Here is a 56220-nt window from a genome sequence, read left to right on the forward strand (position 1 = left end):
TTCCGTGCGCCGCCATGCTCAGCGCGTCACGCGCGCTTGAGCACCAGGGTGAGGATGTCGTAGCTGGCCACCAGCTCACCGAGCTGGTTGGTCACTTCCACGTCCCAGGCCACCACGCCCTGTGGCTCGCCCTTGGGGCTCTTCTTGCCCTGGTCGATCTTGCGCTTGCAGGTCAGGCGCGCCTGGATGGTGTCGCCGATGCCCACCGGATTGATGAAGCGCAGGGTGTCCAGGCCGTAGTTGGCCAGCACCGGGCCGACGCCCGGGGAGACGAACAGACCGGCAGCCGCCGAGAGCACGAAGTAGCCGTGGGCGATGCGCTTGCCGAACTGCGAGTCCTTGGCCGCCAGCTCGTCGAAGTGCATGTAGAAGTGGTCGCCCGACAGGCAGCCGAAGTTGACCAGGTCGGCCTCGGTGACGGTGCGGCGGTGGGTCAGCAGCGATTCGCCGATCTTCAGCTCGTCGAAGTAGCGGCGGAACGGGTGCACCTCGGTCTCGTAGACCTTGGCGCCGCGCACGTACTCGCCGGTAACGGCCATCAGCATGCTCGGCGAGCCCTGTACGGCGGTGCGCTGCAGGTAGTGCTTCACCGCGCGCACGCCGCCCAGTTCTTCACCACCACCGGCGCGACCCGGGCCGCCGTGCTTGAGCACCGGCAGCGGCGAACCGTGGCCGGTGGATTCGGCGGCGGACTCGCGGTCGAGGATGTGCAGGCGGCCGTGCAGGGCGCCCATCACCGGGACGACTGTCGCGGCGACCTGCGGATCACGGGTGATCAGGCTCGCCACCAGGCTACCCTTGCCGCGCGCGGCCAGGGTGACGGCTTCGTCGACGTCGTCGTAGGCCATCAGGGTGGTCACCGGGCCGAACGCCTCGATGTCGTGGGCGCCGCCTTCGGCGTGCGGGTCGCGGCTGCGCAGCAGGGTCGGAGCGAAGAACGCGCCTTCGCTGACGCCATCGCCACGCGGGGTGAAGCCATCTTTGGCACCGAAGAGCAGTTCGCTGGATTTCAGCAGGGCTTCCACGCGCTCGGCGACGTCGGCCTGCTGCGCGTGGGAGGCCAGGGCGCCCATCTTCACGCCTTCCACTGAGGGATCGCCAACCACGACCTTGGCCAGGCGCTCGCGCAGGCGTTCGGCCACGGCATCGATGTGTTTGGCGGGCACGATGGCGCGGCGGATGGCGGTGCATTTCTGCCCGGCCTTGACGGTCATCTCTCGGGCCACTTCCTTGACGAAGAGGTCGAATTCCTCGTCGTCGGGGGTGACGTCCGGAGCGAGGATGGCGCAGTTCAGCGAGTCGGCCTCGGCGTTGAACGGCACCGAGTTGCGGATCAGGATCGGATTGACGCGCAGCTTGGCGGCGGTGTCGGCGGAGCCGGTGAAGGTGACGATGTCCTGGCCTTGCAGACGGTCCAGCAGGTCGCCGGTGCCGCCGATGATCAGTTGCAGGCTGCCGGCCGGGAGCAGGCCGGATTCATGCATCACACGCACGGCGGCTTCGGTGATGTAGCTGGTGGCGGTGGCCGGTTTGACGATGCAGGGCATGCCGGCGAGGAAACTCGGCGCGAACTTCTCCAGCATCCCCCAGATGGGGAAGTTGAAGGCGTTGATGTGCACCGCGATGCCGCCGCGCGGCACCAGGATGTGGCTGCCGGCGAACTTGCCGGTCTTGCCCAGCGGCATGGCCGGGCCTTCGTGGACCACGTTGCCCGAGGGCAGCTCGCGGCCGCCGACGCCGGCGTAGGCGAACAGGGTGCCGGCGCCGCCTTCGATGTCGATCCAGCTGTCGGCGCGGGTGGCGCCGCTGTGGCGGGAAATCTCGTAGAGCTGTTCCTTGCGCTCGGTCAGGTACAGCGCCAGGGCTTTCAGGCGCTGGGCGCGCTGCTGGAAGTCCATGGACATCAGTTCTTTCAGGCCTTGCTCACGGGCGTGGGCGACGGCTTCGGCGAAGTCCAGCGTCTCTTCGTGGGTGCGCGCCACGGTCTGGCCATTGAGCGCGCTACGCAGCGCCTGGGCGCCGTGCTGGCCGACCCAGCGGCCGCCGATGAAACTTTGCAGGATAGGCTCTTGGGCCATGGTTGTTGTCCTCCGGATCGCTACGCAAGGGGGCCGGCTGCTGCCGGTGACCGCCGCGCCGGGTGGGCGTCGGCGGCGCATTCTTCATTGGCGGGACGATGCCGCCGGATTAGGGGCGCCAGGGGCCTTGTGGGCCGCTGGCGGTGAAACGTGAACGACTCTTCGTGGGGCGTGGCCGATCGCGGACGGAGTCCGCTCCTACGGGGGGATCGGCCTTGGGTAGGAGCGGACTCCGTCCGCGATCGATTTCGCCGCCACGCTGGCGTCGATCGGTTCGCGAGCAAGCTCGCTCCTACAAAGAGCTGGATCAGAGCTGGTCGAAATCGAGGACCACCTTGTCGCTGAGCGGATACGCCTGGCAGCTCAGCACGTAGCCCGCCGCCACCTCGTAGTCCTCCAGCGCGAAGTTGCTGTCCATTTCCACCTCGCCGGACACCACCTTGCACTTGCAGGTCGAGCACACGCCGGCCTTGCACGAGTACGGCAGTTCGGCGCCCTGGGCGTTGCCGGCGTCGAGCACGCTGACGCTGTTGCGGGCCAGCTCGAAGGACAGCTCGCGGCCGTCGCTGATCACGGTGATCTGGCTCTTGGCGCTGTCGACAGCAGCGGCAGCCTGGCGCGCTTCGCGCTTGCTCTCGCTGCCGGCGGCGGCGAACAGCTCGAAATGGATGCGCTCGGCCGGCATGCCGTTGCCCTTGAGCTGGTCGCGCACCGTCTCGGTCATCGCCTGCGGGCCGCAGATGAAGGCGGCGTCCAGGCTCTTCACGTCGAGCCAGCGGCTGAACAGCTGGCCGCACTTGTCAGCGTCGATACGGCCGTTGTAGAGGTCGACGTCCTGCTGCTCGCGGCTGAACACGAAGATCAGGTTGAGGCGTTGCAGGTAGCGGTTCTTCAGGTCTTCGAGCTGCTCACGGAACATCGCGGCGTTGCTGGAGCGGTTGCCGTAGAGCAGGGTGACGCGGCTGTGCGGCTCGGTTTCCAGGGTCGTCTTGACGATCGACAGGATCGGCGTGATGCCGCTGCCGGCGGCGACCGCCAGGTAGTTGCCATGGCGCGCAGGGTCCAGTTCGACATTGAAGTGGCCAGCTGGCGGCATGACCTCCAGGCTGGCGCCGACCTTCAGCGCCTCATTGGCGTAGGCGGAGAAGCGCCCGCCCGGTACGCGCTTGATCGCCACGCGCAGCTCGCCGTCATTCACGCCGCTGCAGATCGAGTAGGAGCGGCGCACTTCCTCGCCGTCGAGCTGGGTGCGCATGACCAGGTGCTGGCCGTGCTGGAAGCGGAAGCTGTCGGCCAGCTCCGCCGGGACGTCGAAGGCGATGGACACGGCATCGCGGGTTTCGGCGCGCACTTCCTTGATTGTAAGGCTGTGGAATTTGCTCATTGTTGTTCTCCTGCGGTTCTACCGCACGGAGGGCGAATACAAACGTCGCGAGCGAAGGTCGGACGAGGCGGAAGCGGCTTCGGAAGCGCAGTTCACATTGGTGAGTGAGCATTTCGAAGTCGTCTCCAGCGACGCATGGCCGAGCGCAGCAGTTTGTCTTCGTCCTCCTAGATGCACTTGAAGTAATCGAACGGTTCGCGGCAGTCGATGCAGCGGTACAGCGCCTTGCAGGCGGTGGAGCCGAACTGGCTGAGCTGCTCGGTGTGCAGGCTGCCGCACTGCGGGCAGCGCACTTCCGGGGTCTCGCCAAGCAGGCTGCGCTTGCTGGTGCTGCCGGCCGGCGGGGCGATGCCGTAGTCGCGCAGCGCCTGGCGGCCGCTGTCGCTGATCCAGTCGGTGGTCCAGGCCGGGCTCAGCCGGCGCTCCAGTTGCGGCGCAGCGAAGCCGGCGTGCTCCAGGGCGTGCTGGATGTCCTGCTCGATGACTTCGGTGGCCGGGCAGCCGGAGTAGGTGGGGGTGACCACCACGTGCAGGTGCCCGTCCTGCCAGTCGAGCCCGCGCACGATGCCCAGCTCGACCACGCTGACCACCGGCACCTCCGGGTCCATTACCGCGCCGAGCACGTTCCAGGCACGGCTGAGGTCATCAGCCGTGCCGGCGCGCGCGCCGCGATCGCTGGTAATCAGCTCACCAGGTTGCATCGGGGTAGGCCCGCTGGAGGAACTGCATCTCGGCCAGGAGAATGCCCAGGTGCTCGGTGTGCAGGCCACGGCGGCCGCTGAGGTAGAAGTTCACCGCAGGCTCCGGCAGCGGCAGGGTCGCGACGGCGAAGATGTCGACAACCTTGGCTTTCCACGCGGCGGCCAGCTCTTGCGGGTTCGGCGCGACACCTTCGGCGGACAGGCGTTGTTCCACTTCGTCGGCGTTGCACAGCTCGACGGTGAAACGCCACACCTGCGGGATCGCCGCGAGCATGCGCGCATGGCTCTCGTCGGTACCGTCACCCAGACGCTGCATCCACTCGGAGGAGCGGCGCAGGTGGTAGGTGACTTCCTTCAGGCCCTTGGCGGCGATGGCGGCGATGCGCTCGTCGCTGGAGCTGCTCAGGGCGTGCAGCACATGGAAGTGCCAGGCGTCATAGAGGAACTGCTTGGCGATGGTCACGGCGAAATCGCCGTTGGGCTGCTCGACCAGCAGGAGGTTGCGGAAGGCGCGCTCGTCGCGGCGGAACGCCAGGTGGTCGGCGTCGCGGCCGTCGTCCAGCAGTTCTACGGCGTACTCGTACCAGTTGCGCGCCTGGCCCACCAGGTCGAGGCCGACGTTCATCAGCGCCAGCTCTTCTTCCAGGGCCGGGGCGTGGCCGCACCATTCGCACAGGCGCTGGCCCTGGATCAGGGCGCTGTCGGCGAGGCGCAGCAGGTATTCGATCTTGTCAGAGTTCGGGTTCATCGCACGCGATCTCACATGTGGCCGACTTCGGGCGGCAGCTCGTAGAAGCTGGCGTGGCGGTAGACCTTGTCCTGCGCCGGGTCGAACAGCGGGTCCTTCTCGTCGGGGGAGGAGGCGGTGATCAGCGCGGAGGGCACGACCCACAGGCTTACGCCTTCGTTGCGGCGGGTGTACAGCTCGCGGGCGTTCTCGATGGCCATGGCGGCGTCGGCGGCATGGACGCTGCCGACATGCTTGTGGTTCAGGCCGTGCTTGCTACGGACGAACACTTCAAAAAGGGTCCATTCGGACATGGCTTCTGTCTCCTCGCGACTCAGGCTGCGTCTTTCTTCTGTTGTTGTTTGCGGGCGTAGGCGACCGCGGCTTCGCGGACCCAGGCGCCGTCTTCGATGGCTTTGCGGCGGGTGGCAACGCGCTCGGTGTTGCACGGGCCGTTGCCCTTGAGCACTTCGTAGAATTCTTCCCACTGGATGTCGCCGAAGTCGTAGTGGCCGCGTTCCTCGTTCCACTTCAGGTCCGGGTCCGGGGCGGTGCAGCCGAGCAGTTCGAGTTGCGGCACGGTCTGGTCAACGAAGCGCTGGCGCAGTTCGTCGTTGCTCTGCCGCTTGATCTTCCAGGCCATGGACTGGGCGCTGTTGGGGGAGTCGGCGTCGCTGGGGCCGAACATCATCAGCGCCGGCCACCAGAGGCGGTTGATCGCGTCCTGGACCATGTCCTTCTGCGCCTGGTTGCCGTGGCGCATCATGGTCAGGAGGATTTCGTAGCCCTGCCGCTGGTGGAAGCTCTCTTCCTTGCAGATGCGGATCATCGCGCGCGAGTAGGGGCCGTAGGAGGTGCGCTGGAGCACCACCTGGTTGACGATCGCCGCGCCATCCACCAGCCAGCCCACCGCGCCCATGTCGGCCCAGTTCAGCGTCGGGTAGTTGAAGATGCTCGAGTACTTGGCCTTGCCGCTGTGCAGCTTGGCGATCTCGGCGTCGCGGTCGGCGCCCAGGGTTTCCATCGCGCTGTAGAGGTAGAGGCCGTGGCCGGCTTCGTCCTGGATCTTCGCCATCAGCTGCAGCTTGCGCTTCAAGGTCGGCGCGCGGGTCACCCAGTTGCCCTCGGGCAGCATGCCGACGATTTCGGAGTGGGCGTGCTGGGAAATCTGCCGGATCAGCGTCTGGCGGTAGGCGTCGGGCATCCAGTTCTTCGCCTCGATCTTGATCTCGGCATCGATCTTTTCCTGGAAGGCGCGTTCTTCCGGCGACATCTCGTCCAGCGCCTTGATGCGCTTCACGCCGGTCTCAACCAGTTGTGCGTACATGCTGTGTCTCCAGCCTTTTGTCTTGTTCGTGGGGCGGCCTTGGCCATGGCTGTAGTTTTAAATGATACAGAAATGAATGTCTAACAATAAATGATGTGTCGTAAATGGATTGTGTATCGCTTTGGCGGGATTTTGGGGGCAGGTGGGCGCGCAAAGGAGCACGTTTCACCGAAATAATTCGGTAAAAAGTGAGCATTTTGCAGGGGTTTATCGGAATTCTGCGGCGTATTTGCCTGGGCGTGAATGGCGCCTGCCATTCACCGGAAAGATGACAAAGTGATACGCAAATGTATTTTTATGAATGAATCATATGTGGTGGTTAGGAGGGGTTGTAGGAGCGAGCTTGCTCGCGAACCATGCTTGCCGATGACCAGGCGTCGAGCGGTTCGCGAGCAAGCTCGCTCCTACAGTAAAGCCACGGGGATCAGGCCTGGACGATCACCTGGAAGCCGCCAAAGATCATGCGTTGCCCGTCGAAGGGCATGTCGTTGAAGTCGGTCTTCATCCGCGCGTCCTCCATGAACTTCTTCATGCCTTCGTCCCGCGCCTGCTTGCTGGGCCAGGTGATCCAGGAGAACACCACGGTTTCGTCCTCCTTGCGCTTCACCGCCATGGGGAAGGAGGTCACCTTGCCCTCGGGCACGTCATCGCCCCAGCACTCGACCACGCTCAGTGCGCCATGCTCCCTGAACAGCGCCGCCGCCTTACGCGCCACTTCGATGTAGCGCTCACGGCTGGCGGTGGGCACCGGTACGAGGAAACCATCGACATAGGTCATCGCTCTTCTCCTGCGACTGGGTAGGCGGCCGGATGCCGCCTGCCTTTGAGGAATAGTCGAAGGAGGGGCAGATAGATCGACAGGGATGGCGGGTGGGCGACGGATGGTTGTCGTGTTGCGGGAACGGTGGGCTAGGGCGTTCCCTAACCCTCTCCCAGAGGGAGAGGGGACCGTTCGGCGTGAAGAGGAATACTGAGCCGGCCGGCATCTGCGAACTACTCCCTCTCCCTCTGGGAGAGGGTTGGGGTGAGGGGTGATTGCGCGCGCCGAGGTTCTAAATCACTCCTTCGGAAGATAAAAAGCCCCGCCGAAGCGGGGCTTTCAGTCACGCCGGCCAATCAGCCCTTGGGCCGATTGTCATACACGTGGCAGGCCTTGCCTTCCGAACGCTTGAGGCTGTGGCTCGGCTGCACCAGCACGCGGGCGCTGACGCCGATGTGGGTCTTGATCTGTTTGCCCAGCTCGCTACCGATGGACTTCTGTTCGTCCGCCGACAGGCCCTGCTGGTCGTGGCGCAGTTCGACGTGGACGTCGATGCAGTCGAGGTTGCCGTTGCGGTGCAGGTGGATCTCGTAGCACTCGGCGAGCTGCTTGATCTTCAGCACCTGCTCCTCGACCTGGGTCGGGAAGACGTTGACGCCACGGATGATCAGCATGTCGTCGCTGCGCCCGGTGATCTTGTCGATGCGCCGCATCGGCCGTGCGGTGCCCGGCAGCAGGCGCGTCAGGTCGCGGGTGCGGTAGCGGATCATCGGCAGGGCTTCCTTCGACAGCGAGGTGAACACCAGCTCGCCGTACTGGCCGTCCGGCAATACCGCGCCAGTCACCGGGTCGATGATCTCGGGGTAGAAGTGGTCTTCCCAGACGGTCGGGCCGTCCTTGGTCTCGGCGCATTCCATGGCCACGCCCGGGCCCATGATTTCCGAAAGGCCGTAGATGTCCAGGGCGGTGATGCCCATGCGTTCTTCCACGGCGCGGCGCAGTTCGGCGGTCCACGGCTCGGCGCCGAAGATGCCCAGGCGCAGCTTGAGGCTGTGCGGGTCGACGCCCTGGCGCTCGATCTCGTCGGCGATGTTGAGCATGTAGGACGGGGTGACCATGATGATGTCCGGCTGGAAGTCGCGGATCAGCTGGACCTGCTTCTCGGTCTGGCCGCCGGACATCGGGATCACGGTGCAGCCCAGGCGCTCGGCGCCGTAGTGCGCACCCAGGCCGCCAGTGAACAGGCCGTAGCCGTAGGACACATGCACCTTGTCACCCTTGCGGCCGCCGGCGGCGCGGATGGAGCGCGCGACCACGTTGGCCCAGGTGTCGATATCGTTCTGCGTGTAGCCGACCACGGTGGGTTTGCCGGTGGTGCCGCTGGAGGCGTGCAGGCGCACGATCTCGTTCTGCGGCACGGCGAACATGCCGTAGGGGTAGTTGTCGCGCAGGTCGTTCTTGCCGGTGAAGGGAAACCTGGCGAGATCGTCCAGGGAGGTCAGGTCGTCCGGGTGCACGCCAGCTTCGGCGAAGCGCTTCTGGTACAGCGGGACGTTGTCGTGGGCGTGCTTGAGGCTCCAGCGCAGGCGCTCCAGCTGGTGCTGGCGCAGCTCATCGACACTGGCGGTCTCCATCGGGTCAAGCAGGGCACGTTCGGCATCATGGTACATGTTCATGGGTTCACTCGATTTGTTCTTGTACGCCAGCCCGTAAGCGGGCTGCGAGTGTCATGGGAGCAGCATAACGCCCCCGTTCGCGGAAGGATTCGAACCCCTGCCAGAGACGTTGCTCTGTCTGCCAGCCGGTGCACTTGGCGACTGGCGGTGCGGGGTCCGAAGCTCCCTGTGGATCAGATTCGTTCGATGATCAGGGCGATGCCCTGGCCGACACCGATGCACATGGTGCACAGGGCGTAGCGGCCACCGCGTTCCTCCAGTTCATGCAGGGCGGTGGTGACCAGGCGTGCACCGCTCATGCCCAGCGGATGGCCGAGGGCGATGGCGCCACCGTTGGGGTTCACCCGTGCGTCGTCATCCTTCAGGCCCAGCTCGCGCAGCACGGCAAGGCCCTGGGCGGCGAAGGCTTCGTTGAGTTCGATCACGTCCATGTCGTTCAGCGACAGGCCGGCCAGCTCCAGCACCTTGCGGGTCGCCGGCACCGGGCCGATGCCCATGATCCGCGGCTCGACACCAGCGGTAGCCATGGCGACCACCCGGGCGCGGGCCTTCAGGCCGTGACGCGCGGCGGCGGCCGGGGAGGCCATCAGCAGTGCACAGGCACCGTCGTTGACGCCCGAGGCGTTGCCGGCAGTGACGCTGCCGTCTTCGCGGAACGGCGTGCCGAGCTTGGCCAGTTGCTCCAGGGTGGTATCGCCGCGCGGGTGTTCGTCCTGCTCGACCACCTTGGCCGGGCCTTTGCGCTGGGGAATCTCCACCGGGACGATTTCCTTCGCCAGGCGGCCGTTGGCCTGGGCGGCGGCGGCCTTGTGCTGGCTGCGCAGGGCGAAGGCATCCTGGTCTTCGCGGCTGATGTTGAACTGCTCGGCGACGTTCTCGGCGGTTTCCGGCATGGAGTCGATGCCGAACTGCTTTTTCATCAGCTTGTTGACGAAGCGCCAGCCGATGGTGGTGTCAAAGATTTCCGCAGTGCGGCCGAAGGCCTGCTCGGACTTGCCCATCACGAACGGTGCGCGGGACATGGATTCCACGCCGCCGGCGAGCATCAGCCCGGCCTCGCCGCAGCGCAGGGCGCGCGCAGCGCTGCCCACGGCGTCAAGGCCGGAGCCGCACAGGCGGTTGAGCGTGGTGCCGGGCACGGTGACCGGCAGGCCAGCCAGTAGCGAGGCCATATGGGCGACGTTGCGGTTGTCCTCGCCGGCCTGGTTGGCGCAGCCGAAGATCACGTCGTCGATGGCGCTCCAGTCCAGCTCCGGGTGGCGCTGCAGCAGGGCCTTCATCGGAATCGCCGCCAGGTCGTCGGCGCGCACGCCGGACAGGGCGCCGGCGTAGCGGCCAATCGGCGTGCGCACGGCGTCGATGATCAGGGCGTCAGTGAGGTCTGTCATGCGGAGGTCTCCTGCGCCAGCACGGTGCCGCGCACTTTGTAGGATTTGCCATGGAACAGGGCGATCAGTTGGCCCTGGGAATTCTCGATGCGCACGTCGTAGTTACCGGTGCGGCCGCTGCGGCTCTGCTCGCAGGCGCTGGCGATCAGCTCGTCGCCTTCACGGGCTGGCGCCACGTAATCGATGCTGCAGCCGATGGCGACGGTGGCGTCGTTGTAGCTGTTGCAGGCGAAGGCGAACGCCGAGTCGGCCAGGGCGAACAGGTAGCCGCCGTGGCAGGTGCCGTGGCCCTGGATCATGTCTTCGCGCACGCGCATCGACAGCTTGGCGCTTCCCGGGCCTGCATCCAGCAGCTGGATGCCCATGCGGCGGGTGGCCTGGTCGCGCTCGTACATGGCTTCGGCGCAGTCGCGGGCCAGACGGGTGGCGTCAGTCATGAAAGGTTCTCCCCTCGGCATGCAGGCGGCGCAGCAGCAGGGACGGGCGATAGCGGTCCTCGCCGTAGGCGGCCTGCAGGTTGTCGAGCACGCGCAGCACGTTGCCGATGCCGATCTGCCCGGCCCAGGCCAGCGGGCCCTGCAGGTAGTTCACCCCGGCGCGCATGGCGAGGTCGATGTCAGCGGCGCTGCCGACGCCTTGCAGCACGGCGTCGGCGCCTTCGTTGGCGAGCATCGCCACGGTGCGCAGCACGGCGAGACCGGGTGTGTCACTCAGGCGGCTGGTGGCGATGCCGGCCTTGGCCAGCAGGGCGACGACCTGCTCCAGTGCTTCGGGTGTGGTATCTGCCGAGCAGGCAATGCCCAGGCGCGAGGCCTTGGCGTAATCCAGCGCGAGGTCGATCAGCACCAGATTGCGCAGGCCGTCCTGCCTGGCGCGCTGGCTGGCGAGGCGACCATCGGACAGCGCGATCACTGCATCACCGACACGCAGCAGGCCATTGCCGGCGCGCTGGAGGATCTCGATGCCCGCGTCTTTCAGGCGCTGCACCAGCGGCTGGGCGACGCCCAGGTCGCCCTCCAGCACGCAGGCGCTGACATGCGCGGCACTGCTCAGGCTGGCTGGCTGCGGGCGCTCGGCACCTTCGGCGTAGTCATAGAAGCCGCGACCGCTTTTGCGGCCGAGGCGGCCGGCGTCCACCAGCTCCTTCTGGATCAGCGAGGGTTGGAAGCGGAAGTCGCCGTAGTAGGCGGCGAAAACCGAGCAGGTGACGGCGTAGTTGACGTCGTGGCCGATCAGGTCGGTCAGCTCGAAGGCGCCCATGCGGAAGCCGCCGGCATCGCGCATCAGCGCATCCAGCGTCGCGCAGTCGGCGGCGCCTTCCTGCAGCAGGCGCAGGCTTTCGGCGTAGAACGGGCGCGCCACGCGGTTGACGATGAAGCCGGGGGTCGACCTGGCGTGCACCGGTTTCTTGCCCCAGGCCAGCGAGGTGGCATACAGGCGGTCGGCCAGTGCGGGATCGGTGGCAAGGCCGGAGACGACTTCCACCAGCGCCATCAGCGGCGCCGGGTTGAAGAAGTGCATGCCGACCACCTGCTGCGGGCGTTTGAGGCCGGCGGCGAGGCTGGTGATGGACAGCGACGAGGTGTTGCTGGCGAGGATGCAGTCTTCTGCGCACAGCGCTTCCAACTGCTGGAATAGGCCGCGCTTGACCTCCAGGTTCTCGACGATGGCTTCGATCACCAGCTTCGAGTCTGCCAGCGCCTCGATGGCTTCCACCGGCTGCAGGCGGGCGACGATGGCGTTGCGCTCCTCGGCGCCGAGCTTGCCTTTCTCCACCAGCCGGCCGAGCTGGCGGTCAATGCCGTCGATGGCCTGGGCGGCGGCGCCGGGGCGGTTGTCATAAAGCTTCACCGGATGACCGGCCTGGGCGGCAACCTGAGCGATACCCGCGCCCATGGCGCCGGCGCCGATCACCGCGACTTTTGCGTCTTTCGAAAGTGCGCTCATCGATCAGCGGCCCTTGAAGCTGGGGGTGCGTTTGTCCATGAAGGCGGCCACGCCCTCGCGGTAGTCCTCGCTGCGCCCGGCCAGGCGCTGCAGATCGCGCTCCAGCTCCAGCTGCTCGTCGAAGCCGTTGTTCAGGCTGGCGTTGAGGCTGCGCTTGATCAGCGCCAGGCCATAGGTCGGCTGGGTGGCCAGATGGCGGGCGAGCTTGAGGGCTTCCTCGCGCAGGTTGGCGTCGTCCACCACCTGGTAGATCAGCCCCCACTGCTCGGCCTGCTCGGCGCTCAGGCGATTGCCCAGCAGCGCAAGGGCCTTGGCGCGGGCCATGCCGACCAGGCGCGGCAGCGTCCAGGTGCCGCCGGAATCGGGGATCAGGCCGATCTTGCAGAAGGCCTGGATAAAGCTGGCCGAACGCGCCGCCAGCACCAGGTCGCAGGCCAGCGGGATGTTCGCGCCAGCGCCTGCGGCCACGCCGTTCACCGCGCAGATGACCGGCAGCGGCAGGTCGCGCAGGGTGCGGATCAGCGGGTTGTAGAACTGCTCGATGGACTGGCCCAGGTCAGGCGCTTCCGCGCCGGGTGCGACGTTGCGGTCGGACAGGTCCTGGCCGGCGCAGAAGCCGCGGCCTTCGCCGGTCAGCAGCAGCACGCGGGCTTCCGGGTTCTGCCGGACCTGCTTGAGCGCCTCACGCACTTCGCCGTGCATGGCGGCGTTGAAGCTGTTCAGTTGCTCCGGGCGGTTCAGGCTGAGGAGGGCGACGCCGTCCTCGATGGAAAACAGGATGTGCTCGAAGTTCATGGGCGGGCTCGCTCCGTCAATACGCAGGCTTTTGCCAGAAAAGAAAGGGGGGTGCGCTCAGCGGTCCTGGTTCTATTGGCCAAGGAAGGCTGGCTTGCGCTTTTCCTGGAAGGCACGGATGCCTTCGTCGCGGTCGGCGGTGCCGGCCAGCAGGGTGAAGGCGTGGCGTTCGAAGCGCAGGCCGGTGGCAAGATCGGTGTCCTGCGCCTTGAGCAGCGCTTCCTTGGCCAGGCGCACGGCAAGCGGCGCCTTGGCAGCGATGAGCTTGGCGATCTGCAGGGCGCGCTCGACGGTGAATTCGGGTTGGGTGACTTCGCTGACCAGGCCGGCGCGTTGGGCGTGGCGCGCGTCGATGGCTTCACCGGTGAGGACCATCTGCATGGCCAGCGGCTTGCCCACGGCGCGCAGCAGGCGCTGGGTGCCGCCGGCGCCGGGCATGATGCCGAGGTTGATTTCCGGCTGGCCGAAGCGGGCGTCTTCGCCAGCAATCAGGATGTCGGCGTGCATGGCCAGCTCGCAGCCGCCGCCCAGGGCGAAGCCGTTGACGGCAGCGATCAGCGGTTTGGAGAAGGCGGCGATGCGCTGCCAGTAGCCGACGCGGGGGTCGTTGAGGATGCCGACCAGGTCGCGCTCGGCCATCTCCCTGATGTCGGCGCCGGCGGCAAAGGCCTTGCGGCTGCCGGTGAGCACCACGGCGCGGGTTTCGCTGTCCTGCTCGGCGGCGTCGAGTTCGACGGCCAGTTCACCGAGCAGTTCGGTGTTCAAGGCGTTCAGCGCTTCGGGGCGCTGCAGGGTGATCAGGCGAACGCCCGCTTCAGGCATCTGAACGGCAAGGGTGCGAGGCATGACATCGTCCTCAGGCTGCACGCACGGCTTCGTGGCCGGCTGGTATTGGAATTATGGGAGGCAGGCGTTGCCCGTCTCCGGCCTTTCCGCAGTATAGGCCTAAAGCGATACAGAAAAACAACTACGAAAGTTGTATCGCGTGTCTAAAATGTTTCTGCCGTTGCCAATGGGCAGATGATACTGCTGGTCTTCTGCAAACACGTATCCGGCGTATTTGCTGGTTTATCAAGGGTTTTTGAGTGGCTTTCGATCCTCCTCAAAAGCGATACGACAGATTTAGATTGGTCGGTTTGGTTTGATGTGATACAAGATTTGCAAAAGAACAAATCGCTTTGCGCAGTGATGCCGCAAAGCTGGAGAACCCGATGCCTTGCTACAGCCTCGAAGGCGTGCGCCCCGTCGTACACCCGACCGCCTATGTCCATCCTACCGCCGTGCTGATCGGCGACGTCATCGTCGGCCCCGGCTGTTACGTCGGCCCGTTGGCGGCGCTGCGCGGTGATTTCGGGCGGATCGTCCTCGAAGAGGGGGCGAACCTTCAGGACACCTGCGTCATGCACGGGTTCCCGGACAGCGACACCGTCGTCGAACGCAACGGCCACATTGGCCACGGCGCCGTTTTGCACGGCTGCCGGATCGGCGAGGACGCCCTGGTGGGCATGAATGCCGTGGTGATGGATTACGCCCGGATCGGTGCTCGCTCCATCGTTTCAGCCGCCGCCTTCGTCAAGGCCAAGTTCGAGTGCGCTCCGCAAAGCCTGGTGATGGGCGCGCCGGCCAGCGTCAAGCGCAGCCTCAGCGACGAAGAGATCGCCTGGAAGCGCCGGGGAACCGAGGAATACCAGGCGCTGGCCAAGCGCTGCATCGAAAGCCTGGTGGAATGTCAGCCGCTGGCGGAGGTAGAAGAAGAACGTCCGCGCCTGGGCGATTCCGGTTTCCGGCCCAAGGTAGCGGTCGAGTCAGGGAAGGGCGCATGAGTACTGGGGTTCGCTCCAATGGCCAGGCGGTGCGGCGGGCAGGTATAGTCGCCGCTCCTTCGCCTGCGCAACGTGCCATGACCGCTCTAGCACCGCTGAATCAGCTGATCAATCGCTTCCAGGAACAGACGCCGATCCGCGCCAGTTCGCTGATCATCACCCTTTACGGCGATGCCATCGAACCCCATGGCGGTACCGTCTGGCTGGGTAGCCTGATCAATCTGCTGGAACCGTTCGGCATCAACGAGCGGCTGATCCGCACCTCGATCTTCCGCCTGACCAAGGAAGACTGGCTGACCGCCGAGAAGGTCGGCCGGCGCAGTTACTACAGCCTGACCGGCACCGGCCGGCGGCGCTTCGAAAAGGCTTTCAAGCGCGTCTACAGCTCCAGCCTGCCGGCCTGGGACGGCTCCTGGACCCTGGTAATGCTCTCGCAGATCGCTGCCGACAAGCGCAAGCAGGTCCGCGAGGAGCTGGAGTGGCAGGGCTTCGGCGCGATTTCGCCGACCGTCATGGCCTGCCCGCGCGCCGACCGCAGCGACGTCATGGCGACCCTGCAGGACCTCGAAGTCGCCGACGATTGCATCGTCTTCGAAACCCGCGCCCAGGACGTGCTGGCTTCCCGCGCCATGCGCATGCAGGTGCGCGAGAGCTGGAAGATCGACGAACTCGGCGAGCACTACAGCGAATTCATCCAGCTGTTCCGCCCGCTCTGGCAGGCACTGCGCGAGCAGGACCAGCTGCGCCCGGAAGACTGCTTCCTGGCACGCACCCTTTTGATCCACGAATACCGCCGGCTGCTGCTGCGCGACCCACAACTGCCCGACGAACTGCTGCCGGGTGACTGGGAAGGCCGCGCTGCGCGACAGCTGTGCCGCAACATCTATCGACTGATCCACGCCAAGGCCGAGGACTGGCTGAACCGCAACCTGGAGACCGCAGACGGTCCGCTACCGGATGTCGGCGAGAGCTTCTACAAGCGTTTCGGCGGATTGAACTGACAGGAGTTGGCGTGAAAAATGCCTCCCGCTCTGCAACGCTGCGGTTGCAGGACGGGGACACCGACGCAGAGTCTTCCCGAGAAGACCGGCGACGGACAATGACGACAGGCCCGTGAGGCCTTCGCTGAATAACAACAAACAATGCGTGTGAGGCTTTGCAGGTCATGAATTCTTCATCGACATTGAGGGATGACGCTTTCGAGGCGTGGCTGGGACAGGTCAACCGGGCGTGCGGTCGTTTCGATGCGCGCACCCTCGGCCCCCAGTTCCATGGACGGTTGCGCGAGTACCAGGGCGGGGCGATCAAGCTTTCCGTGGTCGACATGGCCCAGGTGCACCTGTACCGGACCAGCAAGGAGGTCGGCTCCAGCGCGGGCGGCCACTACTATGCGGTGTTCCAGCTGGAAGGGCGTTCGCGCCTGGAGCAGGGCGACAACCGCGTGGAGCTGTCGCGTGGCGACATCAGCCTGATCGACGCCAGCCGGCCCAGCGACATGACCTACCTGGAGGAGTCCCGGCAGCTCTCGCTGATCCTGCCGCGCCAGGTGATCGAGCGCGGCCTGCGCATGTCCGAAGTCACCTGCGCCTCGAAGATCCCCGCCAGTTCGCCGATCGCCGTGCTCGCCAATCGACTGATCGTCGAGACCAGCCAGCAGGAAAGCCTCGGCATGCTGGAAAGCGAAGCGACCCTGGACGCCCTGGTGACGCTGCTGCGCCCGGCGCTGGCCAGCCATGACGCCGAGCAGGACAACCACGAGCGCATGTTCCGCAAGGCCACCGCCTTCATCGACCAGCACATCGGCGCCGAGGAACTCTGCCCCGAGCTGATCGCCCGTGAAGTGGGCATCTCGGTGCGCGGCCTGTACCGCATGTTCGCCAAGAAGGGCCTGGTGGTGGCGCAGTACATCAAGAACCGCCGCCTGGACTTCTGCGCCGAAACCCTGCGCAACGCCCAGTTCGAGCAGAAACTGTCGGCGCTGGGCTATGCCTGGGGCTTCTCCGATTCGAGCTACTTTTCCACGGCGTTCAAGGGTCGCTTTGGTGTGTCGCCGGGCGAGTATCGCAAGCGTTACGCGAATTGATTCTGGCGGAGGACGGCGATACCCGGCGGCCTTGTGCCGCCTATTGATGGGTATCGCTACGCTCCACGCCATCCTACGTTGAGGCTCGCAGCTCCCGACTGACTCCTTTGTAGGATGGGTGGAGCGCAGCGATACCCATGCTGCCTGCATCCGGCTCATACGCCAGCCGGGTTCGCGAGCAATGACTGGGCGTCCCCCTCGGTCCTACGAAGAGCGGCTGTGGCCTATCCGGGGAACGTAGGAGCGAGCTTGCTCGCGAACGCTTTCCCGCCATGACCGTGGTCACCTGAGCGCCACCTTGGCACTCCCGCCAACACGTCTGGCACAGAGGAAAAGACCCGCCTCTGCGCCGCTGGCAACAATCACCGTCGATGACGCGCGCCATCCGGCCGCAAGCTGTACTCGAAGGTGATTTCCCGATGTCCCGCAACAAGCTCCGATTCGGTGCCCTCGGCCTGCTGCTGGCCGGCGCGCTGCTGCAACCGGTCCTGGCGTTCGCCGGGGACTGCCCGGCGAACGATACGCAGAAAGGCGAAACCGTCTTCGCCCGCGACTGCTCGATCTGCCACACCGCCAAGGCCGACGGCCCCGGCATGATGGGCCCCAACCTGAATGGCGTGGTCGGCCGCATGGCCGGCTCGCTCGCCGGCTTCAGCTATTCCCAGGCGATGAAAGGCAAGGGCGCGGCCTGGTCGCGCGACAACCTCGACGCCTTCGTCAGCCAGCCCCAGGCCGCCGTGCCGGGAACCTACATGCCCTTCGCAGGCCTGGCCGACGCGGCCGAGCGGCGGGCGCTCACCTGCTGGCTGAGCCAGCAGCACTGATATTCCAGGAGAGACCATGAACGTCACACAGACTCTGCCCAAGGTCACGGCCTTCCTGCAGCGCAAGCATGGCTGCTTCATCGACGGCGCCTGGGTGGTGCCCGAGGGCGCGCGTACCGACGTGCTCAACCCGGCCACCGGCGAGGCTATTTCCAGCGTTGCCGACATTGACACCGACCTGCTCGACCGCGCGGTGAAATCCGCCCAGGCTTCGTTCAAGTCCCGCGTCTGGGCGGACCTGCGCCCGGCGGACCGCGAACGCATCCTGCTGCGCTTCGCCGACCTGGTGGAAGCCAACGGTGAAGAATTGGCCCAGCTGGAAACCCTCAGCCAGGGTAAGTCGATCAACATCGCGCGCATGCTGGACGTGGGCGCCACCGTCGAGTTCATGCGCTACATGGCCGGCTGGGCGACCAAGATCGAAGGCCAGACGCTGAACGTCTCCATTCCGCTGCCGCCCGGCGCCAAGTTCACCGCCTACACCCGCCGCGAGCCGGTGGGCGTGGTGGCTGGCATCGTGCCGTGGAACTTCCCGCTGATGATCGCCGTGTGGAAGTTGATCCCGGCACTGGCCACCGGTAACAGCGTGGTGATCAAGCCCGCCTCGGAAACCCCGCTGACCGCCCTGCGCCTGGCTGAACTGGCCTTCGAAGCCGGGGTGCCGGCTGGTGTGTTCAACCTGGTGACCGGCGACGGCCCGCGTATCGGTGGCGGCCTGGCCAGCCACAAGCTGGTGAACAAGGTGTCCTTCACCGGTTCCACCGCGGTGGGTCGCAGCGTCGGCCTGGCCGCCGTGCAGAACATGACCCGCTTCGCCCTGGAACTGGGCGGCAAGAACCCGATGATCGTCCTCGCCGACGCCAACATCGACAACGCCGTGCAGGGTGCGCTGCTGGGCGGCCTGCTGAACAACGGCCAGGTCTGCGCTGCGGCTTCGCGCTTCTACGTACATCGCTCGCGCTACGACGAGTTCGTCGAAAAGCTGGCTGCTGCCGTCGCCGGCATGAGCCTGGGCGAGGGCATGGACCCGTCCGCGCAGATCAACCCGCTGGTGTCTGCCAAGCAGCAGCGCAGCGTGCTGGAGCACATTGCCCGCGCCGGCGAGCAGGGTGCGCGCATCGTCTGTGGCGGTGAGCAGATCGCTGGCAATGGCTTCTACGTGCAGCCCACCGTGCTGGCGGATGTGACCATGCAGATGGCCGTGGCCCGTGACGAAGTCTTCGGTCCCGTTCTGGCGGTGCTGCCGTTCGACGATGAAGAGCAGGCCATCGAGATGGCCAACGACAGCGAATACGGCCTGGGCGCGAGCCTGTGGACCAACGACCTGAGCAAGGCTATGAACCTGGTGCCGCGCATCGAGTCCGGCACTGTGTGGGTCAACGCCCACGTGCTGCTCGACCCGAGCATGCCCTTCGGCGGCGTCAAGCAGTCGGGCATGGGCCGCGAGTTCGGCCGCGCGGTGGTCGAGGCCTATACCGAGATCAAGTCGGTGTGCATCGCGCACTGATTGATAGTGAGAGCAACACCCTCGTTTAGCAGCGGGCCTTCGGGCCCGTTTTTTTTTGCGCGCCATTCAGGTGTGGCAAACCTGTAGGAGCGAGCTCGCTCGCGATCAACCGGCGGCACTGCTGCAGGGCGGTTCGCGAGCAAGGACTAGGCGTCCCCCTCGGTCCTACGAAGAGCCAGTTCACAGCGGAGATCGGGATGACGATTCGTAGGATGGGTGGAGCGCAGCGATACCCATGCTGAGTGCGCACCAAATCGATGGGTATCGCTGCGCTCCACGCCATCCTACGCAGAGCGGTATGAGGCGTAGGGCGAATAACCTGGAACAGGTTATCCGCCGGCCCCTCGGCGGATAACGCTGGCGCGTTATGCGCCCTACGGTCCGCGGTAATCGCCTTAGTGGGCTGGCAAAATCCGCCCGCGGCATTCGCCGAAGCCGATGGATGCATGTCCGTCTCGGCGGCAGCGCGCGCGCAGGATGATTTCGTCGCCATCTTCCAGGAAGCGTCGCTCCTCGCCATTGCCCAGCACCAGCGCCTGCTTGCCGCCGCCGGTGAGCTCCAGCAGGCTGCCGAAGCTGTCCGCGGTTTCACCGGAGAGCGTGCCGGAGCCGAACAGGTCGCCCGGTTGCAGGCGGCAGCCGTTGACGCTGTGGTGCGCGACCATCTGTGCGACGGTCCAGTACATGTTCAGTGTGTTGCTCAGCGCGATGCGTTCCGCCGGCTGGTGCTCGCGGCGCATGCGCGCGCTGTGCAGCAGCACTTCCAGTTCAATATCCAGCGCGCCGCGCTGCTGGTCGCCTTCGTCATACAGGTACGGCAGCGGCTGTGGGTCGCCTTCCGGGCGGGCCGGCTGGGCGACGCGGAAGGGTTCCAGCGCCTCGGCGGTGACCACCCAGGGCGATACGGTGGTGGCAAAGCTCTTCGACAGGAACGGCCCCAGCGGCTGGTACTCCCAGGCCTGAACGTCACGCGCGGACCAGTCGTTGAGCAGGCAGAAACCGGCGATATGGCCGGAAGCGGCATTGATCGGGATGGCCTTGCCCTGGTCGTTGCCCTGGCCGATCCAGATGCCCAGCTCCAGCTCCAGGTCCATCCGTGCGCAGGGCCCGAACACCGGCACATCCACGCCGGCGGGCAGGGTCTGGCCATTGGGGCGGCGCACTTCGGTGCCGGAGGGCACGACGGTGGAGGCGCGGCCGTGATAACCGATCGGCACGTACTTGTAGTTGGGCAGCAGCGGGTTGTCCGGGCGGAACAGCTTGCCGACGTTCTGCGCATGGTGGATGCCGACGTAGAAGTCGGTGTAGTCGCCGACCTTGGCCGGCAGGTGCATGCGGCAGGCAGCCTGGGGCTTGAGCAGCGCGGCGCCGAGGTGCTCCATGCGCTTCTGTTCGCCGCTGCCTTCGCTGAGCAGGTGGATCAGCGCCTCGCGCAGGGTGCGGCGGGCGGTACCGCCGAGGGCGAAGAAGGCGTTCAGGCTGTCGCCGCTGGCCACCAGCGCGGCCTGATGTGCAGCGCCGTGGAAGAGCCCGGTTTCACAGGCGGTCTTCAGGTCGAAGATGTAGTCGCCGATGGCGACGCCGCCACGGGGCGAGTCACCCGGTGGGCTGAAAACGCCCAGCGGCAGGTTCTGCAGGGGGAAGTCCGGGTGGCCGTTGGCCGATTCGATCCAGCTTTGCGCGGTGGAAAGTACGCTCATGTTACTGCTCCGGGGAAGGGTCGAAGGTCTTCTGCATGCCGCTCCAGCAGCTGTCGTAATCACGTTGCAGCTGCGGGCAGTCGAGGGCGAAGCGGCTGGGGCGCAGCACGCGGGCGGTCTCGAACATGAAGGCCATGGTCTGGTCGATCTTGTGTGGTTTGAGGTCGGCGGCGATGGCCTGCCGGGTGCTGGCGTTGTCCGGGCCGTGAGCGCTCATGCAGTTGTGCAGCGAGGCGCCGCCGGGGACGAAGCCGTCGGCCTTGGCGTCGTACACGCCCTGGATCAGGCCCATGAATTCGTTCATCAGGTTGCGGTGGAACCACGGCGGGCGGAAGGTGCTCTCGGCCACCATCCAGCGCGGCGGGAAGATCACGAAGTCCATGTTGGCCATGCCGTGGGTGTCGCTGGGCGAGGTGAGCACGGTGAAGATCGACGGGTCCGGGTGGTCGTAGCTCACCGTGCCGAGGGTGTTGAAGCGGCGCAGGTCGTACTTGTAGGGCACGTTGTTGCCATGCCAGGCGACCACGTCCAGCGGCGAGTGGTCGAGCTGGGTCGCCCAGAGTTCGCCGAGGAACTTCTGCACCAGTTGCACCGGGCCTTCCAGGTCTTCGTAATGGGCCACCGGGGCGAGGAAGTCACGGGGGTTGGCCAGGCCGTTGCTGCCGATGGGGCCAAGGTCGGGCAGGCGCAGCGCGGCGCCGTGGTTCTCGGCGATATAGCCGGCGGCCGAGGCCTCAAGCAGTTCGACGCGCAAGCGCATGCCGCGGGGGATCACGGCGATTTCCAGCGGCTCGACGTCGAGCACGCCCAGCTCGGTGACCAGACGCAGGCGGCCGGCCTGGGGCACGATCAGCAGCTCGCCATCGGCGTTGAAGAACACCCGGCGCATGGACAGGTTGGCGCGGTAGGCGTACAGGCTGACGCCGCTGCAGGCATCTGCCTCGGCGTTGGCGGCCATGCATAGCAGGCCGTCGACGAAGTCGGTAGGCTCCTGCGGGATTTCAAAGCTGTTCCAGCGCAGGCGATTGGGCGTGACCGGGCCAAGCGCGGTGCCGGTGATCTGCCGCTCCAGGCGCTCGAAGCGCGGGTGCGCGGCGGACGGACGAATGCGGTAGAGCCAGGTGCGTCGGGCCTCGCTGCGCGGGACGGTGAAGGCGGTGCCGGAGAACTGCTCGGCGTAAAGGCCGAACGGCACCTGCTGCGGCGAGTTCATGCCCACGGGCAGGGCGCCCGGCAGGGCCTCGCTGGCGAATTCGTTGCCGAACCCGGTTTGGTAGGCAGGGGAGGCGGTCATGGTGGTTTACTCTTGTTATCGTAATCGAATTACGATTAACGTAATTTCATGCTGTCGGGCCGTCAAGCCCACAGGGGAGCTCCTTTAAGTTGAAGACCATGAACGAAGCCGAAGAGTCCGCCCCGACGAAGGGTGCAAAGGTGCAATCTGCCGAAGTCGGCACGCAGATCCTCAAGGCCCTGGCGGACCTGGCACCGAGCACCTCGCTCAAGCACCTGGGCGAGTACCTCGATATGCCCGCGGCCAAGGTCCACCGCTATCTGCAGGCGCTGATCGCCAGCGGCTTCGCCGAGCAGGACCCGCTGACCAACCATTACGGCCTGGGGCGCGAGGCGCTGTATGTGGGCCTCGCGGCGATCCGCCGGCTGGATGTGGTGAAGGTGGCGAGCCCGGCGCTGGTCGCGTTGCGCGACCAACTGGGGCAGACCTGTTTCCTCGCCATCTGGGGCAGCCACGGGCCCACCGTGGTGCAGGTCGAGCCGGCCCAGGGCATGGTCACGCTGGTGACCCAGGTGGGTTCGGTGCTGCCGCTGCACGGCTCATCCACCGGGCTGGTATTCGCGGCGTTCAAGGCCGGGCTGGAGGAGGGCGCTGACCAGGCTGTGCTGGAGAGCATTCGCCGCGAAGGCCTGCATGCGATCCATGGCCTGCTGATGCCGGGGGTGAACGCGCTGTCGGTGCCGCTGTTCAAGACCGGCCGGGAGCTGGCCGGGGTGATTACCGTGGTCGGCTCGCAGGCGAGCTTTGCCGCCGAAGCGCACGGCGAGGCGGCGCGGGCGCTGCTGGACATGGCGCGGGAAGTGAGCTTGCGGATGGGCGGAGAGCTCTGATATCCCGCAGCCAGGGATTTCCCTCACCCTAACCCTCTCCCAGAGGGAGAGGGGACCGTCAGGTGTCTGCGAACGTAGCGGTGTTAGCCGGCAGGCATCTTTGCAGGAGAAGCGGCAGAGCAGGTCGCCGCAGAGGACAGCTCCCTCTCCCTCTGGGAGAGGGCTGGGGTGAGGGGCTCTTCCCGAATGAGGTGGCCTATCTCACTCGCGCTCCATCCCCGCCCAATCCGTTCCCTGCACCAGCACATCACTGAGCGCCTGCGCGGCGCTGGAGAGCTGGTGCTGCGCCAGGCAGAACAGCCCGACGCGACGCTCGATGCAGGGTTCTTCGAGCGCCACGCAGCGTGCCCCCAGTTCCTCCATCTGCTGCCGGCACAGGCGTGGCACCGCACTGACACCCAGCCCTTCGGCGACCATCCTGCCCACCGTCACCAACTGGTGGCTTTCGAACGCCACCGGCAGCCGGCCGTGCCGCGAAGCCAACTGGTCTTCCAGCAGCAGACGCACGGCAGACGGGCGCTGCAGGGTGATGAAATGGTCCTCCAGAAGCTGCTCCCAGGTGATCGTCGACTCGCCAGCCAGCGGCGAATCCGCCGGCAGCACGGCGACGAAACGGTCGGTGTAGAAGGGCGTGAAGGTCAACCCGTCGAGGCTGTCCGGCTCCAGCGCGATGCCCAGTTCCACACGGCGGTTGCGCACCATCTCCAGCACCTGCTCGTTGATCACGTCGTGCACCGCCACGTTCACCTTCGGGTGGCGATCGCGGAAGGTGCGCAGCACGGCAGGCAGCAGGTTGCCGGCGAAGGAGGGCATGGCAGCGATGGAGACCTTGCCCAGTTGCAGGGTGAAGTGCTGGTGCATCACCTCCTCGGCATTGTCCCAGTCCGCCAGCAGGCGCCGCGCCAGCGGCAGCAGCGTTTCACCTTCTGGCGTGAGTGCCACGCTGCGCGTGGTGCGCACCAGCAACTGACCACCCAGGGATTCCTCCAGGCTCTTGATCGCCAGGCTCAGCGCCGGTTGCGACAGGTGCAGGCGCTCGCAGGCCTGGGCGAAGCTCAGGCTCTGGGCGACGGCGAGGAAGGCGCGCAGTTGCTTCACGGTCATTGATAAGGACGCCAAATCAATCGATTGGAAAAACAAACTTAACAAATCAGTCCTTGCCGGTGAAGCTGCATTCGCTCTCTGACCGATGGGTCGGACATTCCAAATAAGAAAGAGGCAGCAACATGGCAGGACTCGACAAGCGTGTAGGCAGTTACGAGGAAGCCCTCGCCGGGCTCAGCGACGACATGACGGTACTGGCGGGCGGTTTCGGTATCTGCGGCATCCCGGAAAACCTCATCGCGCAGATCCGCAAGCTGGGCGTGAAGGGCCTGACCGTGGTTTCCAACAACTGCGGCATCGACGGCTTCGGCTTGGGAGTGCTGCTGGAGGACCGGCAGATCCGCAAGATGATCGCCTCCTACGTTGGCGAGAACGCGCTGTTCGAGCAGCAGCTGCTGTCCGGTGAGCTGGAGGTCGAACTCACTCCGCAAGGCACCCTGGCGGAAAAACTCCGCGCTGGCGGCGCCGGCATCCCGGCCTTCTTCACCGCCACCGGCTACGGCACCCCGGTCGCCGAAGGCAAGGAAGTGCGCGAGTTCGACGGCCGCCATTACGTGATGGAACGCGCCATCACCGGCGACTTCGCCATCGTCAAGGGCTGGAAGGCCGACCACTATGGCAACGTCATCTACCGCCACACCGCGCAGAACTTCAATCCCATCGTCGCCACCGCGGGCCGTATTACCGTCGTCGAAGTGGAAGAGATCGTCGAGCCGGGCGAGCTGGACCCGACGCAGATCCACACCCCCGGCATCTACGTCGACCGCATCATTCAGGGCTCCTTCGAAAAGCGCATCGAAAAGCGCACGACTCGCTAAGGATCGGCTGCGCGTCGGCCTGGCGGCGGGAAACAAGGCCTGCTCATCTAGGGCATCCAAACTCCGCGTCCTCGTTTCAAATCCGCCTGGCCAGTCGCTAGCTCGCTCGATCTTCAACCGCATTGAACAAGAGAAGAGATTCAGCCATGGCACTTACCCGCGAACAGATGGCTCAGCGCGTGGCGCGCGAGCTGCAGGACGGTTTCTACGTGAACCTGGGCATCGGCATCCCGACCCTGGTCGCCAACTACGTGCCCGAGGGCATGGAAGTGATGCTGCAATCGGAGAACGGCCTGCTCGGCATGGGTGCATTTCCCACCGAGGACAGCGTTGACGCCGACATGATCAACGCCGGCAAGCAGACCGTGACCGCCGTGAAGGGCGCTTCGATCTTCGACTCCGCGCAATCCTTCGCGATGATCCGTGGCGGCCACGTCGACCTCACCGTGCTCGGTGCCTTCGAGGTGGACGTACAGGGCAACATCGCCTCCTGGATGATCCCCGGCAAGCTGGTGAAAGGCATGGGCGGCGCCATGGACCTGGTGGCCGGCGCGGACAACATCATCGTCACCATGACCCACGCTTCGAAGGACGGTGAATCCAAGCTGCTGGACAAGTGCTCGCTGCCGCTGACCGGCGCCGGCTGCATCCGCAAGGTGCTCACCGACCTGGCCTACCTGGAGATCGAGGACGGCGCCTTCATCCTGCGCGAGACCGCGCCGGGCGTGAGCGTTGCCGAGATCGCCGAGAAGACCGCCGGCCGCCTGATCGTGCCGGACGATGTGAAGGAAATGACCTTCTGATCTGCTTTTCGTAGGAGCGAGCTTGCTCGCGAACCGGCCTGTACACGAAGCAAGAGCGTTCGCGAGCAAGCTCGCTCCTACAGCAATGGCCAGCTTTGGAGTGAAACCCATGCAAGACGTAGTAATCGTTGCCGCCACCCGCACCGCCATCGGCGCCTTCCAGGGCAGCCTGGCGAACATTCCCGCCCATGAACTGGGCAGCCTGGTCATCCGCTCTCTGCTCGAACGCAGCGGCGTGAAGCCTGACCAGGTCGACGAAGTCATCCTCGGCCAGGTGCTCACCGCCGGTGCCGGGCAGAATCCCGCGCGCCAGGCGTCCATCGGCGCCGGCCTGCCGGTGGAAGTACCGGCCATGACCATCAACAAGCTCTGCGGCTCGGGCCTGAAATCGCTGTTCCTCGGCGTCCAGGCGATCCGCTGCGGCGACGCCGATGTGGTGATCGCCGGCGGCCAGGAAAGCATGAGCCTGGCGCCCTATGTGCTGCCTAAGGCGCGTACCGGCCTGCGCATGGGCCACGCCGAACTGCAGGACACCCTGCTGCGCGACGGCCTGATCGACGCCTTCAACGACTACCACATGGGCATCACCGCCGAGAACCTGGCGGAGAAGTTCGGCATCAGCCGTGAAGCCCAGGACGCCTTCGCCGCGCAGTCGCAGCTCAAGGCCGCCTCGGCCATCGAGGCCGGACGCTTCAAGGACGAGATCACCCCGGTACTGATCCCGCAGCGCAAGGGTGAGCCGCTGTCCTTCGCCACCGACGAGCAGCCGCGCGCCGGCACCACGGCCGAGTCCCTGGCCAAGCTCAGGCCGGCTTTCAAGAAGGACGGCAGCGTCACCGCAGGCAATGCCTCCACCCTCAACGATGGCGCCGCCGCCGTGCTGCTGATGAGCGCCGAGCGCGCACGCAGTCTGAACCTGCCGGTTCTGGCGCGCATCCAAGCCTATGCCAGCAGCGGCGTCGACCCGTCGATCATGGGTATCGCCCCGGTGACTGCTACCCGTCGCTGCCTGGAGAAGGCCGGCTGGAGCCTGGACGAGGTCGAGCTGATCGAGGCCAACGAGGCTTTTGCGGCGCAGGCGCTGTCGGTCGGCAAGGAACTGGGCTGGAGCGCGGAGAAGGTCAACGTCAACGGCGGCGCCGTTGCACTCGGCCATCCGATCGGCGCCTCGGGTGCGCGCGTGCTGGTGACGTTGCTCCACGAAATGCTTCGCCGCGATGCAAAGAAGGGCCTGGCGACCCTCTGCATCGGTGGCGGCCAGGGCGTGGCGATGGCCCTGAGCCGGGATTGAAGGGGCGCGACTGAGAACCACGCGACCAACGACCAATTGGCGAGCGCCGGCCGGCATGTAGCAATGCCGGACCGGCAGGCGGGATGGTAGGTGGGCACACCGACAGACGACATCCGCCGCGGTTTCCGACGTCCCCCGGCGTCGACAAACCTTGCGTCACCGTCCGGCCCCACGCAGGCCGGGCGGTTTTTATGTTTTGCCGTTACAGACGAGCTCATCACAAATGAGCCATTACAAGAACAATGAGGTAGATCGTTATGAATTCCCACGTGCACACCCCCGGCACCGCCTTGCAGGACAGCCGCTCCGCGCGCTTCGCCATGGCCTGTTCGAACTGGGCCGAGCGCTGGTTCCCCGACTCCTGGGTCTTCGCCGCTCTCGCGGTGCTGATCGTCACCGTCGCCGCCCTGGCCATCGGCGCGCCGGCCAGCGAAACCGCCAAGGCCTTCGGTGACGGTTTCTGGAGCCTGATTCCCTTCACCATGCAGATGGCCTTCGTGGTGATTGGCGGCTACGTCGTCGCCAGCTCCGGCCCGGCGTCCCGACTCATCGACCTGTTCGCCCGCGTGCCGAAGAATGGCCGTTCGGCGGTGGCCTGGGTGGCGCTGATCTCCATGCTCGCCTCGCTGCTCAACTGGGGCCTGTCCCTGGTATTCGGCGGCCTGCTGGTGCGCGCACTGGCTCGCCGCGAAGACCTGAAGATGGACTACCGCGCCGCCGGCGCCGCTGCCTACCTGGGCCTGGGCGCCGTGTGGGCGCTGGGCCTGTCGTCGTCCGCCGCGCAGTTGCAGGCCAACCCGGCCAGCCTGCCGCCGTCGATCCTGGCGATCACGGGCGTCATCCCGTTCACCGAGACCATCTTCCTCTGGCAATCCGGCGTGATGCTGCTGGCCCTGGTGCTGGTGTCGCTGGTGATCGCCTACATGACCGCACCCGGCGCCGGCAGCGCCCGCGATGCCAAGGCCTGTGGCGTGGACGTCAGCTTCACTCCGCCGAGTGCGCCGAAGGCGACCCGCCCGGGTGAATGGCTGGAACACAGCCCGCTGCTGATCCTGATGCTGGTGGCGCTGGCCGGTGGCTGGCTGGCCCACGAGTTCAGCACCAAGCCGGCGATCACCGCGATCTCCGGGCTGAACACCTACAACCTGCTGTTCATCATGGTGGGCGCGCTGCTGCACTGGCGCCCACGCAACTTCCTCGACGCCGTGGCCCGCGCCGTGCCGACCACCACCGGGGTGCTGATCCAGTTCCCGCTGTACGGTTCCATCGCCGCGATCCTGACCACGGTGAAGGGCGGCGACGGCTCGACCATCGCCCACCACATCTCCACCTTCTTCGTGCAGATCGCCTCCCACGACACCTACGCGCTGCTGATGGGCGTGTACTCGGCGGTGCTGGGCTTCTTCATCCCGTCCGGCGGCGGCAAGTGGATCATCGAGGCGCCCTATGTGATGCAGGTGGCCAATGAGCTGCAGTACCACCTGGGCTGGGCGGTGCAGATCTACAACGCCGCCGAGGCGCTGCCGAACCTGATCAACCCGTTCTACATGCTGCCGCTGCTGGGCGTGCTGGGCCTGAAGGCGCGCGACCTGATCGGTTTCAGTTTCGTCCAGTTGCTGGTACACATCCCGCTGGTGCTGTTCCTGCTCTGGGCACTGGGCACCACCCTGCAGTACCTGCCGCCGGTCCAGCCGTAACCACGCATTCGCTCCCGGCAGCAGCAAGCCCGGATGTCGCAAGACCTCCGGGCTTTTTCATGGTCAGGAATCAGCCGCGGCTGATTTCCACCGGGCCCAGCACGCGGGCATCGAGGTGCTCGCCGCTGAGCTGGGCGGCATCCTGGTCGAAGACTTCGCGCAGCCAGTCGCTGACGGCCTGGAAGCGGCCGATGCGGCCGGCATCGCGGTGGCTGAGCAGCCAGATTTCCCGCACCACTACCGGCCCGGAAAGACGCACCAGACCCTCGCGATCGCCGAGGATGCACGGCAGCAAGGCCATGCCCAGGCCGCTCTGGCAGGCATGGATCAGCGTGGTCACGCTGCTGGCGCGCAGGGCGAGGTTGGCGCCGGGGGCGAAGCGGCGCACCCAGGCCATCTCCGGCGTATCGTCGAGTTCCTCGCCATAGCCCAGCCAGGCCTGCTGTGGCCACAGCTCCACCGGCACGCGGGAGAAGGAGGTAGCGGCGTACACGGCGAAACCGATGTCGGCGACCTTGCGCATCACCAGTGCCGCGTCTTCCGCCGGGCGTGCCAGGCGCAGGGCAAAATCCGCCTCGCGGCGGGTGAAGGACAACGAACGGTTCGCCGGGATCAGTTGCAGTTGCAGTGCCGGGTAGGTGCGCGCCAGGTGGGGCATGTGCTGCACCAGCCAGTGGCTGAAAAGGAAGTCCACCGCCGTGATGCGCACGCTGCCGCTGATGGCGCTGGCCTCGTCGCGGGTTTCCAGCAGCATGCTCTGCACATCGCCGAGGATGCGCTCGGCATGGCTGAGGAAGGCCTCGCCGGCGTCGGTGGCCTTGTAGCCGGAGTTGTCGCGAATGAACAGCCGCGTCTGCAGCGCGGCTTCCGCCGCCACCAGGCGCCGGCTCATGGTCGAGGGGTCGACGCCCAGTGCGCGGCCGGCGGCGCTCATGCTGCCGTGGCGGGCGAGGGCGAGGAGGATTGGAATGTCGTTCCAGTCGAAGTTCATGGCGATCTCCTCACGGCGCTCAGAAATGTACCTCGGCGGCCGGGACCACCCGTGCGCGCTTGCCGAAGCTGCTGATGCTGCCCAGCAGCGCATTGTGGTGCGCGGTGATCTGCGCGGCGCTGAGCACGGCGTTGTCGACGGTGGAGTGGGCATCGCCCACCAGCGTCACGCTGTAACCCTGGGCCAGGGCGCGGCGGGTAGTGGTGTCGACGCAGTAGTCGCTTTGCAGGCCGCAGATCACCAGGTGATCGATGCCGCGCGATTGCAGCAGCTCGGCCAGCCCGGTACGCAGGAAGGAGTCCGGGGTGGTCTTGCGCACCTTCAGGTCGGAATCATCGATGAGCAGACGCGTTTCCAGCTGCCAGCCGGCGCTGCCATACTGCAGGTCATCGTCTTCGTGCTGCACCAGCAGCACCGGCACGCTGGCCTCCCGCGCTGCACGGCTGATGTTGTTGATGCGCTGCAGGACGTTGTCGATGTCGAAACAGGCAGAGTCGCCGGTACACAGGTCGGACTGGACATCGATGATCAGCAGGGCGGTGCTCATGGCAGACAATTCCGTGGCTGGAGTGGAGGCGGAAATGGTAGCGGGCAAGCTGCCCCAGGCCAATGCCGGCACGTATTTGCTGCCAAAGCCGTATTCCGCTTTGCCGCGCCTTGGGCGATGGTGAGCGCCATGAACCGGACCGGATGCCGATGAACAGCCACCCCGCCAAGACCCTGACTCTCGCCAACGGCCTGCGCGCCACCGTCGTCCACAGCCCTGGCGCCAGCCGTGCCGCCGCGCTGTTGCGCATCGCCCGTGGCAGCCATGACGAACCGCAAGCCTTCCCCGGCCTTGCGCATTTCGTCGAGCACCTGCTGTTCCTCTGTGGCGAGACCTTCGTCGAGTCCGAGCGGCTGATGCCCTGGGTGCAGGCGCGCGGTGGACGGGTCAATGCCAGCACCCGCGCGCGGCATACCGACTACTTCTTCGAAGTGCCGGCAGATGAGCTCAGCGGCGGGCTGGCCCGTCTGCTGGACATGCTCGCGCGGCCGCGCCTGGATGAAGCCGTACAGGTCGCCGAACGCGATGTGCTGGAAGCCGAGTTCCTCGCGCGTGGTCGCGACCCCGACACCCTGATCGACGCTGCACTGGCGCTGGCCGTGGCACCGGGGCACCCATTGGGGCGTTTCGTCGCCGGCCGGCGCGACACCCTGAAGGTGGAAAGCGCCGAGTTCCAGCAGGCCCTGCGCGACTTCATTCGTGCCAGCCAGGCAGGCGCTGCGCTGGAACTCTGGTTGCAGGGCCCGCAAGAGCTGGACGAACTGGCGGCACTGGTGCAGCGCGAAGCGGCCGTGTTCGCGCCGGGTACGGTTGCCGAAGGCAGCAGTGAGGAATCGCTGCTGCCGCTGGCCGGCCATGAGTTGCGGCTGCGTTTGCCCGGCGCTCCGCGACTGATCCTGGCCTTCGCCCTGGACGGCATGGCGGGCGAGGGTGGTGCGCTGCTGCAGCAACTGCAGGGTTGGCTGGCCGACGAGGCGCCCGGTTCGCTGCTCGCCTGCCTGGGGCAGAACGGCCTGGCCGACAGTGCCCGTGCGCGCCTGAGCCGCTTCGCCAACGGCCAGGCATTGCTGCGCTTCGATTTCGAATTGGCCGAGGCTGCCAGCGCCGACCTCGTCGAGTCGGCCTTCCTTGCCTGGCTGGAGGCACTGCGCAAGTTGCCGCCGGAGGCTCTCGCCGCTGCGCCGGTCGATGCGCCAAGCGCGGTGCTGGAGCAACTGCAGCGCCGCGCGCGCGGCGAGCAGTCGTCGAACTGGCTCGGCCAGCTGCAGGCATCGCGGATGATCCGCCTGCTTGCCTCGGAGTCGCTGCCAGGCGAGTCGATCACCTCGGCGGGCTTCACGCTCGATGTCACGCGTAGTCCGCAGCGCAGCGTCGAACCTCGGCGTGGCGAGGCCTGGTCCTTTGCTCCGATACAGTCCCCCGGCGAGGCGGAGCCCGCAGCGCTGTACCTGCGCTGGCGCTTCGCGCAGGCGCCGGGGCGGCAGGCTTTCCTCGCTGCCCGCCAGGCCCTGCGGCCGCTGGCTGGCGCCGCGCGCCACGACGGCGCGGTGCTGCGTCTGGATGCCCTGGAAAGTGATTGGGCGCTGATGCTCTGCGGTGCGAAGAAGCCGCTCGCCGAGCTGGCCGAGAGCGCGATCCAGGCCCTCCAGCATCCCCCTGCTGCGGTGCTGGCGCAGGGTGAGCGCCTGCTCGCCGCCGAGCGCCGGCGCCGCGAAGGGGAAATGCCGATCCGCCAGTTGCTCGACCTGTTGCCGCAGGTGCTCGGCGGAGACAGTGCCGCGCTGCCGGACTGGTCGGCCGCCCACTGGGATGCCCTGACCCTGGGCATCGAGTTGCCCGACACCCTGGCGGGTTATTCCAGCACCAGTCCGCTGCCACCGCGCAGCGGACCACCCGGCCGTCACCGCCAGGTGCTGGAGCTGCCGGGCGAAGCGGCGCTGTTGCTGTTCTGCCCACTGGCGTCGCGCTCGGCGGCGGACGAAGCCGCGTGGCGCCTGCTGGCCCGCGTGCTGGAGCCGGCGTTCCTCCACTGGCTGCGTGGCGAGCGGCAACTGGCCTATGCGCTGTACTGCGGTTTCCGCCAGGTAGGCATGCGCCGCGGCATTCTCTTCGCCGTGCAGTCGCCGCTGCTGTCGGCGGTGGAGTTGCAGGCCGAGGTGGACAGCTTCCTCTTCCGCCAGGGCGAGGCCCTGCTGCGCATCGACCCGCAGCGCGTCGACAGCCTGCGTGTGCCACTGGCTGCGGAGCTGGCTCGCGCGCCTGGCGACTTCTCCGAGCGCCTGCAGCAGGTCTGGAACGATCAGCTGGCGGGTGTCGGGCCAGCGCACCAGGCGACCATGGCCCGCGCCCTCGGAAGCCTTGGCGCCACCGAGTTGCGCGCCGCGCATTCGAGCCTGACCTGCGCCCAGGGCGGCCACTGGCTGCTGCTCAGCCACGCCTGATCCTCGTACTTCGGCACGAAGGTGGCGTCCGCCAGGCGCTGCCCGGGCGACTTTTGCCTTACGCCTCCGGTGCTGTCCCAAGGTACTGCTCCTCGGTAGGGGGCCGGCGGTAGCGAGTGCCCGCGACCTTCGCCGCGAACCCGAGGTCGGAGCAGTCGCAGAGCCTTGCGCAGCGCTCCCGCGAGACCTTCGCAAGGCCTGTGCAAGCAGCGCCAAGGCAGCGTATGGCGAAGCCATGGGCGTTTCGATAATCGCCTCCGACACGACTGACCCACAGTCGATCCATCCACCCGGAGAGCGCCATGAACAAGAACAACATCGCCGTCCGCCGCCAGCTCCTGCCGCTGGCATTGGCCACCCTGGCCCTGTCTTCAGCGTCGAGCGGGGCTCGCGCCGACATCCTGTTGTACGACAAGGACGACACCACTTTCTCCACCGACGGCTACTTCAATGCCTTCTACGTCAACAGCGACGTCGACCGTAACGGTGAAACCTACGACCGTCGCCAGTCACGGGTGAAGATGGGCTTCCTGCCGAACTACATCGGCTTCAATTTCGGCAAGAAGATCGATGGCCTGACCCTTACCGGGCGCTCCTCGTTCTGGGTCACCATCAACGACAGCGAGCAGGACGGCACCGACACTGCCATCGACGTCCGTCAGTTCTACGGCAATGTCGCCGGCGACTGGGGCGAGGTGCTGATCGGCAAGGACTTCGGCCTGTTCTCGCGCTCCAACATCTTCCTCGACGAACTGCTCGCCGGCTTCGGCAACGCCAGCGATACCCTCGGCCTGGTGGACGGCAAGGGCGTGTCGTTCGGCAACATCGGCACCGGCTACCCGTACCCGTTCCCGACCTCGCAGATCACCTACCGCAACAACAGCTTGGTGGAAGGGCTGCACGTCGCCGTCGGCATCATGGACCCGATCGATACCAACCAGATCGACAAGGACGCCAGCGACGGCCTCGACGACAAGGCCTACCAGGACAACCCACGCTACGAAAGCGAGATCAGCTACCAGTTCGATGTCGGCGGGGCGAAGATCTACAGCTGGGTCAACGGCGCCTACCAGACCTCGAAGAACACCAACGACGAAGTCGACAGCGTGACCTCCAAGGGCCTGGGCTATGGCCTCCAGGCAAAGATCGGCGGCTTCTCGCTGACCGGTTCGGGCTTCACCGCCAAGGGCATCAACCCGTTCTTCACCAACAACGCCGGCGAAGCCGCGCTGCGTGAAGTCGACAGCCGCGGCGTGCTGCTGCAGGGCTCCTACAGCTGGGGCAAGAACCGCGTGGCGCTGTCCACCGGCGAGACCCGCGACGACGGCAACGGCCTGGGCAGCGCGGCAGACTACTCCACCAAGGGCATCGCCTACTTCCGCAGCATCAACGACAACCTCAAGCTGGTGGCCGAGTACAACGTCTACGAGATCGACGGCCGCAAGGGCTCCACCGTCAGCGAGGACACCGACACCTTCGCGGTGGGCGCCGTCCTCAACTGGTAACTGCGCAAACTCCTTTGGCTCGATTTCGGCGGGTTGGCACAGCGTGCCGCCCGCCTTTTTTCTTCACTTCAAGGAAGGCTCGTCATGATCGGATTGTGGAGCGCGTACGCGCAGACTTACCTGCTGGTCCTGTCCATCGCTACCACCCTGGTGTTCGCCTTGCCCATCTTCCTGGTGCCGCTGCTGTGGGCGCGGCTGATGCAGTGGCAGTTGCCGGAGCACACCGATCTTGCGGTGTATTTCGGGCGCTGCCTGGGGGCGTTCATCCTTATCGTCGAAGCCCTGATGCTGCGCGCGGCGCTGACCGGCGAGGCGCTGGCGACCACTTTCGAGGTGCTGGCGGCGGTGGCGGGGTTCATGGTGGTGGTGCACATCTACGGCGCGCTGCGCAGGATTCAGCCGTGGACGGAGACGGTGGAAACGGGGTTCTACGCCGTGATGCTGGTACTGACGTTGCTGTTCTGGCCGATGGGCTAACGCTGGCAGGGCCCGCTCCTGGGGGCCTGACAAGTAGCGTCATTGCTCTGGCTCATGAAGTCTTCCAGAGAAACATCCGCGCGCTCCGGAGTGCCCCTTTCAGGAGGTCGAAGGTGATCGGAGTTTCAGGGGTTGAGCGACATGGATGTCGCGAGAGCCACGATGGGCCATGGATGGCCCTTCGTGGCGGGCCCCTGAAACTCCGAGGAACCGAGGGTATTTTTCGCGAAGCGAAAAACCGGATGTAGGGGCGAGCCCTTTGGTTACTTTCTGGCGTTTGAGAAAGTAACTCGCCCGAGGGGGCGAAACACTGAGCCCGCGCGTACGCAAAAGCGGCGCCGAAATACCCAAGCTCCAGGCATCGCAATTGGAAAGCCCGACGCTGACTCGAGGGAGCGCCTCAAGCGCGTGATCGCGGGTGCGGCCCGCTCCTACAGACATCCCGCTACTTTCGGATAGACCCGCCGCGACCCAAGTAGCATGGGGCCTGCTCCAGCCGCTTCGTAGAATGCCAGCGTCGATATCCTGACTGGGCGTACGCCATGCACGAAACACAAGGAGTCGTTCGCGGCATGTCCGATGCGCGCGACGTCGAGGCGGTTGCCCAGGACCTGGCGCGCCAGTTGATCCACCCCAATCTCGGTTTCGTGCTGTTCTTCTGTTCCGCCGAATACGACCTGCCGGCGCTGGCCGCCGCGCTGGAACAGTATTTCGGTGGCATCGACCTGGCCGGTTGCACCACTGCCGGCGAGATCACCCCGCAGGGCTATGGGCGTGGCTGCGTCAGCGCCGTGGGCTTCGACCTGCGCAGCTTCGCCATCTCCTGCGCGCTGGTGGACGAGATGGAGCGCTTCAGCCTGATCGACGCCCAGCAGATGGTCGAATCCCTGGTGGCCGACTGCCGCAGTGCAGGGCTCGCGCCAATCAAGGACCACAGTTTCGCCCTGACCCTGCTCGACGGCCTCTCCAGTCGCGAGGAAGTGGTGCTCGCCGCGCTCAGTGCCGCCCTTGGCGCCATTCCGCATTTCGGTGGCTCGGCCGGTGACGACAACCACCTGACCCACACCCACGTCTATTACCAGGGCCAGTTCCACACCGGCGCGGCAGTGGTGGTGCTGTTCAACACCTGGCTGGACTTCGAGGTGTTCACCACCCACCACGTGCTGCCCAGCGAAGAGAAACTGGTGGTCACCCGCGCCGACAGCGACAGCCGTCGGGTGCTGGAACTCAACGCCGAACCGGCCGCCCTGGAGTTCGCCCGGCTGGTCGGCGTGCCGCTGGAGCAGCTGGATTTCTCGCTGTTCCCGGCGCACCCGCTGGCGGTGCGGGTGCGCGACCAGTACTACGTGCGCTCGATCCAGCAGGTCAACGATGACCTCAGCCTGACTTTCTATTGCGCGGTGGAGAACGGCATCGTTCTCACCGCCATGAGCACCGGCCCTCTGCTGCCGGGGCTGCAGGCGCAATTCCAGCGCCTGCATGAGCGCCTCGGCCCGCCATTGCTGACCATCGGCTGCGATTGCTTCCTGCGTCGCCTGGAACTGGAAGTGGCCGGCGATACCGAACCCACCGCCGAGTTTCTCCGCCGCCAGCAGGTGATCGGCTTCAACACCTACGGGGAACAATTCAATGGCATGCATATCAACCAGACCTTCACCGGTGTCGCCATTGGCCGTCCTCGGGGCAACGCCGGAGGCTGAACTGCGCGCGCGGATCGACGAGCTGCAGCGCGACAACCACAAGCTGCAGCGGATCAACGCGGCGCTGATCGAGCGCGTGGAGTCCGCGACGTCCCGCGGCGACAACGCCTACGGCGCCTTCCAGCATTCGGTGGTGCTCGCCGAGCAGGTGCGTGAGCGCACCGATGCGCTGAGCGAAGCCATGGTCGAACTGAAGTCCAGCAACCAGTTGCTCAGCGACGCGCGCCTGCGCGCCGAGACCGCGCACCAGCACCTGCTGGATGCCATCGAAAGCATCTCCGACGCCTTTGTGCTGTTCGACCCACAGCAGCGCATCGTGCTCTACAACGAGCGTTTCCGTGCGTTCTGGGCGCAGACCCGTGCCCGTGTCGGCGCCGGCACGCGCCTGAGCGAAGTGCGGCGGCTGGCGCAGAGCAGCGGGCTGATCGTCGAGGAACAGCGCAGCAACGATGACGAGCACACCCTTTACCGCCTGCGCAATGACCGTTGGGTGCGCGTGACCGAGCGGCCGACCCGCGACGGCGGGCTGGTGGTGCTCTACAGCGATATCACCGAGATCAAGCAGAACGAGATGGCTCGCCGCGAGCAGGCAGTGGCGCAGAAGTCGCACCTGTTGCAGCGCGCCGTGGACAACCTGTCCCAGGGCGTGGCCATGGTCGGTGCCGATGGTGCGCTGGAGCTGTGGAACCGGCGCTTCCTCGAACTTTGCGGGCTGGCGCCGATCGAGGCGCACCGGCCCTTCGCCGAGGTCATGGCGGAAAGCGAACTGCCGCTGTTGACGCCGCGCAGCCGCGCAGGCAAAGGCGAGGCGGACGGGGTGATCGAGCAGCGCCTGTTCGACGGCCGCATGCTGGAGATTCGCACCCACGCCTTGCCCACCGGCGGTTTCGTCAACACCTTCACCGACATTACCGAGCGCTATCGCCACGCCGAGGCATTGCGTGAAAGTGAACGCTGGATTCGCCTGATCACCGACCAGGTGCCGGCGCTGATCGCCTACCTGACCGCCGACCTCGACTACGACTTCACCAACAAGGTCTACGAGGAGTGGTACCGCTGGCCCAGCGGCTCGATGCTCGGGCGCAACCTGCGCGAGGTGCATGGCGCCGAGCATTGCCAGCGCCTGGAGCCGTACTTCGAGCGCGCGCTGTCGGGAGAAAGCGTCACCTTCGAGATCGCCGAGACCAACCTTGCCGGGCAGGAGCGCTACATGCAGCGCTCCTACGTGCCCAACCGCCAGGCCGACGGCACGGTAAGCGGGCTGTTCGTGCTGATCCGCGATATCACCGAGCGCCGCCGCACCGCCGAGGCGCTGCACCAGGCCTACCAGAACCTGGAGCAACGGGTACGCGAACGCACCGCCGAGCTGACCAGCCTCAACGACCAGCTCAAGCGCGAGATCGACGAGCGCAGCCAGGTCGAGGGGCGGCTGCGCGAGGCCAAGCGCGAGGCGGAGCAGGCCAACCTGTCGAAGACCAAGTTCCTCGCCGCGGTCAGCCATGACCTGCTGCAGCCGCTGAATGCTGCCCGGTTGTTCACCAGTGCCCTGCAGGAGCGCAGTGGCGAAGCGCTGGTGCGCAACATCAGCCAGTCGCTGGAAGACGTGGAGACGCTGCTCGGCACCCTGGTGGACATCTCCAAGCTGGATGCCGGGGTGATCAAGCCGGACATCGCCTCGTTCGAGGTCAGCGAACTGCTCGGCAACCTCGCCGCCGAATACCGCCAGGTGGCCGCCAGCGAAGGCCTGGCGCTGGACTTCGTGCCCTGCGGCGCCCAGGTGCGCAGCGATATCCAGTTGCTGGCGCGGATTCTGCGCAACCTGCTGACCAACGCCATTCGCTACACGCCTGCCGGGCGCGTGCTGCTGGGCTGTCGGCGACGCCGGCACAGCCTGTGGATCGAGGTCTGGGACACCGGCGTGGGGATCGCCGGCGACAAGCTCGGCGAGATATTCCAGGAGTTCAAGCGCGGCGATGTGCAGCGCTTGCATCAGGATCGCGGGTTGGGCCTGGGCCTGGCCATCGTCGAGAAGATTGCGCGCATGCTCGGCCATCGCATCCAGGTGGACTCGGTGCCGGGCAAGGGTTCGCGCTTCGCCATCGAAGTGCCCCTGGCGCGCCGCGTCGCGCGCAGCGCGCCGGAACCGGAGCGCACTGCCGACGATCTGGTGGAACGCCTGCGCGGCTCCCGGGTTTGGGTGCTGGATAACGATGCATCGATCTGCGCCGGTATGCGCACGCTGCTGGAAACCTGGGGTTGCCAGGTCGTGACGGCGCTGTCGGAGGAGGACCTGGCGCGGCAGGTGGACAACTTCCATGCCGAGTCGGATTTGCTGATCGTCGATTACCACCTCGACGATGGCCTGAACGGCGTCGACGCCGTGGCCTCGATCAACGCCCGCCGCGGTACACCGCTGCCGGCGCTGATGATCACCGCCAACTACAGCAACGAGCTGAAGCAGCAGGTCCGCGAGCTGGGGCACACCTTGATGCACAAGCCGGTGCGGCCGATGAAGCTGAAGACCGCGCTGTGCCATCTGATCGATAGCGCCCACTGAGGCGGCGCGGACGCCTTTTTGTAGGAGCGGACTCTATCCGTGATGTCCTCCGGCGTGATGCGGACCTATCGCGGACGGAGTCCGCTCCTACAAGATCAGAAGCCTGGCGGCGCGCCCGCTCCTACAAGGAGAAAGTCCGGATCGGGCACGCTAAGCCACGGGAGCTGCGTAGGATGGGTGGAGCCTAGGCGATACCCATGCTGTAAGTGCACCAGATCGATGGGTATCGCTGCGCTCCACGCCATCCTACGTAGAGACATGCACCGGAAGCTCGGGTGTTGGACGCCTCTAAGCTTTGGTTGGTGCCAGAGGGGTTGGAGCGCGCACCTTGGCCAGCAGGATCAGCGCGATGCCGCCGAGCACGGCCAGCGACACCATGGCCAGGCGCAGGCTGATTGCCTCGCCGAGCAGCACGGCGCCGGAAAGGGCGGCGAGAATGGGTACGCTCAACTGCACCGAAGCGCCCTGGATGGCCGACAGGCCCGGTAGCGCGCTGTACCAGATGGCGTAGCCGATCCCCGAGGCCACTGCGCCGGAGAGTACGGCATAGACGGCGCCGATGCTGTCCACCCGCAGATCGGAATGGAAGAACGCCGCCAGCAGCGCGGCGAAGGCGATGGCGCGCACGAAGTTGCCGGTGCTGATCGCCAGCGGATCGCTGCCGGTGCGCCCAAGCAGCGAGTACAGCCCCCAGGCCACGCCGGAGAGCAGCATCAGCAGGGCCCCCGCCAGCGGCGGAGCGCTCGCACTGGGCAGCAGTTGCACGAGCAAGCCACCCAGCGCCAGGAGGAAACCGAGCAGGGCTTGCCCGCGCAGGCTTTCGCCACGCAGCAGGCCGACCACGATCATGGTCACCTGTACCGCGCCGAACAGCAGCAGCGCGCCGGTGCCTGCGTCCAGTTGCACGTAGGCGTAGGAGAACGCCGCGGCGTAGACGAACAGCGCTGCCGCTGCGCGCCAGTTGCCGCCTTCGCGGGCGGCGCGGCGGCGCAGTCTGAGCAGCAGGGCGAGCATCAGCGCGCCCGAGAAGATGCGGATGCCGGTGAAGCTCACCGCATCGATACTGGTGGCTTTCAGGGCCAGGCGACAGAGGATCGAGTTGCCGGCAAAGGCGATCATCGCCAGGCCGGTGAGGCTCAGGGTGCGGGTGGAGGGCATCGAGTGGTTCCCGGTAGCGGTCTCGTTGGCACGGTGGGGCAGGGTTCAGCGACGCAGGTAGGCGGCAAAGTCGATGTCTCCGGCACAGAGGATCGCCTGCACGCGATTGTGCACCTTCAGCTTGCGCAGGATGGCGGAGACGTGGGCTTTCACCGTGGTTTCGGCGATCTCCAGGTTGTAGGCGATCTGCTTGTTCGATTCGCCCTTGGTCATCCGCTCCAGCACCAGCAACTGCTTGCGGGTCAGCGCCTGCAGCAGTTCCGGCGGGATGCTGTGGTCCTCCTGGCCGCTGCGGCGCGGCGAGGACTTCTGCGTGCGGATGATGTCCGATGGCAGGTAGACGTTGCCGTTGAGAATCTGCTCGATGGCCTCGGTCATCTGCACGCGTGGCGAGGATTTGGTGATGAAGCCCACCGCGCCGTAGGTGATGGCCTGCAGGACCACCTGTTTGTCCTGCTCGGCGGAGACGATCACCACCGGGATGGTCGGCGCCTCGTTACGCAGGCTCATCAGGCCGTTGAGGCCGTGCATGCCGGGCATGTTCAGGTCGAGCAGGATCAGGTCGAGATCGTCGTGTTCCTGGGTCAGGCCCAGGGCGCTGTCGAGGTCGGCGGTTTCCATCACTTCGCTGCCGGGGAAGCCGTCGGCGATGACGTTGTGGATCGCCTCGCGGAACAGCGGGTGATCGTCGGCGATCAGGATCTTGTACATGGCCTGCACCTCGTTGTTGTCGTTATGGGTGGTGATCGCAAAGTTATTTCACAGGTTGCGGCTGGGCGTCCTGCAGGGGCAGTCCTGCCTGTTCCCAGGCGTCGATACCGTCACGGTACCAGTAGAGGTTGCTGTAGCCCAGCGCATGTGCGCGGCGAATGGCGTTCCAGCTCATCCAGCAGTCGGAGCGGCAGTAGAACACCAGTGGGCGCCGGGCGTCGCCTTCGGCGAGGCGGGCGAGGTTCTGCTCGAAATAGGCCTGCCACTGCGGCTCCAGGGTGCCGGTGCCGACATTGGCCAGCCACAGGCTGCCGGGCAGGTTGCGGTGCTTTTCGTCCTCGACGAACTGGCCGTTGAGGAAGGTGCGGCGGTAAACGTCCACCAGCCGGGTTTGTGGCTCACGCTTGAGCAGGGCTTGCAGGGCGGAAGTATCGAGGGTAGTGGCGTGCTCGGCGGAAGGCGGCGTCGGGCTGCGGTACTGGGCCTGGCGATAGCCGTCGGCGGAAAACAGCGGCGCATCCTCGGCCTGCGCGGTCGGCAGCGCGAGGGTCAGGCTGAGCAGGCACGCGGCGAGGCAGCCGCTCGCGTGGCCATTCAGGGCAGAAGCAAGGCGAGGCATGGCGGTATCTCTGATAGTTCTTCTTGTAGTGGCCATTAGATGCCGGCGCTGCGGCTTTGGAAATTCGACGTCCGGAGGGGCGAACCAGTACCAAAGTAGGAGATTTCAGCCCTTGCGCAGGGCGGCGTGCTGCGGGTTGAAGGTCAGCACGGCAAGGCCGGCGAAGAGCAGCGTCAGGCCCAGGCAGACACCCGTGGCCAGCGGATTGAAACGCTCGTAGAGGGCGAAGCGCAGCAGTTCCACGGCGTGGCTGAACGGGTTCAGGACGCACAGCCAGTACAGCCACTGGCTGGCCTCGCGCATCTTCCACAGCGGGTAGAGCGCGGAGGAGAGGAAGAACAGCGGGAAGATGACGAAATTCATCACTCCGGCAAAGTTCTCCAGCTGGCGGATGCCGTTGGAAAGCAGCAACCCCAGCGCGCCCAGCAGCAGGGCGGCCAGCAGCAATGCCGGCAGCGCGGCGAGCAGTCCCATGGCCGGCGGCTGCACGCCATACAGCCAGGCGATGAGCAGGAAGGCGTAGACCTGCAACAGCGACACCAGCGCGGTGGCCAACAGCTTGCTGGCGAGCAGGAAGGCGCGCGGCAGCGGGCTGGTCAGCAGTACGCGCATGCTGCCCATCTCGCGGTCGTAGACCATCGACAGCGAGCCTTGCATGCCGTTGAACAGCAGGATCATGCAACACAGCCCCGGCACGATGTAGGTCTCGTAGGTGACGTAGGTGTCGTACGGCTCGATGATCGAAATGCCCAGCGCGGCGCGGAAGCCTGCGGCGAACACCAGCAGCCAGAGCAGTGGCCGTACCAGCGCGCTGAGGAAGCGCGAGCGCTGCAGGACGAAGCGCAGCCATTCGCGCATGACGATGCCGCACAGACATTGCCAGTAGGCGGCAGGGCCGAGCCGCGGGTTCTCCAGGGCACTCATGCGCAGGCCTCCAGGCGGGTCAGGCGGTGGAAGGTGCGCTCCAGGTTGCCGGCGTCGGGTGCGCAGATGTCCCGCGCCTCGCCGCGGGCGACCAGATGCCCGCGATCGAGCAGCAGCAGCGCATCCTCGTCGCGCACCTCGTCCAGCAGGTGGGTGGTCCAGAGCACTGCCAGGCCATCCTCGCGGCACAGCCGGCGCACGTGGTTGTTGAGCGCCTGGCGCGCCGCCGGGTCGAGCCCGACGCTGGCTTCGTCGAGCAGCAGCAGGCGTGGCCGATGCAGCAGCGCACGGGCGATCTCCACGCGGCGGCGATGGCCGCCATTGAGCGCGCGGACCTTGTCACGCCGGCGCTCCTGCAGCTGCTGGCGAGCCAGCTCGGCGTCGATCCGCTCGTTCGCCACGCTGCGCGGCAGGCCGTGCAGGGCGGCGTGGTAGCGCAGGTTCTGCTCGACGCTCAGGTCCAGGTCGAGGGTGCTCTGCTGGAACACCACGCCGAGCTGGCGCAGGGCCAGGCGCGGCTGCTGGCGCAGGCTGTAGCCGAGCACGTCGATCTCGCCCTGCTGCAGGTCGTAGAGACGGGTGAGCAGGGCGACCAGGGTGGACTTGCCGGCGCCGTTGGGGCCCAGCAAGGCGGTGAAGCGCCCGGCCGGCAGCTCGAACTCCAGGCCGTCGAGGGCGCGGCGCGGGCCGTAGGAGAAACCGAGGTCGCGGACCGTCAGCGCATTCATGGCGTCACCACCACGCCCCACGGATAGCGGCCCACCTTGATCGACTTGGTGACCTTGCGCGAGGCCACGTCGATCACCGAGACATCGCCGCTGACGCCGTTGGTGGCGAGCAGGGTCTTCTCGTCCGGGGTGAACGCCAGGTGCCAGACGCGGCGGCCCACCAGCAGGTAGTCGAGGACTTCGAAGGTCTTCGCATCGACCACCGCGACATGGTTGGCCGGGCCGAGGGCGACGAAGGCGTACTTGCCATCGCGGGTCAGTTGCACGCCTACCGGTTGCACCTTGTCCGGGTGCACACCCTGGATGGCGAAGCGCAGGGTCTTGAGAATCTTGCGGCTGGCGGTGTCGACCACGCTGACGGTGCCGCCGATTTCCGCCGAGACCCAGACCTGCGAGCCGTCGTGGGTGAACTCGGCGTGGCGCGGGCGCTGGTCGACCAGGGTGCTGTCCACCAGCTTCTGGGTCGCGGTGTCGATCCAGTGCAGCATGTTGGTGGTCTCGCTGGTGTTCACTGCCCACTTGCCGTCCGGGCTCACCGCCATGCCTTCGGGCTCGACGCCGACGTCGATCTGCCCGAGCACCTGGGCGGTCTGCGTGTCGACCACCGTGACCAGCGCATCGTCTTCGTTGGAGACATACAGCCAGCGGTCGTTGGGGTGCAGGGCGAACTGCTCGGGGTCGGCGCCCGAGGGCAGTTGCTTGATGATCTTGCGGCTGGCGAGGTCGATCACCTGCACGGTGTCCGAATCGCTGGCGCAGACGTACAGCAGCTTGTTGTCGTGGGACAGCGCCAGCCCGCGCGGGCGCTTGCCGGTGTCGATGGTGCCGGTGACGGCCAGGGTATCCAGATCGATGACGCTGAGATTGTTGTCCTTCTCGTTGGACACGTAGGCGGTGGCGGCGAAGGCCGTGGGTACCAGGCCGAGCGCGAGGCTCAGGCAGGAGAGGGCAAGCAGGCGGGGCATGGGCAGGGTCCTCATGGGGATTCTTGTTATGGCTTGGCTTTTCATGGCTGGCCGTCGGCGAGGTGGCACTGGCTTTCCGGTGCGTCGAGGCCGAGGCTGTCGAGTTCGCTGGCGGGGTGCAGGAAGCCTTCCTGCGGCGAGGTGCTGACCAGGGCGCGCGGCTGCACCAGCGGGATCGGCTGGCGCAGCTGGCCGTCCCACGGGCGGTAGCCGAGCTTGTAGCCTTTGAAGCCATCCAGCGGCAGGTCGGGGGAGAGCGACAGCTTGCGGATCGCCATGGGGTCGGCATCGCGCAGCCGCGTGACTGCGCTGGCGATGCTGCGCACGGCGATCCAGGCGGCGAAATCGCGGTCGTTCATCCAGCGTCCGGCGTGTTCCTCGAAGCGCTTCTGCAACTGCGCGGCGCCGTAGGTTTCCACGGTCTTGTGCCAGCCGGTGGCGACCAGCCCCTGGGTGCCGGCGACGGGGCGCGGCAGCCAGGTGTTGTAGGGCACGTACTCGCCAAAGTCGCCGTGTTCGTCGGCCACCAGCACGGCGTCGTAGTCCTCGCCGGACTGGGTGAACAGCGCCATGTCGGCCTGGGCGCTGCGGCGCTGGTCATTGTCGAAGGTGAAGGGTTTTTCTTCGACGATCTTCGCGCCGAAGCGCTTCGCCGAGCGGCGCAGGGCGTTGGCGTACAGGGCGTCTTCCGGGCGCTGGCCGACGATCAGCAGCCAGCGCGACCACTTGCGCAGCACCAGGAACTGGGTGAGGGCGTCGGTCAGCATCAGCCGGCTGGGCAGCGTGTGCAGCACGTTCGCCGCGCACTGGCTGGCGCGCAGTTCGTCATCGGCGGCTCCGGCGTTGAACAGCAGGCTGTCCGGCAGCGCGGCGGCCAGTTGGCGCAGCGTGTCCGCCGGGGCGTTGACCACGAACAGGCGCAGGCCGGCGGCGTGCAGGCGCCTGGCTTCGGCCAGGAGCTTTTCCGGGGTATCGGTACTGGCGGCATCCAGGCTGTAGTGGTGCCTGAGGAAGCGCCCGGTGCTGTTGCTGTCGCTGATCGCCAGCTCGGCGCCGCGCAATCCGGCATCGCTGGGTTCGGGGATGACGTTGGACAGCAGCGGGCCCGGATCGGGCGTGTAGCCCAGGTAGCCGATGCGTATCTCCAGCGCGGGGGCTTCCCCGGCACGCGCCTCGAAGTTGAAGGCCGCGGCGCAGGCAACCGCGAGCAGATAGGCGACGCCATGAAGGACGAACTGACGCATGGGCGACTCCCTGGGTGGGCCGGCTTGTTGTTGTGCGGCCAGCATAGGAATCGCCCGCGGCGCGGAAAATATGCAGAAAGTACCGGTGGGGCAGTACCAAGGTAGTAGGTTGCGCGCCGCGCCCGCGTCCTAGGATGGCGGCACAAGAACCAGAAGAGGAGCGTCGCCATGCGTATCGCCGTCACTCTCGTCCTGCCGATCCTGCTGATGCTCAGCCTGTTCGGCTTCGATTTCCTCTACACCCGCAACGGCTACCTGCCGGCGGCGGAGCTGCGTGCGCCAACGCCGCCGCTGAACTGCATCAGCACCTGTCGCAGCGCGCCCTAGATGTCCGCACTGTGGCGGATCAACCTGCTGGTCGGGCTGTTCTTCGGCCTGCTCGCCGCGGTGTGCCTGGCGGTGTTGCTGCATCAGGGCAACGATGACGTGCGCCGCGAGATGGAGGCCGCCAAAGGCGTACTCGACTACCTGCGTGAGGCGGCGCAGCGCGACCCGGCCAGCCTCGATCCGGACCTCACCGCCGGCCTGCGCCATGTGCGTGTGCATTGGCTGGACGCTGCCGCTCCGGCGCCGCGTTCCGGGCTGGACGAGTGGTTGGTGGCCCGCCTGTATCCCGATTTGCCGGCGCCAACCCTGCTCACCCTGGCCGATGGCCGCCGCGTGCAGCTGAGCCTCGATCCGCGCGACGAGATCGATGAGGTGCGCGACTCCCTGGTGCAGTTGCTGATGCTGTTCGCCGTGTCGTTGCTGGCCAGCCTGCTGGCGATCCGCTGGGCGGTGCGTGGCGGCTTGCGAGTGGTGGAGCAACTGCACGGCGCGCTGGGCGACGTCTCCCGTGGCCAGTTCCAGGTGCGCCTGCCGGATCACTCCCTGCCTGAGGCACAGCGCCTGGCCAGCGGCTTCAACAGCATGGCGGCGACGCTGGAGCGGGCCTGCGCGGAGAACGCCGAGCTGACCCGTGCGCTGCTCGCCGTGCAGGAGCGCGAACGGCAGCAGTTGGCCCAGGCGCTGCACGACGACATCGGCCAGTATCTCGCCGGCATCCGCGCCCAGGTGTTCCTGCTGCGCAGCCTGGAGCGCCAGGACGGTATCGGCTTCGTCACGCTGGATCGCCTGGAGCAGCATTGCCAGGGCCTCAACGAAAGCTTCCGGGCGCTGGTACGCGACCTTTATCCGGTGGTGCTGGAGCGGGTCAGCCTGGAGGAGGCGCTGCGCCTGCATGTCGAGCAATGGCAGGCCAGCCAGGGCGTCGACTGCCGGTTGCGCCTGGACTCACTGCCTGCGCTACCGACGGTGGCCAAGGCGCACCTGTACCGCCTGCTGCAGGAGGCGCTGACCAATGTCGCGCGGCATGCCGGGGCCCGACGGGTGCGGGTGGTGCTGCGGCGCCGCGAAGGAATGCTGTTGCTCTGGGTGCGTGACGATGGCCGGGGTTGCAACGGCCTGCCGCGCGCGGGGATCGGTATGCGTTCCATGCGCGAACGTGCCCGCTGCCTGGGTGGCGAACTGAATCTGCGCCGGAGACCGGGCGGCGGCCTGGCATTGCGCTTGTGGATGCCGTTGACGGAAAGCCTGGTGGCCGGAGAAAGGACGTGAAGATTCTGCTGGTGGACGATCACTTCGTGGTTCGTGACGGTATTGCCTCGCTGTTGCGCGGCCTTTTCCCCGACGTGGAAGTGAGCGAGGCTGCCGATGGCGAAGCTGCGTTGGAGGCGGTGCAACGCAGCGTCCCCAGCCTGGTCATCCTGGATATCGGTTTGCCTGGTATCAGCGGCCTGGAAGTCACCCGCCGGCTGCGCCAGCGCCTGCCGCAACTGCGCGTGTTGTTCTTCAGCATGCACGACGAGCTGCCGCTGGTACGCCAGGCGCTGGATACCGGCGCGGCGGGCTACATCACAAAGGGGGCGTCGCCGGCCGTGCTGGTGGAGGCGGTGCGGCGTATCCTCGCCGGCCACGCCTATATCGAGCAGCCCCTGGCAACCCAGCTGGCGCGCCGCCCCCAGGAACCCGGCGGGCAGGACCCGCGCCTGCAGGGCATGACCCAGCGCGAGTTCGAAATCTTCGTGATGCTCGCCCGCGGCCTGCCGGTGCGGCAGGTGGCGGAGCACCTGTGCATCAGCGCCAAGACCGTGTCGAACCACGTCACGCTGCTCAAGCAGAAGCTGCAGGTGGTGTCCCATGCCGAGCTGGTGCACCTGGCCATCGATGCCGGGGTGCTGCGGGTCGGCGCCGAGGCGCTGGCCGGCTAACCTCAGCGCTTGTAGAGAATCACCGCGGCGCGCAACTTGCTGCGGCCGAAGCGACTCATCTGTTCGAATTCCGCATGGCTCACCGGGATGTGCTGGCAGTCCAGCGGCTCGCGATGCTGGCTGTGGTCGACGTCGGGGTCGTGGAGGTAGACGAAGTCCTCGTCGCAATCGGTGACCGTCACCCAGTGCGGGGCCTTGGAGCGGGTCAGGCGGTAGCTGCTGATCAGCACCATCGGCTGGCCGCCAGCCTCCAGCGCGCTGTCGATGTCCAACTGGTTGAGCAGCAGTTGCTCCACGTCGCTGCGGGCCAGTTCGGCGGCGAAGTCCTCGTGGACCAGGCGCATGACCTCGCGCTTCTCCTCACTGCGCACGCCATCGAGGAACAGCGGGCCATCCTCCGACAATTGCAGCTGCACGCGGAATCCCCGTCGGTGCGCCGCCAGCGCCAGGCCCTGCGGGCTGCAGCCACCGTGGCCGGCAGTCATGTAGATGGTGGTGGCCTCGCGCCACAGGCGCAGCTCCTCGCGGCGCTCCAGTCGCCGACTGGGCTCCAGCGCGCCCATGGCCATCAGCAGGGCCGAGGGCCCGCAGGTGAATTCGGTGGTCTGCCGGTAATAGGGCACGTGACGGTGGGTACGCTCGTTGATCTGACGAATGCGCTTCTCGAAGCGCAGGGCTTCGCTATGGTCTTCGTAGTAGTCGCGCACCTTGGCGAACGGACGATAGCCATTGCGCTCGTAGAGGGCGATGGCTCCGCGATTGTCCGGGCGCACTTCCAGGCGCAGGTAGGCGCAGTCGTTCTGCAGGGCTTCGGCTTCGGCCCGATCCAGCAGCTTCTGACCCAGCCCGATGCCGCGCGCACGCTCGTCCACGGCAATGGAGTAGAGGCGCGCCAGTGACGTGCCCTGATGGAACAGCACCAGCGCGTAGCCCAGCAACTGGCCGTCGGACTCGGCGACGGTGAGGCTGGCGTGGGCGCGGGTGATCATCCACTGGAAGTTGCGGCGGGACAGGCGGTCGTGTTCGAAACAGCGGTTTTCCATCTCGACCAGGGCTGGCAGGTCGTCGGCGGAAGCGGCGCGGAACTGGAGTTTCATAGAGTAAGCATTCGTTAATCTGCGGGGCGCACCGTGTCGGTGCTGGCTGCGAACGGGCGCGGTTCAGTGCGGTCGAAGCAGCAACCAGTATTGTCCTGGCCTATCGGCGCGGCAAGCGCGGGGCAACTTCGGAGGTGTCGTGAGCAAGCTGTTCATCATCGTGGAACGCAAGGAAGACTGGGCCTCCTACTATCCCAGCGAAGACGTGGTCAGCGCCCAGGAGTACCTGGAGATGCCCATCGACGACGACAATGGCAAGCGTGTGCAGGTGATCAACCTGTGCCGCAACTATCGCTATCTGGGCCACGGCTACTACTGCTCGCTGCTGGCCGAGGCGCGCGGGCACAAGGTGATCCCGTCGGTGCGCAGCATCAGCGAGCTGGCCAAGAAGTCACTCTACAGCCTGGCGCTGGAGGACCTGGAGAAGACCCTCGACAAGGCGCTGGCCGATCACCCCTACGGCAGCACCGATGGTTTCACCCTGACGCTGTACTTCGGCCGTACCGATATCGAGCCGCTGCAGGACCTGGCGCGCCAGCTGTTCGAGGCGCTGCCATGCCCGATGCTGCTGGTGGAGTTCCGCAAGAACCGTGGCTGGCATATCGAAGGCGTGAAGCCGGGAAACATCCACAAGCTGCGCGAGGATCAGGAGGACCAGTTCGCCGCCGCGCTGGAGGGCTTCAGCCGGCAGATCTGGCGCAAGCCGCGCTCGCGCAAGCAGTACCGTTACGACCTGGCGATCCTGCACGATCCCGAGGAGGCCTTCCCGCCGTCGGACCTCAAGGCGCTGAAGAACTTCATTCGTGTCGGCCGCAGCCTCGGCATCGACGTCGAGCTGATCGAAAAGAAGGACTACTCGCGCCTGGCCGAGTACGACGCGCTGCTGATCCGCGAGACCACCAGCGTCAGCGACCACACCTATCGCTTCGCCAAGAAGGCCGAGAGCGAGGGCATGGTGGTGATGGACGATCCGGTGTCGATCCTGCGCTGCACCAACAAGGTCTACCTGGCTGACCTGCTGCGCAGCCACAAGCTCGGCATGCCGGCCACCGAAATCCTCTACAAGGACAACCCGCAGGAGCTGGAAAAGGTCGGCGAACGCCTGGGCTTCCCACTGGTGCTGAAGATTCCCGACGGCAGCTTCTCCCGCGGGGTGATCAAGGTGGCTGACCAGAAGGAACTGCTCAAGGCCAGCGCCGAACTCTTCGAGCGCTCGGTGCTGCTGCTCGCCCAGGAGTTCTTCTATACCGAATACGACTGGCGGATCGGCGTCTTGAACCAGAAACCCATATTCGCCTGCCAGTACTTCATGTCCAAGGGGCACTGGCAGATCTACGACCACAGCCCGGGTGCCGAGGAATTGAGCGGCGATTTCCGCACCATGGCGGTCCACGAGGCGCCGCGCAAGGTCGTGGAGCTGGCGGTGAAAACCGCCAACCTGATCGGCGACGGGCTCTACGGCGTGGACTTGAAGCAGGCTGGGGAGCGGGTGGTGGTGATCGAGGTGAACGACAACCCGAACATCGACTGCGGGGTGGAGGACGTGTACCTGGGGGACGACCTCTACAAGCTGGTACTCGAGGAGTTTGTGCGGCGCCTGGAAGTCAAGCGGCGCGGGCATGGGTGGTGAGAACGAATCGTCATTGACCTTATAGGAAAACGGTCAATGGGGCGCGTCAATATATTGCTAGCGTTACAAATTGGAGCGCCAACCAACTGTTTTTTAAAGTTTTTCAAAATAATGGCGCCAAGGAAGGGAGCATGCTCGAGGCAGCAACGAATTTTCGTCGCCTGCTGGTTGTCGATCCGTGCGACGACTGCCGCAGGCTTTTACCCGGATTACGGGCAGCAGGATGGGAAGTAGACAGCTGCGAGCTGGATAACGCCGGCAATCGTGGTTGCGACGTAGGCCTGCTGCGCCTTCAGCCCCGGCATCTGGAACGCCGGGAGTCCGTCAAGGAACTCATCAGCCGCAGCGGTACGGAATGGATCGCTGTGCTCAGCCCGGACGTCTTGCCCTTGAATGAGGTGGGCGACTTCGTCAGTGAATGGTTCTTCGATTTCCATACCTTGCCCTTCGATGTGGCGCGGGTGCAGGTCACCCTTGGCCGCGCTTTCGGCATGGCGCGCCTGCGCGGGCGCGGCAGCGTGCACAACGATGAACACGAACACGAACTGTTGGGCGAAAGCCGCGATGTGCGCGAGTTGCGCAAGCTGCTGGCGAAGTTCGCGCCGACCGAATCCCCGGTGCTCATCCGTGGCGAGAGCGGTACCGGCAAGGAACTGGTGGCGCGCACGCTGCACCGCCAGTCGCGCCGGGCCATCCGGCCATTCGTGGCGATCAACTGCGGGGCGATGCCCGAGGCGCTGATCCAGTCGGAGCTGTTCGGCCATGAGAAGGGTGCCTTCACCGGTGCCCACCAGCGCAAGATCGGCCGTTTCGAGCAGGCCAATGGCGGCACGCTGTTCCTCGACGAAGTGGGCGACCTGCCGTTGGAGCTGCAGGCCAACCTGCTGCGGGTTTTGCAGGAGAAGCAGATCGAGCGCGTCGGCGGCAGCCAGCCGATCGATGTCGATGTGCGAGTGCTGGCGGCGACCCACGTCGACCTAGAGCAGGCGATCCGCGCCGGGCAGTTTCGCGAGGACCTCTACTACCGGCTCAATGTCCTGCAGGTTTCCACGTCACCACTGCGCGAGCGCAACGGTGACCTGGCGTTGCTGGCCAATCACTTCGCCCATCTCTACAGCGTCGAGACCGGCTGCCGCCCGCGGCGCTTCTCGGACGATGCGCTGGCGGCGATGGCCGAGCACGGCTGGCCGGGCAACGTGCGTGAGCTGGCGAATCGGGTGCGGCGCGGCCTGGTGCTGGCCGAAGGACGACAGATCGAGGCTCGGGACCTGGGCCTGGAGCGGGAGAAGGGTCGCTCGGTGCACCTGCCGCTGGTGACCCTGGAGGAATACAAGCTCGGCGCCGAACGCCAGGCCATGTGCGATGCACTGGCCCGGCACGGCGACAACCTCAGCGTGGCGGCGCGGATGCTGGGCATCTCGCGGCCGACTTTCTATCGCTTGCTGCACAAGCATCAGTTGCGCTAGGGCGGGGATACCGGTCGGGGCGGGAGCGGACGCGGGTCCGTTGCCCGCCGCGATTCGGTGGGTGTCGCAACAATCTCGAATTGGCCAATTTACGGGCAACGGCCTCCAAGCGGCAGATGGCTGAGGTTCGCACTGGCGCAGGAGCGGACTCTGTCCGCGATGCTGTCCGGCGCGATTCCAACCTGTCGCGGACGGAGTCCGCTCCTACGTAAATGTCTGCTTCAGGTGCCGAACACCTCGCCAGTGCTCCCTGTAGGAGCGAGCTTGCTCGCGAACTGCCCGACGCTGGAGCAGCGGGGAAGACATCGCGGACGCAGTCCGCTCCTGCGAGATACCTCTGCGCTTGGGCCATCCCTCACCCTCACCCTGGCCCTCTCTCAAGGGGAGAGGGGACCGTTTGGTGCAGGATGAAACCTTCGCGTTAGTCGACTCGGACTGCCCTCTCCCTGAGGAGCGGGACGCGCAGCCAGGGTTGGGGTGAGGGGGAAGACGCAGCGACGAACTATCCAGAGAAGACAGTTGCTGCTGCGTACAGGTGACTATCTCTGGAAAAGACAAAGGCCCCGAAAAGGGGCCTTTGCGTTCGGACTGCCGAACCGTCAGAAGTAATACGGGAATTTCACGCTGAAGCTGAAATCCGGCGCATCCGGCGAGATGCCGATGGACAGGTTCGGCACGATGGTCAGGTTGGGGCTCCACGCATAGGTCAGGCCCCAGTTGAAGTACGCCGCGTTGGCGTCGCTGCCGGTGACGGTAGTCCAGTCGCCGCCGTCGGCCTTGATCTTGCTCTTCTGGGCGATCAGGTCGGAGAAGGAGAACGACATACTGGTCTTCTCGTTGAGGGCGAAGGCCACGCCCGCACCGATCTGGAACCAGTCGCCGAGGTCGACCTTGCCTTTCTGCTTCACGCCCTCGGTGGGGCTGATGTCGTCGAAGGACTCCTCGAGGTTGTAGGTGTACGAGAAACTGCCGAACAGCACAGCCGGGTCGACGGTCTTGACCAGCGAGATGCCGGGGGTAACCGACCATACGCCGTTGCCGGTGGGCAGCGAATCGGGCACGTTGAGGTTGTCGTTGTCCGAGGCGCGCTTGAGCTTGATGCCGTAGGGTTCCTTGCCGGTGGGCGCCTTGATCCGCAAGCTGACCACCGCGTCGGGGCGCGACTCGGTTTCGTCCATGAACTTGTAGGCGATGCCGACGTTGACGTCGCCCAGGGTCGGGTCGCGGGTGACCGTCTTGTCGGTGGACTGCGCCGTGGAGTTGCCGGCGCCGGCCGATTCGAAGGTGCTCTCGCGGTACACCACGGGGGCGTTGACGTCGAACTGCCAGCGGTTGTTCCAGTTGTAGCGGCCGGTGAGGTCCAGGGTCCAGTTGTCGGCCTTGATGTTGTCTACGCCGATATTGCCCAGGAAGATCGTGTCCAGTGCCAGGAAGCCATTGAGAATCAGCTGCTTGGTGTCGTAGTGGGTATAGGTGATGCCGGTTTCGAAGCTGAACGCGCCATTACCGAAGAAGCCGCTCGCCTCGTCGTAGAGGTTCTCCACGCTCTTGGGCGGGCTGGCGTCGTCCTTGAGCGACTCGCCGTAGGAGCTGCCGCTGGCGGCAACGGTGTTGCCGGTTCCGGGTGGTGTGGGCTTGCCGGTGGAAGTAACCAGGCGCTTGGGCTGGGCGGGTGCAGCCGGTGCTTCCTCGACCTGCCTGACCCTCTGCTCCAGCACCATCAGTGCCTTCTGCTGTGACTCGTAGCGCTGCTTGAGTTCAAGCAGCTCCTGTTTCAACGCCTCCACCTCGGCTTCCGTCGCTGCTGCGGCGTGAGTCGAGGGGAGTAAAGCGGATACACAGATTGCAGTTCCTAGCGTTAGCGATCGGTGCATGGCGCGCTGTCCTTCTTATTAGGTTGGACTTCACAGTCGCACTGGAGCGTAGATCACATACCCATGGTGCGAAGCCCTTTGAGCTGGTCGAGATTGCAGTCGAGCGCTCCAGACGACGGAAGGTTGTTTTTCAGCACTACGCTGAGCTGCGCCAGGTTGTTCACGGCGTTGTTGCCGCCCACCATCTGCGCCGCCTGAAGCAGGCCGCCGGCAGCCAGTTGCTGCATGCTGGAGCCCTGGCCGTTGGCGTTGATCGCCAGCTGGATGCCACCGCTGCCGGGTGACACGCTGACGGTGCCGGCGCCGTTGCTGGCGGTAATGGGCGTGGAGTTCAGCGGTGTGCCCTGCTGGGCCACGGCGGGGGCCTGGTCGGCCTCCTTCACATCGATGCTGACGTTGTTCGCGGCGGTGTTGTAGTCGCCTGCCGCACGGACGCTCTGCGTCACGCCCTGGGTCTGGTTCAGGCCGGCGCCGCCGGTGACGGTGCCAGTGCCCGCAGCGGGGGCGGCGGCAGTGCCTTTCTCGTCGATGGTGGTCACGTAGAACTGCGGTTTGATGGTGGATTCCTGGATCTGCATGCTGACCTTGGCGCCGATGTTGTCACCCACGGCGTTCTTCCAGGTGCTGCTCATGACGATGCCGAAGCTGATGACCCGGCCAGGCATCACGTACTTGCCGCGAAGTTGGGCCAGCTCCTGATCTTTCAGCTCGATCGGCTTGAAGACGCTTTCCGCCCGGACCGGCAGGCAGGCCACTATGCAGGTGGCGGCAAGCAGCGGGATCACTTTCATTAGGGTTCTCCCCGGAAGGGTTCCTGCCTTCCATTCTTGTGCGGTCTCAGAGGAAGTCGCTCTGGATGAAGCCGAACTCCATGAGCTCTGCATCCTTGACCGGGCTGAACGCATTGATTCGGTCCCTGGCCGTCAGTGGATCGGGCGGATTCATCAGGGCATTGGCCTGTTCATAGCCCGGACCGATGACGGCGAAGATGATGCCGTTCCAGCCTTTGAGAAAATCTTCCTGGGTGAAGCGCTTGTGGCCCAGTACCGGGTCGCCGATGTAGACGTAGCCCTTGTAGGCACGCTGCATCACGACGAAGTGTTTGTAGCCGCGGATATCCATCAGCACTATCACCGGGATCGTCAGCTTCTCCAGAGAGGCGGCGGGGATTCGGTAGCCGCGGGCGCGCATGCCGATGGCTTCCAGGTAGGTCTTCATGTCGAGCATGGAGAAGCCCTGGGTGCGCACCAGGTTCGGATCGGCCCGGACCAGCATCCCCTTGATCACGAACTCCTCGTCCACGTCCAGCGCATAGGCCTGGCGCAGGATCGTCGCCAGCGCGGCGGCACCGCAGCTGAAGTCGGTCTTCTGCTGGACCAGGTTGCTGAACTTGCGCTCGCGGATGCTCTCGACGTGCTTGTAGGCCATCGACCCGCCGGGAAGGATGGCGAAGGGCAGTTGCGCGGCCTGCGCCGTGAGCGAGAAGAAGGCGAGCAGAAGCAGGGCGGACGTACGCATGATCGTGACGCCTGGGGGCAGCTCAGGAGAAAGGAGGCTCCGTTGCCGGAGCCTCCGGTACTACGCCGTGTCGCTTACAGGCAGGATTTGCAGCCTGCGGCGATGGACAGCGAGTTGCTCTGCTGGTTGCCTACGCCAGCGGCAACGTTCGCGCCGAGGTTGCCCGACACATTGTTGAGCGAGTTGCTGATGGTGGCGTCGTTCCGGACCGGGTCTTTCCAGCCAGTGGGCACCAGTACCTGGTAGGTGGCCTGGCCTTTCAGGTCGACAGTGCCGGCTTCGACGAAGAACAGCGGGTCCTTGTCTTCCTTGCTGCCGCCGCTGCTGTGGCGGTCGTCATTGCCACCGCGGCCGCTTTCGTCCACGACATAGCCAACGCCGGCGCCCTTGTAGGTGCCCTTGGCGCTGAAGGTGGACTTCAGGGTTTCCTTCTCGTAGGTCAGGAAGGCCACGTTGCCCACGGTGTTGCCAGTGGACGTCTGGGTGGCACCACTGTAGGAGTCGGCGCTACGACCACCGGACACGGCGGCTGCCATGTCGTTTTTCTGCTGGTTGTAGTTGCCCGAGGCGATGTTGATGCCGATATTCCCCGAGGAGTTGCTGCCGGAGTTGTTCAGCGTGGCCTTGTTGGTGGTGGAGAGGTTCAGCGCCTTGTTGGCTTCGTTGGTCTGGGTCACGTCGGTGGACGCATAGGCGGTGCCGAAGATGAACTTCTCGTCGGCAGTCGCCAGGGCGGCGGCGTTGGCCTGTTGGTTCATGTCGCCGGCAGCCACGTTGACGCCCACGTTACCCGATGCGGTGCCCAGCGAGCTGTCGACCGTAGCGGTGTTCTTGGTGCCCATGTTGACCACGGTGTTGTCGCTGCTTTCCTGGGTGTCTTCCACCTGCGCGCTGGCGCCTGCGTCGATCCGCGGGTCCTTGTAGGGATCGTACGGCGGCTTGGGTTGTTGTTGATGATGGCCGTCGTTGTGGTGGCCACGACCGCGGTCGTTGTCGCGATTATCAGCGTGCACTGCTACAGCCATGATCGCTGCGACAGCGAATACCAGGGGCTTGAGAGCCATTGTGGGTTTCATGGTGTATCTCCTTTGCTTTGTTTGGCGTGTTTAGTGTTATAGGAGTTGGCTTGGGTCAATCCGCGACCCGGATGCTCAGGGTGTTGGCAATGCGATTGCCGACCCCGGCGCTCTGGCTCACCTGAACCACGCCGCGACTGCCGGCAAAGGCCTGGTCGCTGGTGACGACCTGGCGGTTACCCGTGG

General features: G+C 65.9%; 51 protein-coding genes (1 of these 51 cut by a window edge). 20 read left to right on the forward strand and 31 right to left on the reverse strand.

Annotation, left to right across the window (positions count from 1 at the left end):
* Positions 1–26: 26 nt before the first annotated feature.
* The 13 genes from paaZ to paaF form a co-directional block, all read right to left on the reverse strand.
* Complete coding sequence (paaZ, locus tag L6D89_RS30475; protein ID WP_236202130.1) at positions 27–2078, reverse strand: phenylacetic acid degradation bifunctional protein PaaZ; 2052 nt, start codon at positions 2076–2078, stop codon at positions 27–29.
* Between the two features lie 307 nt (positions 2079–2385).
* Positions 2386–3462, reverse strand: coding sequence for a 1,2-phenylacetyl-CoA epoxidase subunit PaaE (gene paaE / locus L6D89_RS30480; protein WP_236202131.1), 1077 nt, complete (start codon positions 3460–3462; stop codon positions 2386–2388).
* Positions 3463–3629: 167 nt separating this feature from the next.
* A complete protein-coding gene (gene paaD / locus L6D89_RS30485; RefSeq protein WP_054907023.1) occupies positions 3630–4163 on the reverse strand; it encodes a 1,2-phenylacetyl-CoA epoxidase subunit PaaD in 534 nt (177 codons plus the stop codon).
* Positions 4150–4911 carry a 1,2-phenylacetyl-CoA epoxidase subunit PaaC gene (gene paaC / locus L6D89_RS30490; RefSeq protein WP_236202132.1) on the reverse strand — a complete coding sequence of 254 codons (762 nt, stop codon included), beginning with the start codon at positions 4909–4911 and terminating at the stop codon, positions 4150–4152. Before paaC ends, paaD begins: the two co-directional genes overlap by 14 nt.
* A gap of 11 nt (positions 4912–4922) precedes the next feature.
* Positions 4923–5204: a 1,2-phenylacetyl-CoA epoxidase subunit PaaB gene (gene paaB / locus L6D89_RS30495; protein ID WP_024764426.1), complete on the reverse strand. Its 282-nt coding sequence runs from the start codon at positions 5202–5204 to the stop codon at positions 4923–4925.
* A gap of 20 nt (positions 5205–5224) precedes the next feature.
* The gene (paaA, locus tag L6D89_RS30500; RefSeq protein WP_054907021.1) at positions 5225–6217 is read right to left on the reverse strand and encodes a 1,2-phenylacetyl-CoA epoxidase subunit PaaA; all 993 of its coding nucleotides are present in this window, start codon (positions 6215–6217) and stop codon (positions 5225–5227) included.
* A gap of 424 nt (positions 6218–6641) precedes the next feature.
* The gene (locus L6D89_RS30505) at positions 6642–6995 is read right to left on the reverse strand and encodes a DUF1428 domain-containing protein (RefSeq protein ID WP_236174886.1); all 354 of its coding nucleotides are present in this window, start codon (positions 6993–6995) and stop codon (positions 6642–6644) included.
* Positions 6996–7333: 338 nt separating this feature from the next.
* Positions 7334–8653, reverse strand: a complete 1320-nt coding sequence (gene paaK, locus L6D89_RS30510) for a phenylacetate--CoA ligase PaaK (RefSeq protein WP_236174887.1) — start codon at positions 8651–8653, stop codon at positions 7334–7336.
* Positions 8654–8826: 173 nt separating this feature from the next.
* A complete protein-coding gene (gene pcaF, locus L6D89_RS30515; protein WP_236202133.1) occupies positions 8827–10041 on the reverse strand; it encodes a 3-oxoadipyl-CoA thiolase in 1215 nt (404 codons plus the stop codon).
* Complete coding sequence (paaI, locus tag L6D89_RS30520; protein WP_236174889.1) at positions 10038–10478, reverse strand: hydroxyphenylacetyl-CoA thioesterase PaaI; 441 nt, start codon at positions 10476–10478, stop codon at positions 10038–10040. The genes pcaF and paaI overlap by 4 nt, the downstream gene beginning before the upstream one ends.
* Positions 10471–11988, reverse strand: a complete 1518-nt coding sequence (gene paaH / locus L6D89_RS30525) for a 3-hydroxyacyl-CoA dehydrogenase PaaH (protein ID WP_236202134.1) — start codon at positions 11986–11988, stop codon at positions 10471–10473. The genes paaI and paaH overlap by 8 nt, the downstream gene beginning before the upstream one ends.
* A gap of 3 nt (positions 11989–11991) precedes the next feature.
* The gene (gene paaG, locus L6D89_RS30530; RefSeq protein ID WP_236202135.1) at positions 11992–12783 is read right to left on the reverse strand and encodes a 2-(1,2-epoxy-1,2-dihydrophenyl)acetyl-CoA isomerase PaaG; all 792 of its coding nucleotides are present in this window, start codon (positions 12781–12783) and stop codon (positions 11992–11994) included.
* Positions 12784–12855: 72 nt separating this feature from the next.
* Positions 12856–13629 carry a 2,3-dehydroadipyl-CoA hydratase PaaF gene (paaF, locus tag L6D89_RS30535; protein WP_236202136.1) on the reverse strand — a complete coding sequence of 258 codons (774 nt, stop codon included), beginning with the start codon at positions 13627–13629 and terminating at the stop codon, positions 12856–12858.
* 365 nt (positions 13630–13994) lie between these two features.
* On the opposite strand from paaF, the gene paaY reads away from it, so the two are divergent.
* The 5 genes from paaY (at position 13995) to L6D89_RS30560 (ending at position 19020) form a co-directional block, all read left to right on the forward strand.
* Positions 13995–14606 carry a phenylacetic acid degradation protein PaaY gene (gene paaY, locus L6D89_RS30540; protein ID WP_236202137.1) on the forward strand — a complete coding sequence of 204 codons (612 nt, stop codon included), beginning with the start codon at positions 13995–13997 and terminating at the stop codon, positions 14604–14606.
* A gap of 77 nt (positions 14607–14683) precedes the next feature.
* Entirely contained in the window at positions 14684–15607 is a 924-nt protein-coding gene (gene paaX / locus L6D89_RS30545; protein WP_054907013.1) for a phenylacetic acid degradation operon negative regulatory protein PaaX, read from the forward strand.
* Positions 15608–15771: 164 nt separating this feature from the next.
* Positions 15772–16689, forward strand: coding sequence for a transcriptional regulator FeaR (feaR, locus tag L6D89_RS30550; RefSeq protein WP_054907012.1), 918 nt, complete (start codon positions 15772–15774; stop codon positions 16687–16689).
* Positions 16690–17108: 419 nt separating this feature from the next.
* The gene (locus tag L6D89_RS30555) at positions 17109–17513 is read left to right on the forward strand and encodes a c-type cytochrome (RefSeq protein WP_236202138.1); all 405 of its coding nucleotides are present in this window, start codon (positions 17109–17111) and stop codon (positions 17511–17513) included.
* A 16-nt stretch (positions 17514–17529) separates the two neighbouring features.
* The gene (locus L6D89_RS30560) at positions 17530–19020 is read left to right on the forward strand and encodes an aldehyde dehydrogenase family protein (RefSeq protein WP_236202139.1); all 1491 of its coding nucleotides are present in this window, start codon (positions 17530–17532) and stop codon (positions 19018–19020) included.
* A 395-nt stretch (positions 19021–19415) separates the two neighbouring features.
* Here the strand turns inward: L6D89_RS30560 and fahA are convergent, their stop codons facing one another.
* Complete coding sequence (gene fahA / locus L6D89_RS30565) at positions 19416–20720, reverse strand: fumarylacetoacetase (RefSeq protein ID WP_236202140.1); 1305 nt, start codon at positions 20718–20720, stop codon at positions 19416–19418.
* 1 nt (position 20721) lies between these two features.
* A complete protein-coding gene (gene hmgA / locus L6D89_RS30570; protein ID WP_236202141.1) occupies positions 20722–22014 on the reverse strand; it encodes a homogentisate 1,2-dioxygenase in 1293 nt (430 codons plus the stop codon).
* A 98-nt stretch (positions 22015–22112) separates the two neighbouring features.
* On the opposite strand from hmgA, the gene L6D89_RS30575 reads away from it, so the two are divergent.
* Positions 22113–22844 (forward strand): IclR family transcriptional regulator, encoded by a 732-nt coding sequence (locus L6D89_RS30575; protein ID WP_236202142.1) that lies wholly within the window; start codon positions 22113–22115, stop codon positions 22842–22844.
* A gap of 201 nt (positions 22845–23045) precedes the next feature.
* On the opposite strand, the gene L6D89_RS30580 is transcribed toward L6D89_RS30575, so the two are convergent.
* On the reverse strand, positions 23046–23948 hold the full coding sequence (locus tag L6D89_RS30580) for a LysR family transcriptional regulator (protein ID WP_236174899.1): 903 nt from the start codon (positions 23946–23948) through the stop codon (positions 23046–23048).
* A gap of 122 nt (positions 23949–24070) precedes the next feature.
* Here L6D89_RS30580 and L6D89_RS30585 point away from each other — a divergent pair, with 122 nt between their 5' ends.
* The 4 genes from L6D89_RS30585 to L6D89_RS30600 all read left to right on the forward strand — a co-directional run bounded on the left by L6D89_RS30585 (position 24071) and on the right by L6D89_RS30600 (position 28557).
* The gene (locus tag L6D89_RS30585; RefSeq protein ID WP_236174900.1) at positions 24071–24766 is read left to right on the forward strand and encodes a CoA transferase subunit A; all 696 of its coding nucleotides are present in this window, start codon (positions 24071–24073) and stop codon (positions 24764–24766) included.
* A gap of 146 nt (positions 24767–24912) precedes the next feature.
* Positions 24913–25569, forward strand: a complete 657-nt coding sequence (locus L6D89_RS30590; protein ID WP_205335687.1) for a CoA transferase subunit B — start codon at positions 24913–24915, stop codon at positions 25567–25569.
* Positions 25570–25678: 109 nt separating this feature from the next.
* Positions 25679–26860 carry an acetyl-CoA C-acetyltransferase gene (locus L6D89_RS30595; RefSeq protein ID WP_236202143.1) on the forward strand — a complete coding sequence of 394 codons (1182 nt, stop codon included), beginning with the start codon at positions 25679–25681 and terminating at the stop codon, positions 26858–26860.
* A 257-nt stretch (positions 26861–27117) separates the two neighbouring features.
* Complete coding sequence (locus L6D89_RS30600) at positions 27118–28557, forward strand: short-chain fatty acid transporter (protein ID WP_236202144.1); 1440 nt, start codon at positions 27118–27120, stop codon at positions 28555–28557.
* 70 nt (positions 28558–28627) lie between these two features.
* Here L6D89_RS30600 and L6D89_RS30605 read toward each other — a convergent pair whose 3' ends face one another.
* Positions 28628–29548, reverse strand: coding sequence for a LysR family transcriptional regulator (locus L6D89_RS30605; protein ID WP_236174903.1), 921 nt, complete (start codon positions 29546–29548; stop codon positions 28628–28630).
* A 19-nt stretch (positions 29549–29567) separates the two neighbouring features.
* Positions 29568–30095, reverse strand: a complete 528-nt coding sequence (locus tag L6D89_RS30610; RefSeq protein WP_236202145.1) for a cysteine hydrolase family protein — start codon at positions 30093–30095, stop codon at positions 29568–29570.
* Between the two features lie 149 nt (positions 30096–30244).
* Here L6D89_RS30610 and pqqF point away from each other — a divergent pair, with 149 nt between their 5' ends.
* The 5 genes from pqqF to nahK all read left to right on the forward strand — a co-directional run bounded on the left by pqqF (position 30245) and on the right by nahK (position 38775).
* On the forward strand, positions 30245–32536 hold the full coding sequence (gene pqqF / locus L6D89_RS30615) for a pyrroloquinoline quinone biosynthesis protein PqqF (protein ID WP_236202146.1): 2292 nt from the start codon (positions 30245–30247) through the stop codon (positions 32534–32536).
* Positions 32537–32838: 302 nt separating this feature from the next.
* Positions 32839–34041 carry a porin family protein gene (locus L6D89_RS30620; protein ID WP_236174906.1) on the forward strand — a complete coding sequence of 401 codons (1203 nt, stop codon included), beginning with the start codon at positions 32839–32841 and terminating at the stop codon, positions 34039–34041.
* An 84-nt stretch (positions 34042–34125) separates the two neighbouring features.
* Positions 34126–34518: a hypothetical protein gene (locus L6D89_RS30625; protein WP_236202147.1), complete on the forward strand. Its 393-nt coding sequence runs from the start codon at positions 34126–34128 to the stop codon at positions 34516–34518.
* A gap of 542 nt (positions 34519–35060) precedes the next feature.
* Positions 35061–36218 (forward strand): nitric oxide-sensing protein NosP, encoded by a 1158-nt coding sequence (gene nosP / locus L6D89_RS30630; protein WP_236174908.1) that lies wholly within the window; start codon positions 35061–35063, stop codon positions 36216–36218.
* The gene (nahK, locus tag L6D89_RS30635; protein WP_236174909.1) at positions 36148–38775 is read left to right on the forward strand and encodes a hybrid sensor histidine kinase/response regulator NahK/ErcS'; all 2628 of its coding nucleotides are present in this window, start codon (positions 36148–36150) and stop codon (positions 38773–38775) included. Before nosP ends, nahK begins: the two co-directional genes overlap by 71 nt.
* Before the next feature lie 288 nt (positions 38776–39063).
* Here the strand turns inward: nahK and L6D89_RS30640 are convergent, their stop codons facing one another.
* The 7 genes from L6D89_RS30640 to L6D89_RS30670 all read right to left on the reverse strand — a co-directional run bounded on the left by L6D89_RS30640 (position 39064) and on the right by L6D89_RS30670 (position 45124).
* Positions 39064–39933 carry a DMT family transporter gene (locus L6D89_RS30640; RefSeq protein ID WP_236174910.1) on the reverse strand — a complete coding sequence of 290 codons (870 nt, stop codon included), beginning with the start codon at positions 39931–39933 and terminating at the stop codon, positions 39064–39066.
* A 45-nt stretch (positions 39934–39978) separates the two neighbouring features.
* Positions 39979–40644: a response regulator AgmR gene (agmR, locus tag L6D89_RS30645; protein ID WP_024764454.1), complete on the reverse strand. Its 666-nt coding sequence runs from the start codon at positions 40642–40644 to the stop codon at positions 39979–39981.
* 43 nt (positions 40645–40687) lie between these two features.
* Positions 40688–41263 (reverse strand): PQQ-dependent catabolism-associated CXXCW motif protein, encoded by a 576-nt coding sequence (locus L6D89_RS30650; protein WP_236202148.1) that lies wholly within the window; start codon positions 41261–41263, stop codon positions 40688–40690.
* Between the two features lie 105 nt (positions 41264–41368).
* Positions 41369–42187 (reverse strand): ABC transporter permease, encoded by an 819-nt coding sequence (locus tag L6D89_RS30655; RefSeq protein WP_236202149.1) that lies wholly within the window; start codon positions 42185–42187, stop codon positions 41369–41371.
* A complete protein-coding gene (locus tag L6D89_RS30660; protein WP_236174913.1) occupies positions 42184–42915 on the reverse strand; it encodes an ABC transporter ATP-binding protein in 732 nt (243 codons plus the stop codon). Before L6D89_RS30660 ends, L6D89_RS30655 begins: the two co-directional genes overlap by 4 nt.
* On the reverse strand, positions 42912–43880 hold the full coding sequence (locus tag L6D89_RS30665) for a YVTN family beta-propeller repeat protein (RefSeq protein ID WP_236174914.1): 969 nt from the start codon (positions 43878–43880) through the stop codon (positions 42912–42914). Before L6D89_RS30665 ends, L6D89_RS30660 begins: the two co-directional genes overlap by 4 nt.
* Positions 43881–43921: 41 nt before the next feature.
* Positions 43922–45124 carry an ABC transporter substrate-binding protein gene (locus L6D89_RS30670; RefSeq protein WP_236202150.1) on the reverse strand — a complete coding sequence of 401 codons (1203 nt, stop codon included), beginning with the start codon at positions 45122–45124 and terminating at the stop codon, positions 43922–43924.
* Positions 45125–45292: 168 nt separating this feature from the next.
* Between L6D89_RS30670 and L6D89_RS30675 the strand changes: the two genes are divergently transcribed.
* Genes L6D89_RS30675 through L6D89_RS30685 form a run of 3 tightly spaced genes read left to right on the forward strand, consistent with a single transcriptional unit; the run spans position 45293 to position 47373 of the window.
* Positions 45293–45451, forward strand: a complete 159-nt coding sequence (locus tag L6D89_RS30675) for a hypothetical protein (protein WP_236174916.1) — start codon at positions 45293–45295, stop codon at positions 45449–45451.
* A complete protein-coding gene (locus L6D89_RS30680; protein WP_236202151.1) occupies positions 45452–46720 on the forward strand; it encodes a sensor histidine kinase in 1269 nt (422 codons plus the stop codon). It begins immediately after the preceding gene.
* Positions 46717–47373 (forward strand): response regulator, encoded by a 657-nt coding sequence (locus tag L6D89_RS30685; protein ID WP_236174918.1) that lies wholly within the window; start codon positions 46717–46719, stop codon positions 47371–47373. The genes L6D89_RS30680 and L6D89_RS30685 overlap by 4 nt, the downstream gene beginning before the upstream one ends.
* Positions 47374–47375: 2 nt before the next feature.
* Here L6D89_RS30685 and L6D89_RS30690 read toward each other — a convergent pair whose 3' ends face one another.
* Positions 47376–48470, reverse strand: a complete 1095-nt coding sequence (locus L6D89_RS30690) for a GNAT family N-acetyltransferase/peptidase C39 family protein (RefSeq protein ID WP_236202152.1) — start codon at positions 48468–48470, stop codon at positions 47376–47378.
* A gap of 139 nt (positions 48471–48609) precedes the next feature.
* Here L6D89_RS30690 and L6D89_RS30695 point away from each other — a divergent pair, with 139 nt between their 5' ends.
* Positions 48610–50100: a RimK family protein gene (locus L6D89_RS30695; protein WP_236202153.1), complete on the forward strand. Its 1491-nt coding sequence runs from the start codon at positions 48610–48612 to the stop codon at positions 50098–50100.
* A 131-nt stretch (positions 50101–50231) separates the two neighbouring features.
* Positions 50232–51566, forward strand: a complete 1335-nt coding sequence (locus L6D89_RS30700; protein ID WP_236202154.1) for a sigma-54 dependent transcriptional regulator — start codon at positions 50232–50234, stop codon at positions 51564–51566.
* 599 nt (positions 51567–52165) lie between these two features.
* On the opposite strand, the gene L6D89_RS30705 is transcribed toward L6D89_RS30700, so the two are convergent.
* The 5 genes from L6D89_RS30705 to L6D89_RS30725 all read right to left on the reverse strand — a co-directional run.
* Positions 52166–53440, reverse strand: a complete 1275-nt coding sequence (locus L6D89_RS30705; protein WP_236174922.1) for a transporter — start codon at positions 53438–53440, stop codon at positions 52166–52168.
* 53 nt (positions 53441–53493) lie between these two features.
* The gene (locus tag L6D89_RS30710) at positions 53494–54231 is read right to left on the reverse strand and encodes a hypothetical protein (protein ID WP_236174923.1); all 738 of its coding nucleotides are present in this window, start codon (positions 54229–54231) and stop codon (positions 53494–53496) included.
* 46 nt (positions 54232–54277) lie between these two features.
* Complete coding sequence (locus L6D89_RS30715; RefSeq protein ID WP_236202155.1) at positions 54278–54958, reverse strand: C39 family peptidase; 681 nt, start codon at positions 54956–54958, stop codon at positions 54278–54280.
* Between the two features lie 74 nt (positions 54959–55032).
* Positions 55033–56034, reverse strand: a complete 1002-nt coding sequence (locus L6D89_RS30720) for a heme utilization protein (RefSeq protein ID WP_236174925.1) — start codon at positions 56032–56034, stop codon at positions 55033–55035.
* A gap of 55 nt (positions 56035–56089) precedes the next feature.
* Positions 56090–56220, reverse strand: the 3' portion of a protein-coding gene (locus L6D89_RS30725; RefSeq protein WP_236202156.1) for an adhesin. 448 nt of this gene lie beyond the right edge of the window; 131 of the gene's 579 nt are visible here — the last part of the coding sequence; its start codon lies beyond the right edge, outside the window — the gene reads right to left on this strand; the stop codon is at positions 56090–56092.

Source organism: Pseudomonas pseudonitroreducens, assembly GCF_021603645.1.
Lineage (GTDB): Bacteria > Pseudomonadota > Gammaproteobacteria > Pseudomonadales > Pseudomonadaceae > Pseudomonas > Pseudomonas pseudonitroreducens.

Bases quoted from the DNA above. Each gene is read 5' to 3' on its own strand.
- paaZ (WP_236202130.1), bottom strand. From the start codon at position 2,078: ATGGCCCAAGAGCCTATCCTGCAAAGTTTCATCGGCGGCCGCTGGGTC.
- paaE (WP_236202131.1), bottom strand. From the start codon at position 3,462: ATGAGCAAATTCCACAGCCTTACAATCAAGGAAGTGCGCGCCGAAACC.
- paaD (WP_054907023.1), bottom strand. From the start codon at position 4,163: ATGCAACCTGGTGAGCTGATTACCAGCGATCGCGGCGCGCGCGCCGGC.
- paaC (WP_236202132.1), bottom strand. From the start codon at position 4,911: ATGAACCCGAACTCTGACAAGATCGAATACCTGCTGCGCCTCGCCGAC.
- paaB (WP_024764426.1), bottom strand. From the start codon at position 5,204: ATGTCCGAATGGACCCTTTTTGAAGTGTTCGTCCGTAGCAAGCACGGC.
- paaA (WP_054907021.1), bottom strand. From the start codon at position 6,217: ATGTACGCACAACTGGTTGAGACCGGCGTGAAGCGCATCAAGGCGCTG.
- L6D89_RS30505 (WP_236174886.1), bottom strand. From the start codon at position 6,995: ATGACCTATGTCGATGGTTTCCTCGTACCGGTGCCCACCGCCAGCCGT.
- paaK (WP_236174887.1), bottom strand. From the start codon at position 8,653: ATGAACATGTACCATGATGCCGAACGTGCCCTGCTTGACCCGATGGAG.
- pcaF (WP_236202133.1), bottom strand. From the start codon at position 10,041: ATGACAGACCTCACTGACGCCCTGATCATCGACGCCGTGCGCACGCCG.
- paaI (WP_236174889.1), bottom strand. From the start codon at position 10,478: ATGACTGACGCCACCCGTCTGGCCCGCGACTGCGCCGAAGCCATGTAC.
- paaH (WP_236202134.1), bottom strand. From the start codon at position 11,988: ATGAGCGCACTTTCGAAAGACGCAAAAGTCGCGGTGATCGGCGCCGGC.
- paaG (WP_236202135.1), bottom strand. From the start codon at position 12,783: ATGAACTTCGAGCACATCCTGTTTTCCATCGAGGACGGCGTCGCCCTC.
- paaF (WP_236202136.1), bottom strand. From the start codon at position 13,629: ATGCCTCGCACCCTTGCCGTTCAGATGCCTGAAGCGGGCGTTCGCCTG.
- paaY (WP_236202137.1), top strand. From the start codon at position 13,995: ATGCCTTGCTACAGCCTCGAAGGCGTGCGCCCCGTCGTACACCCGACC.
- paaX (WP_054907013.1), top strand. From the start codon at position 14,684: ATGACCGCTCTAGCACCGCTGAATCAGCTGATCAATCGCTTCCAGGAA.
- feaR (WP_054907012.1), top strand. From the start codon at position 15,772: ATGAATTCTTCATCGACATTGAGGGATGACGCTTTCGAGGCGTGGCTG.
- L6D89_RS30555 (WP_236202138.1), top strand. From the start codon at position 17,109: ATGTCCCGCAACAAGCTCCGATTCGGTGCCCTCGGCCTGCTGCTGGCC.
- L6D89_RS30560 (WP_236202139.1), top strand. From the start codon at position 17,530: ATGAACGTCACACAGACTCTGCCCAAGGTCACGGCCTTCCTGCAGCGC.
- fahA (WP_236202140.1), bottom strand. From the start codon at position 20,720: ATGAGCGTACTTTCCACCGCGCAAAGCTGGATCGAATCGGCCAACGGC.
- hmgA (WP_236202141.1), bottom strand. From the start codon at position 22,014: ATGACCGCCTCCCCTGCCTACCAAACCGGGTTCGGCAACGAATTCGCC.
- L6D89_RS30575 (WP_236202142.1), top strand. From the start codon at position 22,113: ATGAACGAAGCCGAAGAGTCCGCCCCGACGAAGGGTGCAAAGGTGCAA.
- L6D89_RS30580 (WP_236174899.1), bottom strand. From the start codon at position 23,948: ATGACCGTGAAGCAACTGCGCGCCTTCCTCGCCGTCGCCCAGAGCCTG.
- L6D89_RS30585 (WP_236174900.1), top strand. From the start codon at position 24,071: ATGGCAGGACTCGACAAGCGTGTAGGCAGTTACGAGGAAGCCCTCGCC.
- L6D89_RS30590 (WP_205335687.1), top strand. From the start codon at position 24,913: ATGGCACTTACCCGCGAACAGATGGCTCAGCGCGTGGCGCGCGAGCTG.
- L6D89_RS30595 (WP_236202143.1), top strand. From the start codon at position 25,679: ATGCAAGACGTAGTAATCGTTGCCGCCACCCGCACCGCCATCGGCGCC.
- L6D89_RS30600 (WP_236202144.1), top strand. From the start codon at position 27,118: ATGAATTCCCACGTGCACACCCCCGGCACCGCCTTGCAGGACAGCCGC.
- L6D89_RS30605 (WP_236174903.1), bottom strand. From the start codon at position 29,548: ATGAACTTCGACTGGAACGACATTCCAATCCTCCTCGCCCTCGCCCGC.
- L6D89_RS30610 (WP_236202145.1), bottom strand. From the start codon at position 30,095: ATGAGCACCGCCCTGCTGATCATCGATGTCCAGTCCGACCTGTGTACC.
- pqqF (WP_236202146.1), top strand. From the start codon at position 30,245: ATGAACAGCCACCCCGCCAAGACCCTGACTCTCGCCAACGGCCTGCGC.
- L6D89_RS30620 (WP_236174906.1), top strand. From the start codon at position 32,839: ATGAACAAGAACAACATCGCCGTCCGCCGCCAGCTCCTGCCGCTGGCA.
- L6D89_RS30625 (WP_236202147.1), top strand. From the start codon at position 34,126: ATGATCGGATTGTGGAGCGCGTACGCGCAGACTTACCTGCTGGTCCTG.
- nosP (WP_236174908.1), top strand. From the start codon at position 35,061: ATGCACGAAACACAAGGAGTCGTTCGCGGCATGTCCGATGCGCGCGAC.
- nahK (WP_236174909.1), top strand. From the start codon at position 36,148: ATGGCATGCATATCAACCAGACCTTCACCGGTGTCGCCATTGGCCGTC.
- L6D89_RS30640 (WP_236174910.1), bottom strand. From the start codon at position 39,933: ATGCCCTCCACCCGCACCCTGAGCCTCACCGGCCTGGCGATGATCGCC.
- agmR (WP_024764454.1), bottom strand. From the start codon at position 40,644: ATGTACAAGATCCTGATCGCCGACGATCACCCGCTGTTCCGCGAGGCG.
- L6D89_RS30650 (WP_236202148.1), bottom strand. From the start codon at position 41,263: ATGCCTCGCCTTGCTTCTGCCCTGAATGGCCACGCGAGCGGCTGCCTC.
- L6D89_RS30655 (WP_236202149.1), bottom strand. From the start codon at position 42,187: ATGAGTGCCCTGGAGAACCCGCGGCTCGGCCCTGCCGCCTACTGGCAA.
- L6D89_RS30660 (WP_236174913.1), bottom strand. From the start codon at position 42,915: ATGAATGCGCTGACGGTCCGCGACCTCGGTTTCTCCTACGGCCCGCGC.
- L6D89_RS30665 (WP_236174914.1), bottom strand. From the start codon at position 43,880: ATGCCCCGCCTGCTTGCCCTCTCCTGCCTGAGCCTCGCGCTCGGCCTG.
- L6D89_RS30670 (WP_236202150.1), bottom strand. From the start codon at position 45,124: ATGCGTCAGTTCGTCCTTCATGGCGTCGCCTATCTGCTCGCGGTTGCC.
- L6D89_RS30675 (WP_236174916.1), top strand. From the start codon at position 45,293: ATGCGTATCGCCGTCACTCTCGTCCTGCCGATCCTGCTGATGCTCAGC.
- L6D89_RS30680 (WP_236202151.1), top strand. From the start codon at position 45,452: ATGTCCGCACTGTGGCGGATCAACCTGCTGGTCGGGCTGTTCTTCGGC.
- L6D89_RS30690 (WP_236202152.1), bottom strand. From the start codon at position 48,470: ATGAAACTCCAGTTCCGCGCCGCTTCCGCCGACGACCTGCCAGCCCTG.
- L6D89_RS30700 (WP_236202154.1), top strand. From the start codon at position 50,232: ATGCTCGAGGCAGCAACGAATTTTCGTCGCCTGCTGGTTGTCGATCCG.
- L6D89_RS30705 (WP_236174922.1), bottom strand. From the start codon at position 53,440: ATGCACCGATCGCTAACGCTAGGAACTGCAATCTGTGTATCCGCTTTA.
- L6D89_RS30710 (WP_236174923.1), bottom strand. From the start codon at position 54,231: ATGAAAGTGATCCCGCTGCTTGCCGCCACCTGCATAGTGGCCTGCCTG.
- L6D89_RS30715 (WP_236202155.1), bottom strand. From the start codon at position 54,958: ATGCGTACGTCCGCCCTGCTTCTGCTCGCCTTCTTCTCGCTCACGGCG.
- L6D89_RS30720 (WP_236174925.1), bottom strand. From the start codon at position 56,034: ATGAAACCCACAATGGCTCTCAAGCCCCTGGTATTCGCTGTCGCAGCG.